This window comes from Azospirillum himalayense, assembly GCF_042657465.1.
GTDB lineage: Bacteria > Pseudomonadota > Alphaproteobacteria > Azospirillales > Azospirillaceae > Azospirillum > Azospirillum himalayense.
This window is the reverse complement of sequence record NZ_JBHSLC010000116.1, coordinates 578-58,248: the sequence shown is the minus strand read 5'-3', so window position 1 is coordinate 58,248 and position 57,671 is coordinate 578. Positions and strand designations below refer to the sequence as shown.

Sequence of the window (57,671 nt, the reverse complement as noted above, 5' to 3'; positions counted from 1 at the left end):
GCGGACGATGCGGTGGTACGTGATGAAGGCGGCCTGCGGGCAGGTGTCCAGCCCGAATCCCCGCGCCGCCACCATCACATTCTCCATGAACATGCCGACGTCGAGCCAGCTTCCCTGCTCCATCCGCCGGTCCATGGTGAAGAACAGCCCGACCGGGGCGCCGAAGAAATCGTAGTTGCGGGCGTGCTGCTGCGCCATCGCCTCCCGGTCGCCCTTGGCGATGCCGAGCAGGCCGTAGAGGTCCCAGCCGATCTTCCGGCGCCGCCCCAGATAGGGCTCGAACCACTGGGTCGGGTAATAGGTGTATTCCGCCCCGGCTTGGTCATCCACTGGGTCGAAATGGGCGGCGCGCAGCTCCGCCGACAGCGCCTCGCGCGCAGCACCGGCCACCGCGTGGACCTTCCAGGGCTGGATGTTCGACCCGCTGGGCGCCCGGCTGGCGGCTGCGAGGATCTCCTCCACCACGGCGCGCGGCACCGGCTCGGCGGTGAAGGCGCGGACGCTGCGGCGGCTGCGCACGGCCTCCAGGGCCGACAGAGGGCGGGGGGTGGGGTCTTCGGACGCCATGGGCGCGCTCCGCTGCGGACGGTGTCTCACGAACCCTGTCCGGGGAACGGCGGCCCTCTCAGGACCGAGAAGGACGGTCAGGCTGGCAGCAGGCGCTGCACCGCGTCAAGGAGCTGGTCCTCCTCGAACGGCTTTTCCAGGAAGGCGGTCACGCCGGCTTCCCGCGCGCGGGCGAAGGTCGCGGGATCGCCGCGCCCCGACACCATGATGACGGGCAGGCCGTGCAGGGTCGCGCCGAAGCGCTCGATGAACTCCAGCCCGCTCATCACCGGCAGATGCAGGTCGAGAACGAGGCAGCCCGACGGCTTGCCGTTGTACTGGTCCATGAAACTCTGGCACGACGCGTAGTCGCGCACCTCGAAGGCACAGGCTTCGAGCAGCGCCTTCATCGAGTCCCGCACCGGCTCGTCGTCGTCGACGATGTAGACGATGCTATCGCCCGGTTCGGCCAAGACTGCCTCCAGCATCGGAAATCACGCGGAATGACGCCCGTCGTGGGGCGTTACAGGGAAGATAGAAGCCGACCGGCGGTGCCGGAATACGGAGTTCCCCTTATCGGGCGTGGTTTTGATGTGGATCAGTCGCCGCCGGCGCCGCCCGGCGGCCGGACTCACTCCCCTTTGGGGGTGATTCCGGCGGACAGGGCCATGCGGACCAGCGACGGCAGGCTGTCGGCGCGCATCTTCTCCATCACGCGGGCGCGGTGGATTTCCACGGTGCGCGGGCTGATGGACAGCTCGAAGGCGATGACCTTGTTCGACTTGCCCTCGACCAGCCATTGCAGCACGTCGCGTTCCCGCGGCGTCAGGCTGGACAGCCGCTCCAGCACCTCCGGAGACACGGCGGGGGCGGCCGGGGCGGGGGCCGGCGCCTGGGCGGCCGGCGCTGCCGCGGGCGGAACGGCGCGGGCCAGGGCGGCCTTCACGCTGCCGATCAGGGCCTGCTCGTCGAAGGGCTTCTCCACGAAGTCGATGGCGCCGGCCTTCATGGCCCGCACCGCCAGGGGCACGTCGGCGTGGCCGGTCATGACGATCACCGGCAGGCCGCGCCCCTCCTGGACCAGCCGCTCCTGCACGTCAAGCCCGCTCATCTGCGGCATCCGCACATCGACCAACAGGCAGCCGGGGCGCGACGGCGCGTCCGATTCCAGGAAGGCGAGGGGGGACGCGAAGCTCTCGACCCGGAAGCCCTCGCATTCCAGCAGGATCACGACGGAGTCACGCACCGCCTCGTCGTCGTCCAGGACGAAGACCGTCATATCCGACGGCGATAATTCGGGCGGCAATGGGGACTCAGGGCGCATCATCCTCTCCGGCAACCGGCACGGTGAAGGCAAAGGTGGCCCCTCCGTCCCCCGGTTCCAACCACAGGCGGCCGCCATGGGCCTCGATGATCGACCGGCAGATCGACAGGCCGAGTCCCATCCCCTTCTCCTTGGTGGTGACGAAGGGCTGGAAAAGCTGGGCCAGGACGGTCTCGTTCAGGCCGGGGCCGGTGTCGCGGACGGTGACGCGCATCAGCGCCGCCGAGTCCGGGTCGGGGCCGGTAGCGACCGTCAATTCCCGAATCTCCGACTCGGCCATCGCCTCGATGGCGTTGCGGACGAGGTTGAGGACGACCTGCTGGATCTGGATCTTGTCGATCAGCACCGGCCGCTCGTCGCCGCTCATCTCCAGCCGGACATGGACGCCGCGCTCCTTGGCGCCGACCAGGGCGAGGGCGCTGGCCTCCTCGACGACCTTGCCGATGCTTTCCGCCGTGTGCTCGGTCTGGCCCTTCTCGATGAAGTTGCGCAGGCGGCGGATGATCTGGCCGGCGCGGGCGGCTTGGGCGGTGGCCTTGTCCATCGTTTCCCGCGCCTTGTCCGCCCCGTCCGGGCGGTCGAGCAGGCGCTTCACCGCCTTGGCGTAGTTGATGACGGCGGTCAGCGGCTGGTTCAGCTCGTGCGCCAGGGTGGAGGCCATCTGCCCCATGGCGCTGACCCGGCTGACGTGCAGAAGCTCGGCCTGAAGCTCCTGCAGGCGCTTCTCGGTGGCCTGCCGCTCGGTCAGGTCGCGGATGAAGCCGGTGAAGCAGCGGTGCCCGGCCAACTGCACCTCGCCCACCGCCAGTTCCATGGGAAAGACCGAGCCGTCGCGGCGCAGGCCGGAGACGACCCGCCCGATGCCGATGATACGGCGCTCCCCGGTCGTCAGGTAATGGTCCATGTAGCGGTCGTGCTGCTCCCGGTAGGGGGAGGGCATGAGCATGCTGACGTTCCGTCCCGACACCTCGGCGGCGCTGTAGCCGAACAGCCGCTCCGCCGCCGGGCTGAAGGACTCGATCAGGCCGCGCTCGCTGATGACGATGATCGCTTCGGGCACGGTCTCCAGGATGGAGGTAAGGCGGGCCTCGCGTTCCCGCAGGGCGGTTTCGGCCCGCTTGCGCTCGCTGATGTCGCGGATGATGCCGATGTAGACTCCACCGCCGGCCTCCCGGTAGGCCTCGCCGACCGACAGCTCCATCGGGAAGGTGGTGCCGTCGCGGCGCAGGCCGGTGACCTCCCGCCCGATTCCGATGATCCGGCGCTCCCCGGTCCGGTGGTAGCGCTCCAGATAGCCGTCATGCTCCTCCCGGTAGGGCGGCGGCATCAGCATCTTGACGTTGTGGCCGATGACCTCTGCCGCCGTCCAGCCGAACAGCCGCTCGCAGGCCGGGTTGAAGGTCTGGATGCGCCCTTCGGCATCGATGATGACGATCCCGTCCGGCACCGTGTCCAGCATGGCCTGAAAGCGCAGCATGAGGTCCGGATTTCCCGTCCCGATATCGTCCGCCATCCCCGTCCCCAACGTCCTTTGTCCCTTGGACCCTTCTTGACCCAAGAGTAGTTGAGTTGATTTCTCGGTCAACCGGGATTGGGGCCGGGATAGGGGGTTGGGGGCGGGAACATGCTTCCCGCCCGTGCCGGACCGGCGGTTCACGCCGCCTGCTGGCCCTCCAACGTGACCGCGCGGTCGTGCTGAAGCTGGGCCGACACCTCCTCGGCGAGGCGGAAGGCCAGCGCCACGAGGTTGATGGTCGGGTGGTCGCAACCCATGCTGGGGAAGACCGAGCTGCCGCCGATGTAGAGGTTGTGCATCCCGTGCACCTTGCAGCGCGCGTCGACCACGCCCTGCTTCGGGTCGTCGTGCATGCGGGTGGTGCCCATATGGTGCCAGCACCAGGAAATGCGCTCCGCCCAGGCGCGCTCGGCGGCCTCCTGCGGATCGGGCTCGGTCACCGTGATCAGGCCGTTGCGGGTCAGCTCCGTCCGCACCAGCTCGTTGGTGCGCAGGAAGTTGTCGCGGTCCTGCTCGGTCAGGCGCCACACCGTGTCGGCCCGGTTGAGGCCCAGGGCGTCGCGCTCCGTCGCCAGGGTCACGCGGCTGTCGGGGTTGGGCACCGGCTCGACGATGGTTTCCAGCAGGAAGCTGCGGGCCACCCAGGCCGGGTTCACCACATTGTCGAACAGCGCGTAGGCGAGGTTCGGCAGATGCAGCGCGATCTGCGGAACCGCCTCGCGCAGCAGCGCGCGCAGGTCACCCTCGGCGTGGCCGAACTTGCGGCGGTCGGACATCAGCATGCGCAGGTCGTGCAGCGCGCGCACCCCGGCGGTCGCCTCGCCGTGGTACTGCGCCACCAGATAGCTGCGCGAGTTCATCAGCCCCAGCCGGCGTTGCGTCTCCACCGTCGGCGACAGGGAGGCGGAGACGGGAAGGTGCTTGGCGTTCAGCCGGCGGCGCGACAGCGTCAGCGTCATGTCGTAGAGGCGGCGGTGCCGCGCTTGGTCGGTCAGGCGGAGCGAGCCGGCCTTGATGCGCGGGTGGTCGGTGAAGTAGCGGCCGACCAGATCGTGGCCGTTGCCCAGCCCGGCGCTCTGCACCCGGTTGGACAGCAGCAGCAGGCGGGCGTTCTCGATGCCGCCGCAGCACAGGACGAACTGGCGCGCGGTGACCGTGAAGCGGGCACCGCTGAGCGCGGCGCAGCGCACGCGCTCGACCACCGTGGCGGTGTCGTTGGTCTCGAATTCGGTGACGTTGGCGTTCAGGTAGCAGGCGATGTTCGCGGCCTGGACGATCTCGTCGACGGAGGTCACGCCGACGCGCGGCTGGTCGCTGATCTGGGCGATCCGGTTCTCCAGCGCGCCGCCCTCCACCGGCAGGAACTCGATCCCGTCCGGCGCCAGGGTCTTCTCCCAATGGCCGTTGTCGTAGATGCGCGACGGCAGGTTCAGGTGGCTGTGGGCGCGGGCGTAGTAGGGGGCCAGCATCTCCGGCCCGAAGGGCCAGCCGCTGTTCGGCACCCAGGGCCGTGCCTCCATGTCGATCGGCTCGAAGGGCCGGCAGAAGCCGCCCCAGCAGTTGGTGCTGCCGCCGAAATAGCGGCTGCGCGCGGTCGACAGGCGCTCGTAGGGCAGGCCGAGATTCTCGCCGGCGTAGAGCGACTGGGTGTGGCCGTCGGGGTCGAGCCCGCCGCTTTCCAGAAGGACGATCTTCCAGCGCGACCCGGCCAGCGCACGGGCTATGGCGAGCCCGGCGGCACCAGCGCCGACGATGCAGAGGTCCGCGTCAAGGTTGGTGCCCGAAGGCACCGAGCGAGCATCGAGGATCATGCTGCGCCTGCTTTTCTTTGGGGTTGAACGCACGGGACTCAGATAAATCTCAAGTTCCTGGTGCCGTTACTGAAATTGCGGGCTAGCCCGTCCAGTGGGATAGCCCCGGCGCCGCTCCCGTCGCCAGCGATTGCGCGGGTTTTATCCATTTTTTCAAAGGACTGGCTGCCACCTCCCCGCACCACTTCCGATGCGGAGTCCAAAGGGGTAGCCCGGTCTTTCTCCGGATTAAAAATTCGGCGGAGTGCCCCCCAACGCCTGGAGCAGCGACACCGCGGCCAGCAGGCGGCTCTGCCGCACCGACAGGGCGCTTTCCTCGTCCGACAGGGCGGCGGTCTGGGCGGTCAGGACGCTGCTGTAGGGCAGGGTGCCGGCCCGGTACTGGTTCAGGGTCAGCCGCTCCGCCTCGCGCGCCAGCCGCACGGCGTCGTCCTGCACGGCGGCCTGCTGGGCCAGGATGCGCTGGGCGGCAAGCTGGTCCTCGACCTCCTGGAAGGCGGTCAGCACGGTCTGGCGGTACTGCGCCACGCTCTGGTCGAAGACGGCGCGGCGCAGCTCCACCTCGGCCGTCCGCGTGCCGCCGTCGAACAGGGTCTGGGCGACCTGCGCCCCGACCGCCCACAGCGCCGTCGGCGCCTGGAGCAGCTGTGGCAGGATCGTCGCGCTGTTGGTGAGGGAGCCGGACAGCACCACGTCCGGGTACCAAGCCGACTCCGCGATGCCGATCTGGGCGTTGGCCTGGGCCATCTGCCGTTCCGCCGCCGCGATGTCCGGGCGGCGCTCCAGAAGGGCGGAGGGCACGCCGGGCGGGATCGCCGGGACCGCAGCGGTCAGCGGCGCCGGGGCCAGCGCGAAGGCGGCGGGCGCCTGCCCGATCAGAACCGCCATGGCATGCTCGAACTGGGCGCGCTGCACCCCCAGCGCCACGAGCTGCGACTCGGTGGAGCGGACCTGCGTCTCCGCGGTGAAGACGTCGGCCAGCGTCGCGGTGCCCACGGCGTGGCGGTTGCGGGCGATCTCCAGCGACTGGCGGTAGGCGGCGATGGCCCGCTCCAGCAGCGCCTTGCGCTCGTCCGCCACACGGAACTGGACGTAGGCGGTGGCCAGCTGCGCCTGCGCCGACAGGCGGGCGGCGGCGAGGTCGGCGGCACTGGCCTGGAGGTTGGCGTCGTTGCTTTCCACCGACCGGCGGATGCGGCCCCAGAGGTCCGGCGCCCAGCTCGCCCCCAGCCCGGCGTCGTAGGTGGTCACCGGGGTTCCGCTGCGGCTGATGCCGGTGCCGGAGCTGGCGCCGGAAGTGCTGCGGTCGCCCGACCCGACGCGTCCCACCCGGTCGGCGCCGCCACTGACCGACAGGATGGGGAAGAAGGAGGAGCGGGCTTGGTCCGACAGCGCCTTGGCCTGCCGGTAAGCGGCCTCCGCCGCCTTCAGGCTCTGGTTGTCGACCTCCACCCGGCGCATCAGCCCGTCCAGCACCGGATCGTTGAAGACCGTCCACCAGGGACCGGCCTCCGCCAGTCCGGGGGCGGCAGGGCGCCAGCCGTCGTCGCTCGGGACCGGGGGAACGAAGGCCACGGGGGTAATGCCGGCCTCCTTGTAGGCGGACGGCACGGCGGCGGAGGGCCGCTCGTAATCGGGTCCCACCGCGCAGGCCGACAGCAGGGTGAGGGTGCCGATCGCCGTGCCCAGGAGACGGGCGCGCCGCCCGAAGATCGTCGTCATGTCAGGTCCATCCGCACGTCAATTTCCCTCTCCCCTCTGGGGAGAGGGGAGGGTGAGGGGGTTGCGCCATTGCCGGACGTTTCGCGATGCGCAACCCCCTCACCGGCCCTGCGGGCCACCCTCTCCCCGGAGGGGAGAGGGCTACGATGGCGTCCATCATGCCGTGACCCCCGCCTCGGGGCGCCGCCAGCGCCGCCGGCACCACAGCCGGAAGCGGTCGAGGTACAGGTAGGTGACCGGAGTCGTGTAGAGAGTCAGCATCTGGCTGACCACCAGACCGCCGACGATGGCGATGCCCAGCGGCTGGCGCAGCTCCGCCCCGTCGCCGGAGCCCAGCGCCAGCGGCAGGGCGCCCAGCAGGGCGGCAACCGTGGTCATCATGATCGGGCGGAAGCGCAGCAGGCAGGCGCGGTGGATCGCGGTGCGCGGGTCCAGCCCCTCGCTCCGTTCCGCCTCCAGCGCCACGTCGATCATCATGATCGCGTTCTTCTTGACGATGCCGATCAGCAGGATCACCCCGATCAGGGCGATGATGCTCAGCTCCTTGTCCAGCGCCATCAGCGCGACCAGCGCCCCCACCCCGGCGGAGGGCAGGGTGGAGAGGATGGTCAGCGGGTGGATGTAGCTCTCGTAGAGCACGCCCAGCACGATGTAGACGGCCAGCAGCGCCGCCAGGATCAGCACCGGCTGGTCGCCGATCGATTGCTGGAACACCCGCGCGGTGCCCTGGAAGCTGCCCTGGATGGTCGTCGGCACGCCGATCTTATCCATGGTGTGGCGGATGACGGCCAGCCCCTCGCCCAGCGAGACTCCGGGGGCGAGGTTGAAGGAGAGGGTGGTGGCGACGAACGGTCCCTGGTGGTTCACCGACAGCGGCGTGTTCTCCAGCGCGACGCGGGCGATGGCCGAGAGCGGCACCATCGTCTCCACCCCCGTGCTGAGCGCCGACCCGGTGGAGGCGGCGGTGCGGCCGGTGGCGGCGATCTGGTTGATGCGCTGGTTGCGCGCGGCCTCGGTGTCGGCCGTCGCGGCTCCGGCGATGGCGCTCGTCGCCTGCGTCCCGCTGACCGCGCCGCCGGATTTGCTGATGAGGATGTCCTTCATCATCTCCGGGTCCTCGCGGTACCGGGGGGCGACCTCCATGATGACGCGGTACTGGTTCAGCGGGTTGTAGATGGTCGAGGCGGAGCGCTGGCCGAAGGCGTCGTAGAGCGTGTTGTTGATCTGGTTGAAGGACAGGCCCAGCCGCGCCGCGGCGTCGCGGTCCACCGTCACTTCAAGCGCCAGCCCGCGCTGCTGCTGGTCGGAGTTCACCTCCGTCAGCTCCGGCACCTGCTGAAGCGCCTGGGTCAGGCGGGGCGCCCAGGTCTGCAGCTCGTCCAGCGTGTCGCCCTGCAGCGTGAACTGGTAGTTGGCGTTGGCCTGCCGCGCCCCCGCCCGCAAATCCTGCATGACCGACAGGTACAGGTTGGCGCCGGGAACCTGGGTGAGCTGGGTGCGCAGCCGGGCGATCACCGCGTCGGCGGTAACGTCGCGCTGCGCCAGCGGCTTCAGCGACACGGCCATGAAGCCGCTGTTGGTCCGGCTGCCGCCGGTGTAGCCGACCACCGTGTCCACCGCCGGGTCGGCCTGCACCAGCGCCACGAAGCGCTCCATCTTCTCCTTCATCAGCGTGAAGGAGGTGCTCTGGTCCGCCACGACGAAGCCGATCAGCCGGCCGGTGTCCTGCTGCGGGAAGAAGCCCTTGGGGATGATCGTGAAGAGGTGGACGCTGAGCGCCACGGTCGCCGCGAAAACCACCATGGTCAGCAGGCTGTTGTCGAGCGCCGCCGTCAGCGTCCGGTCGTAGAGGCGCAGCGTGCCGCCACCGATTTGGGCGCCGATCCGCGCCCCGACCCGGCGCAGGGCGGCCACGGCGCGGCCCGGCTCCTTCGCCTTGCGCGGCTCGCGCAGCAGGATGGCGCACATCATCGGGGTGGTGGTCAGGCTGATGACCATCGAGACCAGGATGGCGATGGACAGGGTCAGGGCGAATTCGCGGAACAGCCGCCCGACGATGCCGCCCATCAGCAGGATCGGGATGAAGACGGCGACCAGCGACACGCTCATCGACAGGACGGTGAAGCCGACCTCCCGCGCGCCGCGCAGCGCCGCCTGGGTGCGGGACATGCCGTTCTCGATGTGGCGGGCGATGTTCTCCAGAACGACGATGGCGTCGTCGACGACGAAGCCGGTGGCGATGGTCAGCGCCATCAGCGACAGGTTGTTCAGGCTGTAGCCGAGCAGATACATGGCGCCGAAGGTGGCGACCAGCGACACCGGCACCACCACGCTGGGGATCAGCGCCGCCCGCGCGTTGCGCAGGAACAGGAACACCACCATCACCACCAGCCCGACGGCGATGATCAACGTGTGCTCCACCTCGGCCAGCGAGGCGCGGATGGTCGTGGTGCGGTCGCTGGAGACCGACAGGTCGATGTCGGCGGGGATGGAGGCGCGAAGCTCCGGCAGCATGGCCTTCACCCGGTCCACCGTCTCGATGATGTTGGCCGCCGGCTGGCGGTTCAGCATCAGCAGGACCGACGGCTTGCCGTTGGTGATGCCGGCGTTGCGCAGGTCCTCCACGCTGTCCGACACCTCGGCCACGTCGGACAGGCGCACCGCCGCCCCGTTGCGGTAGGCGATGACCAGGGAGCGGTATTCCTCCGCCTTGCGGGCCTGATCGTTGGTGTAGATCTGGAAGCGCAGCTCCCCGTCCTCGACGGCGCCCTTGGGGGCGTTGGCGTTGGCGGACGCGATGGCGGCGCGCACGTCCTCCAGCCCGATGCCGTACTGGAACAGGGCGCGCGGGTTCAGCTCCACCCGCACGGCGGGGAGCGAGCTGCCGCCGATGCTGACCTGCCCGATGCCCTCGACCTGCGACAGCTTCTGCTGGAGCACGGTCGCCGCGGAATCGTAGAGCTGCCCCTGGCTGAGCGTCGCCGAGGTCATGGTCAGGATCAGGATCGGGGCGTCGGCGGGGTTGACCTTGCGGTAGGTCGGGTTGCTGCGCAGGCTGGACGGCAGGTCGGCGCGGGCGGCGTTGATGGCCGCCTGCACCTCACGCCCCGCGCCGTCGATGTCGCGGTTCAGCCCGAACTGCAGCGTGATGCGCGTCGAGCCGGCGGAACTGGAGGAGGTCATCTCCGTCACGTCGGCGATCTGCGCCAGATGCCGCTCCAGCGGAGTCGCGACGCTGGCCGCCATCGTCTCCGGGCTGGCGCCGGGCATCGAGGCGGTGACCGAGATGGTCGGGAAGTCCACCTGCGGCAGCGGCGACACCGGCAGCCCGACGAAGCCCAGCGCGCCGGCCAGCGCCAGCCCGAGCGTCAGCAGGGTCGTCGCCACCGGCCGCCGGATGAAGGGCGCCGACAGGTTGGCGGCCCAGCTCATCGCGCGGCCCCTTCCGTCTGCCCGTCGGGACGCCCGCGCAGGCGTGCGGCCAGCCGGTCGAAGGCCAGATAGATCACCGGCGTGGTGTAGAGGGTCAGAAGCTGGCTGAGGATCAGCCCGCCGACGATGGACACGCCCATCGGCTGGCGCAGCTCCGACCCCGTGCCGGTGCCGAGCATCAGCGGCAGGGCGCCGAGCAGCGCCGCCATGGTCGTCATCAGGATCGGGCGGAAGCGCAGCAGGCAGGCCTGATAGATGGCCTCGCGCGGCGGCTTGCCCTCCTCCCGCTCGGCGTCGAGAGCGAAGTCGATCATCATGATCGCGTTCTTCTTCACGATGCCGATCAGCAGGATGATGCCGATGATGGCGATGATGTCCAGGTCGTGCCCGGCCAGCATCAGCGCGATCAGCGCCCCGACTCCCGCCGAGGGCAGGGTGGAGAGGATCGTGATCGGGTGGATGTAGCTCTCGTAGAGGACGCCCAGCACGATGTACATCGTGACGATGGCGGCCAGGATCAGCAGAAGCTGGTTGCCCAGCGACGCCTGGAAGGCCAGGGCCGCGCCCTGGAAGCGGGTCAGCACGCTGGCCGGCAGGCCGAGTTCCTGCTCCGCCGCTTCGATGGCCTTGACCGCGGCGCCCAGCGACACCCCCGGCGCCAGGTTGAAGGAGACGGTGACCGCCGGAAACTGCCCGAAATGGTTGATCTGGAGCGGCGCGTTGCGCACCTCCATCCGCGCGAAGGCGGCCAGCGGCACCTGCCCGCCGCCCGCCGAGGGCAAATGGATGGAGGTCAACAGCTGGTCCACCGTCATGCGGTCGGGATCGGCCTCCAGGATCACGCGGAACTGGTTGGCCTGGGTGAAGATGGTGGAGACGATGCGCTGGCCGAAGGAGTCGTACAGCGCGTTGTCGATGGCCGCCGTGGTGACGCCGTAGCGCGCGGCGGTGTCGCGGTCGATGGTGATGGCGGCCGACAGGCCCTTCTCCTGAAGGTTGCTGGTGACGTCGGTGATCTCCGGAACCGCGGCCAGCCGGTCGATCAGCCTCGGCGCCCAGACGCGCAGCTCCTCGGGATTCGCGTCCTCAAGCACGAACTGGTACTGGGTGCGGCTGACCGTGGCGTCGATGGTCAGGTCCTGCACCGGCTGCATGAACAGCTCGATTCCGGGGACGGCGGCGGTGTTGTGGCGGATGCGGCGGATGATGTCGGCCACAGGATCCGTCCGCTGCTCCTTCGGCTTCAGGTTGATGAGGAGACGCCCGCTGTTCATCGTGGTGTTGGTGCCGTCCACCCCGATGAAGGAGGACAGGCTGACCACGTCGGGGTCCTTCAGCACCTCCACCGCCAGCGCCCGCTGCCGCTCCGCCATGGCGGCGTAGGAGACGGACTGGGTGGCCTCCGTCACGCCCTGGATCAGGCCGGTGTCCTGCGCCGGGAAGAAGCCCTTGGGGATGGCGGTGTAGAGCACCACCGTCAGCGCCAGCGTGCCCACGGCGACCAGCAGCGTCGCCCCCTGGCGGTCCAGCACCCAGCGCAGCGTGCGGGCGTAGCCGGCGATCACCGCGTCGAACCACGCCTCGCTGCGCCGTGCGATGGCGGACATCTCGCGCGGCTCGCGGTGGCGCAGCAGCTTGGCGCAGAGCATCGGCACCAGCGTCAGCGAGACGACGGCGGAGATCAGGATGGTGACGGCCAGCGTGATGGCGAACTCGCGGAACAGCCGGCCGACCACGTCGCCCATGAACAGCAGCGGGATCAGCACCGCGATCAGCGAGACGGTCAGCGACACGATGGTGAAGCCGATCTGCTTCGACCCCTTCAGCGCGGCCTGGAGCGGCGGCTCGCCGCGCTCGACATGGCGGGCGATGTTCTCGATCATCACGATGGCGTCGTCGACGACGAAGCCGGTCGCGACGGTCAGCGCCATCAAGGACAGGTTGTTCAGGCTGAAGCCCGCCAGATACATCACCGCGAAGGTGCCGACCAGCGACAGCGGCACCGACAGGCTGGGGATGATCGTCGCCGGGATGTTGCGCAGGAACAGGAAGATGACCAGGACGACCAGCCCCATGGCCACCATCATCTCCATCTGCACGTCCTCGACCGAGGCGCGGATGGTCACGGTGCGGTCGGTCAGCACGGCGACGTCGACCGAGCCGGGCAGGGCGGCGGTCAGGTTGGGCAGCATCTCCTTCACCCGGTCCACCACCTCGATCACGTTGGCGCCGGGCTGGCGCTGGATGTTCAGGAGGATGGCCGGCGTGTCGTTCATCCAGGCGCCCAACCGGGTGTTCTCGGCGCTGTCCACCACCTCCGCCACGTCGGACAGGCGCACCGGGGCGCCGCTGCGGTAGGCGACGACGAGGTCCTTGTACTCCTCGGCCCGGCGGAGCTGGTCGTTGGCGTTGATGGTGTAGTTGCGGGTCGGCCCGTCGATGGTGCCCTTGGGCGAGTTGACGTTGGCCGTGTTGATGGTGCTGCGCAGGTCGTCGATGTTCAACCCATAGGCGGCCAGCGCCTGGACGTTGGCGCGGATGCGCACCGCCGGCCGGTGGCCGCCGCTGAGGCTGACCAGACCGACGCCGGGAAGCTGCGACAGCTTCTGCGCGAAGCGGCTGTCGGCGAGATCCTGCACCTGGGTCAGCGGCAGCGTCTTGGAGGTCAGGGCCAGCGTCAGGATCGGCGCGTCCGCCGGGTTGACCTTGGCGTAGACCGGCGGGGCGGGCAGGTCGGAGGGCAGCAGGTTCCCGGCGGCGTTGATGGCCGCCTGGACCTCCTGCTCCGCGATGTCGATGCTCAGCTCCAGCCCGAACTGGAGCGTGATGACCGACGCCCCGGCGGCGCTGACCGAGGACATCTGGACCAGCCCCGGCATCTGGCCGAGCTGGCGTTCCAGCGGGGCGGTGACCGACGAGGTCATCACCTCCGGGCTGGCGCCGGGAAAGAAGGTCTGGACCTGGATCGTCGGGTATTCCACCGCCGGCAGCGCCGACAGCGGCAGGAAGCGGTAGGACACCGCCCCCACCAGCAGGATCGCCAGCATCAGCAGCGAGGTGGCGACCGGGCGGACGACGAAGGGGTGGGAGATGTTCATGGCGACAGGCGCGCGTTACGACGCGTTGCGCTGGGGACGGCGCTGCGGGCGCGGCCCCTCAGTGGAGGGTGCCGGAGTCGCCGGCTGGGCCGAGCCGTCGGTCGCCGCGACCTTGGCGCCCTCGCGCAGCCGGTCGGCGCCCTGGATCACCACCGTCTCGCCGGGCTGCACGCCCTGGGTGATGACGGTCTTCGCCCCGTCGCTGGATCCCAGCGTCACCGGCCGGACCGAGGCGGTGCTGTCGGCGCCGTTCACCACATAGACGTAGGTGCCGGGCGCCCCGCGCTGCACCGCCGCCACCGGGACCATCGGCACGCCGGCCAGCGTGTCCACCAGAAGTTGGACGTTGACGAACTGGTTGGGGAACAGCGACTGGTCGGCGTTGTCGAACTGGGCGCGCAGCTTGACCGTGCCGGTGGTCACGTCGATCTGGTTGTCCACCGTGGTCAGGGTGCCGGTCGCCAGCACGCGGTCGCGCGTCCGGTCGTAGGCGGTGACCGGCAAGTGCGCCCCGTCGCGCAGCCGCGCCATGATCGCCGGGATGTTGTCCTCCGGCAGGGTGAACAGGACGGAGATCGGCTGCACCTGGGTGATGACGACGATGCCGCCGGCCTCGCCCGCGGTGACGTAGTTGCCGGGATCGACCAGCCGCAGCCCGGCCCGGCCGGAGACGGGCGCGGTGATGCGGGTGTAGGACAGGTTCAGCTTGGCGTTCTCCACCGCCACCTGATCGGCCTTCACCGTGCCCTCATACTGCTGGACCAGCGATTCCTGGGTGTCGCGCTGCTGCTTGGCAATGGAGTCCTGCTTGACCAGCAGGCGGTAGCGCTCCAGGTCCAGCCGGGCGTTCTTCAGAAGAGCCTGATCGCGCAGCAGCTGGGCTTCGGCCTGCTCGACGGCGAGCTGAAAGGGCCGCGGGTCCACCTCCGCCAGGAAGTCGCCCTTCTGCACGGCCTGCCCCTCGGTGAAGGCCACCTGGGTGAGCTGGCCGCCGACCTGCGGGCGCACCGTGACGGTGGCGAGCGAGGAGACGGTGCCCAGCCCGTTCAGCCGGATCGGCATGTCGCCCTTTTCCACCGTGGCGGTGACCACCGGCGCGGCGGTCGGCATGCCGGGCCGGAAGCCGCCGGGGCCGCCGCGCGCCGCCATCTCCGGCGCCGGGCGGAAGGCGAACCACCACACCCCGCCGCCGATCAGCGACAGCACCACCAGCCACGCCAGCACCCGGCCCAGGATCGAGCGGCGCTTGGGCGCGTCGGTTCGCTGGGCCTCGGGAGCCGTCCGGTCCCGGCGGGCCTCCGGCGCTGCCGTGGCGGGACTGTCCGGCCCGGGCACGGGCGGGGGTTTCAGGGGCGTGTCCAAATCCATCGGGTCCTTCATCGCCTGCGGGCGTCGTCCGGAAAGTCGCGTCGGGAGGGCGGCCGGCGGCCCGGCCCCGATCCCGGCGGGACGCTATCACGGCGCCGCGCGCAAAATATGTCCAGAAGGGATTAGATTTGTAACGCTCGGTAACAGCGTCGAGGGGCGGCAAAGGCATGTCTTCTGCCGGGACGCGGAACGCGGCATTCTGTCCGGGCTCAGGGAAACGGAGAGGGAGAAGCCCGATGCCCGCGCGTCGCAACAGCGTTCGGTGTTTCCTCGTCACGGCGGTGCTTTTCGGCAGTGGCGCGGCCCTGGCCGCCGACCCCTCCGGCCCCTCCTTTTCCTGCGCCGGGGTGGGACCGGGCAGCATCGAGCAGATGGTCTGCACGGACCCCGCCCTGTCGGCGCTCGACCGCAAGCTGGCGGGCGTCTACGGCGCGGCCGCCGCCAAGGCGGTGAACGAGCGCCCGCCGGTGCTGAAGGCGGAGCAGCGCGGCTGGATCAAGGGCCGGAACGACTGCTGGAAGGCGGACGACCGCCGCGCCTGCGTGGAGGAGCAATACCGCCTGCGCATCGCCGAACTTCAGGCGAAACACCGGCTGGTGCCCGCCATCGGCCCGGTCCGCTTCGCCTGCGACGGGAAGGCAGCCAACGCGCTGACCGCCAGCTTCTTCGAGACCGACCCGCCGACGATGATCGCCGAGCGCGGCGACGAGGTGTCGTTGATGGTCGGGCAGCCGGCGGCCTCCGGCGCCCGCTACCAAGGCCGCAACGAGAGCTTCTGGGAGCATCAGGGCGAAGCGCGGGTGACCTGGGGCTACGGCGCTTCGGAGATGACCTGCCGGAAGGCGCCGTAACCCCTCACGCCGGGTCTTTTACGCGCGTGCCGCGACGCGGGCGAGGACGGCGCAGGCGCCCGGCCCGGTTTCCAGCGTGGCGGCGGTGTCGTCCAGACGGGCGGTCCAGCCCGGCGATACCCGCGCCACGCTGTTGCCGGTGCGCAGGATCACCTCGCCGTCCAGCGCGTGGACCAGCGCCACGCCGCCGGCGGGAATGTCCGCCACTTTGTCGGCCGGCAGGATGTCGAGGCGGGCGTCGGCCCGCTCGCGGTCGAAGATCAGGTTGAAGTCGCGGATCGGCCCGTCCAGCAGGGCGCAATCCACCGCGGCGTCGCCGGAGAAGCGGAAGGCGGCGGCGCGGTTGGTCACGGTCGCCGGGACGCCGTCCACGGTCAGCCGCATGCCGGCCCCCTCGACCACGGCGATCAGCCGCTCGTAGCCGGTGAAGGCGGAGAAGGGACCGGCCTCCGCCACGTCGGCGATGCTGGCCCGCCACAGGAAGCGGCCGGCAGCGCCGGGCAACTCCCGGAGGGCGATTTCGGTGGTCGTGCCGCCGCCGTTCTTCCAGGGCATGCGGCGGTAGCGGGCGGGGTCGAGAAGAGAAACAGCCATAAGAATCCTCACGGGACGGGGGAGGGCGTCCGGCCCATCCCCCGTCCCTTGTCCTCGTGTGCGTGTCTGCGGCGCCGATGGGCGGTGCGTCAGGCGTCCCCGAGCGACTGGGTCAGGCCCCGGTGCTTGAGAAGCGCCTCGATGCGCGGCTCGCGTCCGCGGAAGGCGGTGTACAGTTCCATCGGGTCGCGGGTGTCGCCCGACGAATAGATCGTCTTCAGCTTCGCCGCAAGGTCCGGGTCGAAGGGATTGCCGGTTTCCAGGAACGCTTCGAACCCGTCGGCGTCCAGCACCTCGGCCCACAGATAGGCGTAATAGCCCGCGGCGTAGCCGCTGCCGGCGAACAGGTGCTGGAAATGGGTCGGGCGATGGCGCACGGCGATCTCCGCCGGCATGCCGATCTTGTCCAGCACCGACCGCTCGAAGGCGGCCACGTCGAGGTCGGCGGCGTCGCTGCGGGTGTGGAACTCCAGGTCGAGCAGCGCCGCCGCGGTGTATTCCACCGTGCCGAAGCCCTGGTTGAAGTTGCGGGCGGCGAGCAGGCGGCGCAGCAGATCCTGCGGGATCGGCTCCCCGGTCTGGTGATGGCGGGCGTAGGTGGACAGCGTTTCCGGAACCGCCAGCCAGTGCTCGTAGATCTGCGACGGCAGTTCCACGAAGTCACGGCGGACCGAGGTGCCGGACTGGCTCGGGTAGCGCACGTTGCTGAGGCAGCCGTGCAGGAAATGGCCGAACTCGTGGAACAGCGTCTCGGCGTCGTCGAAGCTGAGGAGCGTCGGCTCGCCCTTCGAGAAGTTGTTGTTGTTGACGATGATCGGCGACACCGCCCCGTCGAAAGTCTCCTGGTCACGGTAGCTGCTCATCCAGGCGCCGGAGCGCTTGGACGACCGGGCGAAGTTGTCGTGCAGGAAGAGGCCGACATGGCGCCCGTCCTTTTCCGTCACCTCGTAGACGCGGACGTCGGGGTGGTAGACCGGCAGGTCGGGCCGCTCGGTGAAGGTCAGCCCGAACAGGCGTCCGGCGGTGTCGAAGGCCGCGCGCACCATGTTCTCCAGCACGAAGTAGGGCTTCACCTCCGCTTCGTCGATGTCGTACTTGGCCTGCCGGACCTTCTCCGCGTAGTAGCGCCAGTCCCAGGGGGCGATCGGCTCGTTCATGCCCTCCGCCCGGGCGCAGTCCTGAAGCTCCGCGCGCTCGGCGGCGGCCTTCTCCTTGGCCGGTCCCCAGACCTGCAGCAACAGCCGTTCGACGGCGGAGGTGTCCTTCGCCATGCTGTCGTCCAGCTTGAAGTCGGCGTAGCTGGCGTAGCCCATCAGCTTGGCCTGCTCGGTGCGCAGCGCGACGATCTCCCGGATCAGCGGGCGGTTGTCGTGCTCGCCCTCATGCTCGCCGCGGCGAATCCAGGCCTCGTAGGCGACCTGACGCAGGTCGCGGCGGGCCGAGAAGGTCAGGAACGGCTCCACCGAGGAGCGGGCCAGCGTGATGACGTACTTGCCCTCCTGCCCGCGTTCCTTGGCGGCCTGGGCGGCGGCGTTGCGCGCGAAGTCCGGCAGGCCGGCGAGGTCGCTCTCCTCCAGGACGAGCTGCCAGTCCTTCTCGTCGTGCAGCACGTTCTGGCCGAACAGCGTGTGCAGGGTGGCCAGCCGCTCGGTGATCGCGGTCATCCGCGCCTTGGCGTCCGGCGGCAGCAACGCGCCGCTGCGCACGAATCCCAGATGCTGGCGCTCCAGCAGGCGCCGCTGGTCGGGGGCGAGGTCCAGCGTGTCGCGCCGCTCGTAGAGTTCCGCGACGCGGGCGAACAGCGCCGGATCCAGCGCGATGCGCATGGAATGCTGGGCGAATTTCGGCGCGTAGTCGCGGGCGATGGTCTCCAGCGCGTCGGTGGTGTTGCTGGAGTTCAGGTTCCAGAACACGCCGCCGACCCGGTTCAGGAAGCGCCCGCTGCGCTCCATCGCCTCGATGGTGTTGGCGAAGGTGGGGGCGTCGGGGTTTCCGGTGATCGCCGCGATCTCCGCGATGTTCTCCGCCATGCCATGGTCGAAGGCGGGCGGAAAATGCTCGGCCTGGATGCGGTCGAAGGGCGGCAGGCCGAAGGGCGTGGTCCAGGTTTCGAAGAACGGGTTGCTCATCAAGGCCCCTTGCTGACCGGAAACGGAAGACATGCAAGGACATGGTGCCGCAACCGGTCCGCCGCCACAACACGCCGGTCGCCGCAGGGCGCTTTTGATAATCCCTCTCCCGGGACGGGAGAGGGATAGCGCCAGAATATAGGACAATAAGCCTTGAAATCCACGCTTGAACGACATTGATCCGGTGTCATATCCAACCGAGACATAAAAAGGCTTCAAATCTCTCCTAAAGTTTGTTAGCCTCTTGTCAGTGGCGGCCAGGAATTGTCCTCTTGAACGCGCTTCAGGAGCGCCATTCCGTGTGCGCATTTCCCTACAACCCCAGTCTGTTTCAGAGGTGACATCGGTATGCATGCATAGATAAATCTGTTTTCTTGTTCATATAGCCTTCAATTTCATGAGTCTTCGCTGTCTTTGCGTTTTCTCATGTGACTTTACTTTCCCTGTGGTTGGCGGGAGGCGGTCGCGACGCGGCTGTCAAAATTGCTGGCGTGCGGACGAAAGTCCTTGCCTTGCGTGCCTCTCCACCCCCGGCACGCCCCTGCTTCCCCCTGCTTCCAATGAAGGCTGCAAGACGGACCGGTCCCGTTCGGGCTCCGGAACCACACGCATTTTGCCAAGAGCGGAGGCATCAGCGGATGACCGCGAAAATTGCCGTAAACGGCGTTACCCGGATTTTCGGGCGCCACCCACGTCAGGCGCTCGACCTGCTGAAGGCGGGTCTTTCCAAGGAAGAGATCTTTAAAAGAACCGGCCAGACCGTCGGCGTCCTCGACGCCAGTTTCGAGGTCGAGGCCGGTGAAATCTTCGTCATCATGGGCCTGTCGGGCTCCGGCAAATCGACGCTGGTCCGCATGCTCAACCGGCTGATCGACCCGACCGCGGGCGAGATCCGGATCGACGGGCGGGACATCACCAAGCTGTCGCGCGCCGAGCTGACCGAGCTGCGGCGGCGCGACCTGGGCATGGTGTTCCAGTCCTTCGCCCTGCTGCCCCACCTGCGGGTGTGGGAGAACGCCGCCTTCGGGCTGGAGATCGCCGGGGAAAGCCTGAAGGCGCGGCGCGACAAGGCGCAGCAGGCGCTGGACGCGGTCGGCCTCGGCGCCTACGCGGAGAGCTTCCCGCGGGAGCTGTCGGGCGGCATGCAGCAGCGCGTCGGCCTGGCCCGCGCGCTCGCCAACGAGCCGTCCGTCCTGCTGATGGATGAAGCCTTCTCGGCCCTCGACCCGCTGATCCGGACGGAGATGCAGGACGAACTGCTGCGCCTTCAGGCCGAACGGCAGCGCACCATCGTCTTCATCAGCCACGATCTGGACGAGGCGATCCGCATCGGCGACCGGCTGGCGATCATGGAGGGCGGCCAGATCATCCAGGTCGGGCGCCCGGACGAGATCCTCAAGCAGCCGGCCAACGATTACGTCCGCTCCTTCTTCCGCAACATCGACGTCACCAAGATCCTGACGGCGGGGGACATCGCCCGGCGCGATCAGGTGACGCTGATCCGCCACACCGGCGAAGGCCCGCGCGCCGCCGTCCGCCAGCTGCGCGAGCGCGACCGCGAGTTCGGCTACGTCCAGGACGGCCGCCGCCGCTTCCACGGCGTGGTGTCGGTGGAAACGCTGGTCTCCGCCATCGAGCGGCACAACGGCTCCGCCACGCTGGACGAGGCGCTGCTTCCGGGCATCGAGCCGCTGCCCGTCGACTTGCCGATGGACGAGGTGCTGCCGCGCATCGCGTCGGCCCCGTGCCCGCTGCCGGTGGTGGACGGACAGGGCGCCTATGTCGGGGCGATCTCCAAGACCGCCTATCTGGAAACCCTTGGACGGACCCGCTGACCATGGACTTCAAGCTCCCCATCGGCGATTGGGCCGACGCCGCCGTGATGTTCCTCCTGGACCACGCGCAATGGTTGTTCGACGGCATCGACCTCGTGGTCGGCGCGGTCGCCGACGGCGTGCAGGCCGCCCTGACCTCGCTGCCCGGCGTGGCGCTGGCCGCCATCGTGGTGCTGATCGGGCTGTGGCGGAACGGCTGGCGCTTCGCGCTGTTCGCCGCGGCCTCGCTGCTGGTCGTCGCCGGGCTGGGCATGTGGCACCAGACGGTGGACACGCTGGCCCTGGTGCTGACGGCGACCGCCATCGCCCTGACCATCGGCGTCCCGCTGGGCATCGTCGCCGCACGCAACGACCGCGTGGAAACGGTGGTGCGCCCGGCGCTCGACCTGATGCAGACCATGCCGGCCTTCGTCTACCTGATCCCGGCGGCCATGCTGTTCGGGCTGGGCCGCGTGCCGGGGATCATCGCGACGATCATCTTCGCCATGCCGCCGGTCGTCCGCCTGACCAGCCTGGGCATCCGGCAGGTCCCGCACGAGCTGGTCGAGGCCGGCCTCGCCTTCGGCTGCACGCCGCGCCAGCTCCTCTTCAAGGTGCAGATGCCGACCGCGCTGCCGTCGATCATGGCGGGCATCAACCAGACGATCATGCTGTCGCTGTCGATGGTCGTCATCGCCTCGATGATCGGGGCGGGCGGTGTCGGCAACGAGGTGCTGCGCGGCATCCAGCGGCTGGACATCGGCCTCGGGGTCGAGGGCGGTCTGGCCGTGGTGATCCTGGCGATCCTGCTCGACCGCATCACCCAGAGTTTCGGAACCCCGGACGCGGGGGGACGCTCCCCCCGGTCCGCCTTGCGCTCCCTGCTGAACCGCCGCCGCACGGAACGGCCGAAGGACGACGCGCACCTGTCTCCCACGCACGGAGTCACGGAAGCGGGATGAACCGCCATCCCCAAAGCCATACAAATCAAAGGATTTTTTGCATGAGACGCACGTTTCTGAAGATGATGGCCCTCGGCGTCGCCGCCGTGATCGGCAGCACCGCCCTGTCCTCCGCCAGCCTCGCTGCCGCCAACACGGCCGAGGGGGACAGGAAGCCGGTCCGCATCGGCTGGACCGCCTGGTCCGACGCCGAAGCGGTGACCAGGCTCGCCCAGCGCCTCATCCAGGAACGGCTGGATCAGCCGGTCGAGCTGGTGCTTGCCGACATCGGCCTGCAGTATCAGGGGCTCGCCAAGGGCGACCTCGACTTCATGATGATGTCGTGGCTGCCGACCACCCACGCCTCCTACCTGGACAAGGTGGGCAAGGACATCGTGCCGCTGGGCATGCTCTACACCCGCGCCCGCCTGGGCTGGGCCGTGCCGGACTATGTGCCGGAGGATCAGGTGAAGACCATCGCCGACCTCGCCAAGCCGGAAATCCGTGAGAAGCTGAAGGGCAAGATCCAGGGCATCGACCCCGGTTCGGGCCTGATGCAGGCGTCCGAGAAGGCGCTGAAGGACTACGGCCTCGACGGCTACGAGCTGGTGTCGGCCAGCGGTGCGGCGATGACCGCCGCGCTCGGCCGCGCCGATCGGCGCGAGGACTGGATCGCCGTCACCGCCTGGAGCCCGCACTGGATGTTCGCCAAGTGGAAGCTGCGCTACCTGGAGGACCCGAAGGGTTCGCTGGGCGGGCTGGAGCGCGTCCACGTCATGGCCCGCAAGAACTTCTACCAGGAGCACCCGAAGGTCGCCGAGTTCCTGACCCGGATGTATCTGCCGCTGGATGACCTGGAGAAGATCATGCTGGAGGCCGACGCCACCTCCTATGACAAGGCGATCGACACCTACATCGCCAACAACAAGCAGCGCGTGGACTATTGGGTGACCGGCGAGATGCCGGCATCCTAACGGGCCCGAAACCCTGTCCGAACCTCACGGCCTCGTCATTGGGGCTCGGACAGGGCCTCCACACTGTCCTTCAGCACACCCTCCAGGCTTCCCGCCAAGGTCAGGGCCTCGTCCGGCGGCGCCTTTTCCAGCGCCAGCGTGAGGTCGCCCAGCCGCTTCGCCCCCACGTTCCAGGACAGCCCCTCGAGCGTGTGGGCGGCGCGGCGGTGCTCCTCGCCGCTGGCCAGGGCGGCGCTGATCCGCGCCACCTGCTCCCGCGCGGTGCGGGAGATGCCTTCCACGGCCTCGGACCAGCTCTCCGGGCCCAGAGCCTCGGCCACGCTGTCCACCTCTGTTCACGGTCCAGCAGGTCCGCCACCGGAGCGGCTTGCGGAGCCGCCTCCGCCGCCGCCTTGGGAGCGGAGCTGCCGACGACCGCTCGGATCGCCGCGTCGAGCGCAGCCGGACGCAGCGGCTTCGGCACGAACCCGTTCATGCCCGCCGCCATGCATACCGGAAGCGAACTGCCCGAGGCATGGGTCGTAAGCGCGATCACAGGAACCCCATTGCGCGGCGCCGGCAAGGCGCGGATCAGGCGGGTGGCCGTCAGCCCGTCCATCCCCGGCATCTGAATGTCCATCAGGACCACGTCGAAAGACTCCTCGGACCGCTCGACGGTCCACACCGCCTCGTCCCCATCCGCGGCGGTGACCACGCTGTGCCCGCCGCGCACCAGCAGGCCGCGCACGATGTCCCGGTTCACCGCGTTGTCGTCCACCGCCAGAACCCGCAAGGGGGTCAGGGGGGCGGACGGCGGTGGCTCCCCGGCGTGGCGCAACGCCGCCGGATTGCCCGGCGCGCTGGTGACGGAAATCGTCCCGCCGAGCAACCCGCACAGCTCCTTGCAGATCGCCAGCCCCAAGCTGGTGCCGCCGTAACGGCGGGTGATGGAGCTGTCGGCCTGGGTGAAGCGGTCGAACAGCGACGGGATGGACTCCGCGGCGATGCCGATGCCGCTGTCCTCCACCTCGAACTCCAGAAGGAAACGCCCGTCCGGCAGGTCGGCGCCGCGGCGGGCACGTTGGGCAGCATGCGACAGGGCAGGGTCAGCCCCTTGTTCGCGGCCGAGGGTTGGAACACCGCCATCACGGCCTCCGCGAGGTCGGCAGGGCGATCTCGGTGGGCACCAAGGCACCGTCGGCGCGCTGGACCGGCACCTCGCGGATCACGCCGCTCGGGCTGCTGCGGCCGCTCGACTGGTAATCCCGGAACAAGCGGTCGTGGTCGCCGATATGCCCATCCGGCATCAGAGCGCTGACGTTCCGCCCGATCATCTCCGCTTCATGGTAGCCGAAGAGGGCCTCCGCCGCCGGGTTGAAGCCGGTGATCACGGCGTTCTGGTCGGTGACGACGATGGGCTGGCCGACCGCGGCGAACATGGCGCGGTAGCGCTGCTCGCTGTCGGTCAGCGACCGTTCCGCCCGACGCCGCTCCGTCACGTCGGAGCCGGAGCCGCGGTAACCGGTGAAGCCGCCCAGATCGTCGAAGACCGGCTTGCCGCTGAGCGACCGGATCCGGGTGTCGCCGTCCGGTCCGCGAACCGCGAACTTGAAATCGCGGAAGGGCTGCCGGTCTTCCAGAGTGCGGCGGTGTTCCTCCCGATGCGCGCCGTCGCCGGCATTGCGCTGGGCGATGTCCTCGCAGCGCCGGCCGCGGTACAGCTCCGGTCGCGGATCGATCCGGCATAGGCTCCGGACACGCCGGCGAAGCACAGATCGGCGTCCATCTCCCAGAACCAGTCGGACGCCGTCTCCGCGATGTCGCGCAGCTTCGTCTTGCTGGCGCGCAGATGCCGGGCCGCTTCGTCCAGCGTGGCATGGGCGCGCTCCTGGGCACGGCTTTGCAGCGTCCGCTGTGCTCGACGATGTGGGCCTTCGCGGTGTCGAGCGGCCAGGGAGTCTTGTAGGGACGCGCGGTGGTCAGCGCGTCGAAGACGTCGGCGATGGCGACGATGCGGCAGGCCAGCGGAATCTCCTCCCCCCGCAGGCCTTTGGGATAGCCGGTGCCGTCGTCCTTCTCGTGGTGGCCCAGCGCGATTTCCGCAGCTTCGCAGATGAGGGGATGCTCGCTTCCCTGCAGCACGGCGCGGCCTCGGCCAGCCGGGCGCGGTCGTCGGGGTCCATCCCAAGGCTTTCGGCGATGACGCGCGAACAGTTGGCGATGCGCTCGATGTGCAGGCCGGTTTCGGGGTCGCGGTACTCGGCGGCGCGGGCGAGGCGGGCCACCAGCTCTTGCGCCTGCTGGCGGAGCTGTGCGGTCGCCTCCTCCACCCGGCTGCGCAGCGCGGCGGCTCGATCACGCAACATCCGCTGACTTAGCCGCCGCTGACTTAGCCGCAAACGCAGGAGGTTCTGCGCCCGGGCGAGCAGTTCCGGCACGATGATGGATTTGGTCAGGAAATCGGTGCAGCCGCTTTCAAGGGCGGCCACCCGCAGCCTCACCGACGTGTCGGCGGTGATCATCACCACCGGAACGTCGGCCAGATGCCACTGGGCGCGGATGCGTTCCAGCGCTCCATGCCGTCGAGGTCGGGCATGACATGGTCGATCAGGATCAGGTCGGGCGTGTTGACGGCCAGCCAGTCCAGAGCGTCCAGCGGACTGCCCATACCGATGGGCTCCGCGCCGTCGATCCGCCGAATGACCGCGCCGGTGATGAACAGCGTGGAGGGATCGTCATCGACGATTACAACCTGCATTTTTGCGTTCGCCCAAGACCACCATTTCGGGCATCATTAGAAAATAATACCCAGCAAAATCTTAGCGAATCTTGCTAAAAATGGTCTTATGCGGGCGAAAAAGCCGCGGCCGGACGGTCCGGCCGCGTGCAGGAGACCTGCTCTGTCGGGTGCGCCTCAGCGGGCGGCGGTCAGACCGCCGTTGGCCGGGGTGCCCGGACGGCTGAAGGCCGCGGCCAGACGGCGGAACAGGCTGCGCAGATAGGCGGCCCTCAGGGCTTCCGCCTGGCGGCGGATGTTGCGCAGTTCCGTGGACGACAGAGGGTTCGCGAAGTTGTCGGCGTTCATGGCTGTCCTCATGGCGGCCTCGAAGGCCGCGGTTCGAAGGGAATGTCTCTGGCTGTGCCGCTCGGGCGCCGGAGTCGGCGGCTGGCCGTGGAAAGGGCCTGCGCGATACTGGCGGAGGGGCGGTGCTGCCTGCCTGGATATATTGACACCACCACCCCGAAAGACGACGCGCCGATAACGCATGGCTTCCATTACTATGATGCAGCGCACAACCAAGAATAAAAGGGAGCATCATCACTCAAGAACACAAGTCTTCGCAGCGCTGTTAAAAGACTTCATCGCAGCGCTGTGACGGCGGACACTTCCGCAGCGCTGCGAAGCGCGGATATCCTGCCTTCCCAGCCTGACAGGAACACGCCGGACCGGATGATCCCCGGTGGACGGGTTGACCGCACTCCACCGCCGCGGCAGAGTCGAGGCCCGCCCCTCGAAGGAAGGGGATTCCGTCGAAGGGGAACCTGCATGCTCCGCCCAGCGCTGCTCGCCCTTGGCCTCCTGGCGCTGCCGACCGCCGCAGCGGCGGCGGGCTTTCCCTGCTCCAAGGCCACCACCCCGACGGAAAAGGCGATCTGCGCCGATCCGGCGCTCTCCGCTCTGGATGGGCGGCTGGCCGCGACCTACCGCGCCGCCCTGGAGCGCCTGTCGGGCGCCAGCCCGGAGGAGGGCGCCGCCGGGGCCGCCGTGAAGGCCGACCAGCGGGCGTGGCTGCGCGAACGCGACTCCTGCGGCGCCGACGCGGCCTGTCTGCGCCGCGCTTATGACGGGCGCATGGCGGTGTTGTCCTTCCGCACCGATCCGGCCACACCGCCGTCGCCCGTCGGGCGCTACGTTGGCCGCTTCGACCATGAGGGGTTCATCGGCATCGCCGCCCTCGCCCTGCGCAACGGGACGGTCGCCGTCAGCGTCAGCGGCGCCGAGCCCACGGCGGGGCGCTGGGTGTGCGACTTTGCCGGCATCGGGCGGCTGGACGACCAGGGACGGCTGACGGTCGGCACCCCCGACGCGGAGGGCGGCGGCCTGATCCTGGTCGCGGAAGAGGGCGGCGCGATCAACATCCCCGATCTGGAGCCCAACCGCGCCGCCAGCGGCTACTGGTGCGGCCACAACGGCAGCTTCATCTGGACCTACCGGCGCACTCCCTGATCCGCGCCGCCTTGCGAAGCGCGTGCCCCGACGCCATTCCGGCGATGCATTGCGCGCAATTCAATAGCGCATAACGAAACACATTGCGCGCAATTCAATTTTGCGCGATGGTTTTCCTCGACAACAAGCGGCAACCCGCTTCCCCGATCGAAACGATCCATCTGTTCGAAGGAGTGCAAACAATGAAGATCCTCTACACGACCAAGGCGACGGCCACCGGCGGGCGTGACGGCAAGGCGGAGACCGACGACGGCCTGCTGTCGGTGGCGCTGGCCGCCCCGAAGGAACTGGGCGGCAAGGGTGGCGCCACCAACCCCGAGCAGCTGTTCGCCGCCGGCTATTCAGCCTGCTTCCTCGGCGCCATGAAGTTCGTCGGCAACCGCGACAAGATCGCCGTTCCGGCGGACGTGACGGTGACCGCCCAGGTCGGCATCGGCCCGCGCGACGACGGCGAGGGCTTCGGCATCGCGGTGGACCTCACCGTGTCGCTGCCCGGCCTGGACAAGGCGGCGGCCGAGGATCTGGTGGCCCGCGCCCACAAGGTCTGCCCCTACAGCCACGCGACCAAGGGCAACATCGCGGTGAACACGGCCATCGCGTAACAGGGCGCGTCACCGGGCGCATAACAGGGTTTCATGCTTGCGGGCGTGTTGCGTGCCATAACCCCATGCGCTATGGGGTCGCGCGCAACAGGCCCGCGACGCGTCCCTGGCTGGGAACCCCCGAACGATGAGCACCGAGAACGACAACCCGCTGCTTCTGGCCAACCAAGCCTGCTTTGCCCTCTATTCGGCGAATCTGGCGATGGCGAGGGTCTACCGCCCGCTGCTGGAGGCGCTGGAGCTGACCTACCCGCAGTATCTGGTCATGCTCCTGCTCTGGGAACGGGACGGCCAGACCATGAAGGCGCTGGGGGAGCGGCTGCTGCTCGACAGCGGCACGCTGACCCCGCTGCTGAAGCGGCTGGAAGGGCAGGGGCTGGTCACCCGCGGGCGCGACCCGGCGGACGAGCGGCTGGTGCGCATCCACCTGACACCGCAGGGCACCGCCCTGCGCGAACGGGCGACGGCGCTGCCGGAGCACATCGCCGCGGCGGCCAACTGCCCACTGCCCGACCTAGGGGGCCTGCGCGACGCGCTGCTGCGCTTGCGCGATTCGCTGAACGCCGCCGCCGACCGGGACTGAGCCCGGTCGCAGACGCTCCGTCAGCCGGCTTCGGCCATCGGCAGACGCGGCGGTTCCTCGGTCAACCGCTTGGCGCGGCGGGCGCGGGTCTCCACCGTCGCGGCGGGGGTGACCGGCACGAAATCGGTGGGCCGGCGGTCGTCGCCGGTGATCGCCCGCATGGCCGCCACGTTGGCGCTCTCCACCGCCTGCGCCTTGCGCACCTGGGCCAGGAATTTGGCGCTCGGCAGCATCACGTAGGTGATCCCCTCAATGCGGGCGCCGACCTTGTCGTAGAGCTTCTCCGCGCTGGTCAGGATGCCTTCCTCGACCAGGGCATCCACCGCCGAGGTCACCGCGCGCAGCGTGTCGCGACGGCGGCTCCACACATTCATTCCACTGTTCTTGATGATCTCGTCCGCCGACAGGGTCATCGCCCTGGCGCCCAGATCGCCCGGCGCCTCCGCCCCCGAATAGTCGTACTCGGCGCTGAGGCGGTTGTAGAGCCAGCGGGACACCGGGCTCTTCAGCCGCATCAGCCACTGGTAGCTGACCGGCTTGAACTCCAGGTTCCGGATGGCCGAGGAGACCAGCGGGTTGAACTGCAGGTGGGTTTCCTCGTCGCCCCCCTCGTCGCCGATCAGGTCGGGACGGGAACGGATGGCCAGCACCGGGAAGGCCGTGGATTCCAGCAGGTTGGCCCCGCGGCCCTTCTTCACCCCCTCCGCCGGCTTGCCGATGATGATGCGCGAGCGCGCCAGGATGGTCAGCGATTCGCGGATGTCGCGGATCGACAGCGTGTGGCCGACCGCTTTCAGTTCGCGCTGAATCTCGTAGAGGGTGAAGCGCATCTGGACCTTGTCGCGGTTCTCGCCGCCCAGCGACAGGCGCGAGCGGTCCATGGCGAGGCGGCGCACCACATGCTCCACCACCTGCTCGCGCTCGGCGGGGAAGACCTCGTACTCGATCTCGGTCTGGCCGTCGGCCTGGGCGGTCCCGTCGTCGCGATTGGCCATGTCGCGGCTGACCTGGTCGCGGTTGACCATCTTGGTCAAACGGGCGGGTTGGATGGTCAGGTGGAAGGTGCTGCCGTGATAGGTGAACTCGCGTTTGATCGACGCGACGAAATTGCCCTTCGCCGGCGCGGTCTCCGCGGACCGCCCGCCGTCGCGCGAGGCGAAGACGTAGCGCGGCGCCAGATCGTACAGCGCGATCAGGTGCGACTGGGAGCGGTCCTCCAGCTCGAACAGAACCAGTTGCAGCGCGCCGGGTGTCGCGATCTTGCTCATCCAATCCCTCCTTGCCCGGCAATGACCATGCGGCGGGAGGCGCGCGCTGACAACCGCTTCGTGACGGGCGACCTCCTTCGGTATGGAGCCTTTGCCCGCGCTTATGGAGCGATGGCCCGCGGATATGGAGCGTTAGCCCGCGCTTTCCCGGCAGGGCGTTGAGATCCTTCGACTCTGTCCGCGACTCCGCCGCCCGATGCGAATCGCTCTGCGCCCAGGAGAAGCAAGGGAGAAGCAAGGCGCGGGCTATCGCTCCATAACCGCGAGTCTCCCCGCGAGTCGGAACTCCATGGGCCGGACCGGCAAGGCGCGAGCAAAAGCTCCATCCCGTGCTCGCTGTCGGACGACCGCCCAGGACGGGTGGGAACGGGTTGGGACGGCAGGGCGCGGGCTGTTGCTCCATGACCGCGGGCTATCACTCCATGCTGGACAGGCGCACCTCCTCCGAGACGCGGGCTGTTGCTCCATAGTCCCGTGCTCCGGCCGCGGCCTGCGGCTCCATACATCCGAATCCGAAGGCGCGGGCTATCGCTCCAGGGGCGCGGGTTCCCGCTCCAGGATTCCGATTCGGCGATGAAGCGCGGGCTGTCGCTCCATTGTGGCGGGCAAAGGCTCCAGGAACGCGGGCCAGGGCTTCAACGGCGCGGGCAACCACTCCATGCCCGTCTATGGAGCGACAGCCCGCGGTTTGAAGAGCCATGCGTCCCTGGGAATCCTGATCCGCAAAGCCATCGGCCCGCAGTCCGTGCGGAGCCGGTCCCGATTGCCTTGCGGAGACCGCATCATGACACCCCGCGACGACACACCATTGGACAACACACCGGATTCCGGCCCGCCCGCGGACACCGGGCGGTGGGGCCGGATTCCAGCATGGTGGCTCGGCCATCCCGCCATCGACGCCGACGGTTTGGCCGTGCTGGCGGCGCTGGCGACCTACGCCAACGCCCGCGGCGAATGCTGGCCATCCCAGGCGACACTGGCCACCGCGCTGAAACGCAGCCGCAGCACGGTGAACCGCATCCTCGGCCATCTCGCCGAATCCGGGGTGATCGGGAGGGAAGCCCGCCGCTCCGCCTCGGGCGGGCGGCTGTCCTGCCTGTACCGGCTGCGGCTGGCCCCCGGCGACGGACCGACTTCGTCGGCCGGTGCAGCGTGCGACCAGGCCGCGATGCCCCCTGTGCAGACACCGGCCAAGGATGTCGCTCCCGCCGACTCCCCATGTGCGCCAGTGCGACAGAAACAGCCGGAATCCGAACAGACTCCGGACTCGCACGCTTCGCGCGGGCCTGCGCAGACTGTGCCGGACGGTTGGATGCCGGATGCCGAGGATCGCGCCTGGGCCGAAAGCCGCTTCGCCGGTGTGGATCTCGATCGTCACGCCGAAGGATTCCGCCTGCGCTGCCAAGCCCACGGCTATCGCTACCGCGATGCCGGAGCCGCCTGGAAAGCCTGGCTGACCCAGGACGCCGCTGCCGGCAAGGCGCCGATGCTCCGACCGGCAGGCCTCGTCACCGTTGCGAAGCCGGCAACAAGCGTCCCCGTTCCCGAACAGAAACTCAGTGCTTGGATGGCTGCCGCGGCGAAGCTCAACGTTGTCCGCGGTCCAACCCCGCAAGTCTGGAGGTGAGGATACACCATGGCCGCACAACCCCGATCCGCCTCGCCTGGGGCTCCGAACCCATCGGTCGTGACCCATTTGCCGTCCCGTCCGCCGCTTCCCTTCGATCCCGCCGCCCCCGCTCATGAGCGCGGTCTGGCCCTGGCCTCGGCGCTGCCGGTGCCGCTCAGGAACCTCCTCGCCTCCGGACGGGTGGAGCGCCGGCCGCGCTTCGGCGACCGCGGTTTCGACGGGGTGACGGAGGACTGGACGCCGCCCGACGGGGTGACTGGCCAGCACGCGCTGATGGCGCGGCGGGCGCTCGACGAGTTGACCGGCTCCATCCTGGCCCCGGCGTCGCCGGACCATCTGCTGGCTCGCATCCTGGCCCTGCTCAGCCACTATCCGGCCAAGGGCACCGCGCCGGAGGTGGAGCATCTGGTCGCGCTCGACTGGGCGGAGGATCTCGGCGAGTTCCCGGCCTGGGCGGTCGACGCGGCGGCGCGGACTTGGCGCCGGACGCAGAAATGGCGCCCGTCCATCGCGGAGATGCGGGCGCTGTGCGAGGAGGCCTGCGCACCGGAATGGGCGCTGGCGCGGCGGCTGTCGGTGATCGCGGCGGCGGGAAGCGCGACCGGAGACGGGGCGGGCGAGGGGGCGGGCCCCGGCCGCGCCGGACGGCTGCGCGCGCTGGCCGGGGGAGCGGTCCGGCGGATGGGATGAGCTGACCGCCCGGCCGCGCCGCTTACGGCGTCCGCTCCTCGCGGATCGCCCGTTCGAAGGCGGCCAGCATCTCCACCCCCTCGGCGCCGAACCGCCGCTCGATGGCCTCCCGCACCGCGGGCTGGGTCACCTTGCGGAACGCCTCCGCCTCGCGCGGGGTCAGCGTGTGGACCTCCATGCGCTGCGCCAGCGGCGGCAGGCCGCGGTCCGAGGATTCGATCAGGCGGCTGAGGCCGCGGCTGGCGACGACGCCCAGCCGGGCGGCGTTCATCACGGCCGCGCGGTCGCTGGGGGCGAGGTCGTCCAGGAACTTGGCGTTCATCACCCAGACATAGGGGAGGAACAGGTGGTTGCTCAGCGTCAGGTGGCGCTGCACCTCGTCGAAGCGGGCGAAGCGGACGATCGGCACAGGGTTCATCTGGCCGTCCACCGCGCCGGTGCCCAGCGCGTTGTAGAGGTCCGACCAGGCGACGTTGACCGGAGTGCCCCCCAGGCTGCCGATCATGGTGCGGTGCGTCTCCAGATCCATGGTGCGGATCTTCAGCCCCTTCATGTCCTCGGGCTGGCGGATCGGGCGCTTGGAGTTGGTGATGGTGAACAGCCCGCCGGGATCGCCGAAGCCCAGCACGGCAAGGCCCGCCTTGCGCCGGATCTCCTCGGCCAGCCGGTGGCCGAAGGGGCCGTCGAAGACGTCGTAGGCGTTGGCGACCGAGGAATAGGCGAAGGGCAGGTCGATGACCGCCAGCATCGGGTAGAGCGGCGCCACCCCGCCGACCGAGGAGATGGCCGACTGGATGGTCCCCTGGCGGACCAGCTTCACCGCGTCGCCGTCGCGGCCCATCTGGCCTTCGGGAAAGATCTCCACGCGCACGCGCTTCTCGGTCGCCACCTCCACATGGTTCTTGAAGACGATCGCCATGGCCCCGGCGGTGTTGTCGAAGGCGTCGTTGCGGTTGGGGTGGGCCAGCTTGATGACCGTCTCGGCGGACACCCCGGCGGCGGCGAGTGCCAGCGCCAGTACCGTGCAGGCGGCCAACAGCCGCGCCGTCCATCTGCTTTTCATCGCGTCCTCTTCTGGCTACTTGGTCTTGAAATGCTCGGCGGGGTCCCAGCCGTCGCCGGGCGGGTCGGCGATCAGCCGCTCGCAGCGCGCGATGTAGAGCCGGGCCAGCGCCGCCACCTCCGGCTCGTCGGCCAGCGGCCGCAGCAGGTCGAGCGCGGCCGACCAGCGCCGGCCGCGGTAGAGCGAGACGGCGACGTGCCACTGGCGGCACAGGTCGTGGGTCTCCGGCGGGCGGGCGAAGGCCGAATGCGGATCGAGCGCGCCGACCAGCTCGAACAGCTCGATCGGCGCCGACAGGCCCGAGGGCACGGCGAGATCGACGGGCCGGAACAGGAAGCGCCCGCGCACCGCGTGCTCCACCGCCCCGGTGACCAGGATGCTGGTGCCGTAGACCTTGTTCAGTCCCTCGATGCGCGAGGCGAGGTTCACGTGGGAACCGAGCGCCGTGTACTGCATGCGGTCGGAAGAGCCGACGTTGCCCACCACCACCTCCCCCAGATGCAGGCCGAAGCGGGTCGGCATCGGCGGCATGCCGGCGGCGAGGCAGGCGTCGTTGATGGCGCGGTTGACCGACAGGCAGCCGAGCGCGGCGAGGCAGGCGTGCTCCGCATGGTCCGGGTCGGGGCGCGGCGCGTTCCAGAAGGCCATGATGGCGTCGCCGATGAACTTGTCCACCGTGCCGCCATGGCCGTGGATGCAGGCGGTCATCCGCTCGAAATAGGTGGTCAGCCGATCCAGGACCTGCTGCGGCGGCATGGCTTCGCTGGTCGCGGTGAAGCCGGCGATGTCGCTGAACAGGATGCTGAGGGGGCGCGTCTCGCCGCCCAGCTCGCCGCCGTCGCCGGTCACGATGATGTCGCGCACCAGCGCTTTGGGCACATAGGCGCCGAAGCGGCGCAGTCCGCTCTTCATGGCCTCGACGGCGCCGGCCAGCTCCGCCACCTCCTGCACGCGGGTACGGACGGCGAAGCGGCCGTTCAGGTCGAAATGGCGGATGCGCTTGGTCTCCGACACGATGTCCTGCATCGGGCGGGTCAGCCGGTGCGACAGCCAGAGCAGCAGCAGGACCGAGACCGCCAGCAGCCCGGCGCCGATCACGACGATGCGGTAGGTGGCGCGGCGCAGCGAGCCGACGAACTCGTCCACCTCCACCGCCACGCCGACGGTCCAGCCGCTGCCGACCCCGTCGGTCAGGGTTGCGAACTCGACGATGTAGTCGCGGCCCAGCGGCCCCAGCGGGGCGATGAAGCGGTCACCGGCCCCGTTGTTGCGGTGCTCCACCGCCTCGGCCAGCACCGGATCGGGGAAGGTCGCGGTGGTGTGGAGCGCCGCCGCAGCTCCGTCGCCACCGACCAGCAGGTCGGCCCGGTTGTGGCAGATCACCCGCCCGTTGCCGTCGATCACGAACACCGCCCCGGAGGGTCCGATGCGCAGGGCGTCCAGCCGGGCCGCCAGCCGGTCCAGCGAGACGTCGGCCCCGATGGTCCCGATGGGCACGCCGTCGTCGGTGGCCATCCGGTAGGAGACGGTGACCACCGGCCGCCGGGTCGCCGGCAGCACGAAGGCGTCGGACATCACCGCCACCCCGGCCTTCTGCGCCGCCACGTACCAGGGGGCGGTGCGCGGGTCCTCCGTCGCCTCTGCCCGCTCCACGCCGGTGACCTGTCCCCAGGAGCGCAGGTAGAAATAGGAGTCGGCGAACCGTCCCGAACTGGAATCCTGCATGCGCAGGGCGAGCGCGCTGCCGGACGGCGGGATGGCCGGGCCGAAGCGCCCGCCGTCGGGAGCCAGCCGCGCCATCTGGAAGAAGGCGCCGTCTCCGGCGAAGCCGACATAGAGCGAGGCGAGCTGCGGCAGGGTGGCCAGGGCGTCGGAGAAGTAGCGCAGCGATTCGATGCGGCGCAGCCCGTTCCGGTCGATCCGCCCGAACCCGGCCATCGCCTCGGCGACACGGGCCACCGGGCTGACCAGACCGTTCAGGTCGTTGGTGACCGTCTGGGTGGTGCGCGCGATGGACTGCGACGCCACCTCCAGCGCGGTGCGGGAGTTCTCATGATAGAGGTAGCTGAGCATCACCGCGATCAGCGGCACCGTCGTCAGCAGGAAGGCCAGCGCGATTCCCACGCGCAGGCGTATCCGGTACGGCGTTTGGGACATCGGGCGGTCTCCGGAGGGCCAATATTGCGGTGACATGAGGAGCCTCAGCCGCCGGCCGGGGCCGACAGGTCGCGGACGAAGAGGAGGCGGTCATGGCCATCGTGCTTGGGCTTGCGCGCGAAGACATGCATGCCGACCGACAGCATTCCGCGCACGCTGGCCGTGTTCTCGGGCCGGACGGTGGCGAACCAGTAGCGGTGCCGGTCCGGCGGCAGCACCCCTTGGGCGGCGGTTTCGATCAGGCGCCGGTGCAGGCCCTGCCCGCGCCGGTGCGGATGCACGAGGATGCCGGTGAAGTGCAGCGCCCGGTCGAGGTCACCCTCCGGAAGGCCGTAGTCGCGGCCCAGATTGTTGGCGGCCCGGCCGGGAAACTGCACGGCAAGGAAGGCGGAGAGCGCGCTTTCGGTCAGCGCGCCGAGCACCACGCCATTGCCGATTTTCGGCCCCGCCAGCATGCCCGACAGCTCGGCCTCGCCGAGCGGGTGCATCAGCGGGCCGCAGGCTTCCCGTTGCAGCGCCAGGACGGCGCCCAGCGCGCCCGGGGTCAGGAGGGCGAAGCGCAGGCCGGTCATCGTCCTCCCTCCCGCCGCCGGCACGCCGCGCGGGACGGGACGGTCCGCCGCCACGTCAGCAAGACGAAGAGCAGCAGGCTGCCGGCCAAAAGCCCGCCGATCAGGCCCACCCCCTCCGGGCCGGCGCCCAGAGGGACGGCGGCGGCCAGCGTGCCGAACAGGATTGGCCCGGCGGCCTGCCCCAGCTTGCGGGTGTTGACGTGCAGGGCCAGCACGGAATCGCGCCGCCGGGCCTCGCGCGCCGCCAGCAACTCGACATGGCGGATCTGGGCGGACAGGCCGAAGCTCTCCGCAAGGCCGATCAGGAACACCGTCGCGAAGGCCGTCCACAGCGACGCCTGGAGACCGAACAGGGCCAGGGCCCCGGCGATCATCGCCGCCGACAGCAGCGTCACCCCCGGAATCGGCAGGCGCCGCGCCGCCATCCGGGTCAGCAGCGGCCCGGCCAGTACGACGCACAGGCCGTGCAGCAGGTAGGCGCGGCCCACCGTCGCCGACGAGAGGCCGAGGTCCGCGATGAACAGCGGCAGATAGAAGGGCAGGAACATCGCCGCCACCGCGGTGGGCAGGGAGATCAGCGCCAGGAACAGCGGCACCTTGATGCGCCGGTGCCGCGGGCGGACCGTCGCGCTGCCGGGCGAGGGAACGGCTGCGGCGGCGCAGTGCGCGTCCGGCGGGACGGTTCCGGGCAGGCGGGGAACGCCGAAAGCGGTGTAGAGCAGCCCTGCCAATGGGATCAGGGCGCCCGCGGCGAAGACCGTCACCGCTCCGTAGGTGGTGGAGAGCAGGGCGCCCGACACGGCTCCGCAATTCACCCCGGCGTACATGCCGGCGAACAGGCCGGATTGCAGAGCCGAGCTGTCGGAAACCCCGCGCAGCCGCCCGATCAGGGCGTTCGCGGCGATCAGCCCGGCCATGCCGCCCGCTCCGCTCAGCCCGCGGGCCAGGACGAACAGCAGCGGGTCGCCGGCCACCGCCGCCACGGCGGCCAGCGCCATTCCCGCCGCCGCCGCTGCGAAGCCGGCCAGCGAGACCACGCGCCAGCCGAACCGTCCGGTCAGCCGTCCGGCGGCCAGCGCCGCCGCGACCCCGAACAGCATTTCCGCCGTCAGGGGCGCCGCGGCGACCTGGGACGGCGACAGCAGGGGGAAGGGGTTTCCGCCGAAGCTGGTCATCAGCAGCGGGACGAAGGACACCGGCAGAAAGGCGCCGAAATACATCAGAAAGGCCGAGAAGCGGATGGAGCCGGCGAAATCGCCGGTTCCGCCCGTTGCGGCCCGTCCTTCGCCCAACTGCCGGGCCATCCGCGTCCGCCCGCCGAGCGCGCGGTCCATCTCGAACATGAACAGCAGCGAGGTGACCAGGATGGTCGCCATGTCCAGCCCGAACTCGGTCAGCTGCGCGGCCACCCGGTCGCCGTCAACGACGGCCACCAGCTCGCGCGCCTCGCCGCCGCGGTCCTGGGCGAGCGGCCAGCGCAGCGTCACGTCCGGCATGTCCGACAGGAAGGGGATGCCGGACACCATGTGACGGCCATCGTGCGCCGGCGGGCTTGCGCCGGGCGCGGCCAGCTCAATGGATTGCAGGGTGGGCATGCTGGCGCGGATGCGCTCGAAATAGTCGTCCACCCCGGCCAGGGACTGGTAGTCCAGCCCGCGCCGGACCACCGACTCGAGGTCGTTGCGGATCATCCGGGCGACGATCTGGGTCGCCTGTTCGGCGGCCTCCAGATGGGCGGTGGAGATCAGCGTGTAGCATTCCGCCGCCGCCGCGGCCTGGGCGGCCAGCATGGCGCCGAGCGCCAGCAGCCGGCGCAGGCGTTCCAGCCGGCCCCGGCGGCCTTCCGACGCGCGGCGCAACCCGAAGGCCATCACCAGGCCGGTCAGGCCGAGGAAGCCGACCGTCCCCAGCCCGGTCCACAGGAGCTGCGGCAGGGTGCGGTCGCGGAACTCCTCGACGCGGTCGTCCACCCTGGCGCTGTCGGACTGGACGATGAGAAAGCCGGCGGGAGCGTCGGGCTGCCGGCCGTTCCGTTCCACCTCGCCAGGATTGCGGATCGGCAGATAGAGGCTGTAGATACCGTGGTCGGGGTCGTGCCGGAACCAATGGGGACGCCGCTCCAGCTCCGCACGGGCGCGGCGCAGTGTGGCCTCCGCCATCGGTTCCACGGGCCGCCCTTTGGCGGCGGCGGCGACGCGCCCGTCCGCCACCGCCACCCCGATTCCCCGCGCCCAGGGCAGATTGGCGGCGAGCTGGTCGAGGATCGCCTCCAGCCCGTAGAAGTCGTCGAGCGGCTTGCCGTAACCCAGCGCGTCCTGGATGTTCTCCACGGTCTTGCCGCCGACCACCGCGAAGGCGGCCATCAGAGCGCCCGCGTAATTCTGGCGGAAGGAGCCGAGATTGATGCTCAGGCTGAAGGCCAGCGTCACCCCGACCAGCAGAACGGATACCAGGAAGGCGCGGAGGGGGCCGGAGCGTCCGGACGGGGCGCCGGGTGAGGCCATGGCTAGAGCACTCCGTGCAGTGAATCCGCCGCCAGCAGCGCCGGGAAGGGGATGCGGTAGCCGATGGCCGCCGCGGTCGCCGCGTTCCAGGCGATGGAGGGCGTGTCGAAATAGACCTGCGGCAGGTGGCGCAGCGGCTCGCCGGCCATGACGCGGGCGAGGGTGGCGGCGCCGAAATGGCCGATGCCCGCCATGTCGGCGCGGGCGATGCTCATCAGCGCCCCGCGCTCCACCTCCTCGGGGCCGAGCTGCGAGAAGGTCGGGATGCGGCGTTTCAGGAAGGGCCGGACCAGCGAGGAAAAGCGGTCCAGCGGCCAGCGCCCGTAGGTGATGTAGACGGCATCCGCCTCGCGCGACAGCGCCTCCCAGGCGGCGGTCAGCTCGACCTCGTAGCGGTATTGCTCGAGATGGTCGATCGGCGCGCGGACGTGCCGGCGCACCAGCGCGAAGCCGATCCGCTCGGCCGTCGCCTCGATGTCGGGCAGCGAGGCGATGGCCCGGCCCGTCGGGCTGTCGTCGTAGGCGATGCCCAGCCGCCGGAACTGGAAGGTCTTGTGGAAGATGGACAGCTGGCGCTGGAACCGCCGCGGGTCGAGATGCGCCCACACATGGTCGCGCCCGGTGTCGGCTTCCGACACGACGATCCCGGCGGCGACCGGGTTGGTGCAGGAGAAGGCGAGGACCGGCACCCGGTGGGCGTCGGTCGCCAGGGCGACGCCGGCGACCGTTCCCATGACGATCATCAGGTCGATGTCGCCCGGGGCCTGCAGACGCCTCACCAGCGCTGAGGCCCCCTCGGGGGTCAGGTTGGTGACGTGGGCGTCGGGGACGAAGTCCAGGACCGGGCTGCCGGCGTGGGCGGCCAGCCAGGACCACAGGCCGGCGGTGTCGGTCTGCCCCGGCCGGTAGGGCATGCTGGTCAGCGGGCCAGTCCAGCCCATCCGCTCCAACTCGCCGAGGATGGCGGCGAGCGTCGCGGCGTAGTTGCCGTAGGGCATGGATTCGGCGTAGCCGATGCGCCAGCGCCGCGGCACGTCCCGGACCGATGGGAGCGGTCGGGGGGCGGCCAGCACCGCGGCCGGCGGGCAGAGGGCGCCGAGGCCGGCGGCGGCAGCGCCGGCCATCCAGCCGCGGCGGGTGATCGCCGCGGCTCCGGCTTCGTCCGCAAGGGCTCGGCGGTCGGACGGTGGGGCGGCTGGGTTCATTCCGTCTGCTCCTTCCCTGCGGCGCTCGACCGGTAGCGACGGACGACCCGCGGCCCGAGAAGCGGGATTGCGCTGGGGCGCAGCCCGGACCGCGCCGCGATGTCCTCCACGGTGATCCGGTGATCGCCCTGCCGTCCGATCAGGACCGCCTCGTCTCCCGGCTGGACGCCGGGGATGTCCGTCACGTCGGCCAGCAGGCTGCTCATGAAGGGGCGCGCCAGGATCGGCGCCGGGCAGCCCCGGATCAGGAGAACCCCGCCGGCCAGCCGGTGCAGGTGATGCCCGTCGGAGAAGCCGAAGGGCAGCACCGCCACCGGCGCGCGCCGGGGGGCGACGCTGGAGGCGTAGTCGGCGGCATCGCCCGGCTCCAGCGCCGTCACGCGGGTGACGCGGGCCTTCACGCTCATCACCGGGGCGAGGGGGAGAGGCTGGTCCCCCTCCACCATGCGGATGCCGAACAGGGCGGCGCCGCAGCGCACCGCCGTGCAGCCGATGCGCGCCGCAGCCCCGGTCAGCAGGGGCCGGCCGAGCGCCGCGCTGCTGAGCGCGTGGACCAGCGGCGGCAGCAATCCGGCGGCCCGCACCGCCTCGACCGCCTCCCCGAACCGCTCCAACTCCGCCAGGCCTCCGTCCTCGTAAGGGCCATAGGCGCCGGACAGGTGGGTGTAGAGCCCTTCCAGCCGCAGCGCCGGCGCGCCGGCAACCGCGGCCAGCAGGTCGGCCAGGTCCGCCCGCGGCGCCCCGAAGCCGGCGAAGCCGGTGTTCACCCGGACATGCACGTCGACCGTTCGTCCGGCGCGGTTGGCGGCGGTGGCGAGCGCCCGCGCCTCCGCCGCGCTGGTGACGGTGGCGCCCAGCCGGTGCAGGGCGGGCAACCGCAGCTGGCTTTGCAGCGGCGGGTCGATGACGAGGATGGGGGCCGTCACGCCGGCCCGCCGCAGGGTGATGCCCTCGCCCATGTCGGCGACCACCAGCCCGTCGATCCCGAACCGTTGAAGAGCCCGCCCGACCGGTCCGGCGCCGTGGCCGTAGGCGTCCGCCTTCACCACACCGAAGACCGCCTGACCGGGGGGAAGGCCGCGGCGCAGCCGTTCCAGGTTCCGGCCGAGGGCGTGCAGATCGATGTCCGCCCAGGCGGTGGTGCTGCCCCGCCGGCCCGTCCGCGTTCCCGTCATGCAAGGAACTTCGCGCTGATGTCGGTCGAGGATTCCCTGCCGATCTTCTCGAAATGCTGGTCGAGGAACTCATCGGCCTTGTGGCGGCCCGTTTCGAACATGTACATCAGGAAGTCCCAGTCGGCATTCAGCTTGCTGGTGACGCCCAGCTTCTCCACGACCTCTTCGGCGTCGACGGTGTGGATGTGCATCTTCTTGTGCTTCTCCGGGCTCAGTTCGCCGGTGTCGATCAGCTTGGAGACGAAGTCGACGACGCGCAGCTCGCGCATCATGCTGGAGTTGAAGCTGAGCGTGTTGACGCGGTCCATGATCTCGCGGGCGGTGCGCGGCGGCACCGGCACGCGGACCGGGTTGATCTGGACGATCAGGATGTCGCGGCTGTCGCACTGGTCGATCAGCGGGAACAGCGGCGGGTTGCCGGAATAGCCGCCGTCCCAATAGAAGGCGTTGCCGACCTGCACCGCCTGGAACAGGAAGGGCAGGCAGGCCGAGGCGAGCACCGCGTCCACCGAGATGTCCTTCGGCCCGAACACCTTCAGCCGGCCGGCGCAGACGTCGGTCGCCGCGATGAAGGTCTTGCAGGCCGGCGCCTTGCGCAGCCGCTTGAAGTCCACCACGTCCGACAGCACGTCGCGCAGCGGGTTCATGTTCATCGGGTTCAGCTCGTACGGCGACATCATGCGCGACAGCGCGTCGAACATCTGCCAGAGCGGGGAGAAGTCCATGTTCCCCTTGCTGAACATCTTGTCGAGCGGGGTCGGCTGGAGCGGCCCCTTCTTCGCCTCGTCGGAGATGCGGCGCCAGAACTCGCGCAGCTTGCTCCGCGCCCCTTCGTGGCCGCCGACGGTCAAGCCATAAGCGGTGACGGCGCAGTTCATGGCGCCGGCGCTGGTGCCGACGATGCCGTCGATGGTCAGGCGCCCGTCCTCCAGGATGCGGTCGATCACCCCCCAGGTGAAGGAGCCGTGGGCGCCGCCCCCCTGGAGCGCGAGGTTGATCGGCTTGGCGCCCTTCCGGTTGGCGAACTGGACGGCGGGGGCGGGCATGGTCTGGTCGGGCATGGATGGCTCCGGTCGTTGGCGTCCCGGTGGAGGCCGCCAGGGTTGGCAATGGTCGTGGGATCGGTCGCGCCTGGGCGTGCGGCGTGCGGCGTGCGGCGCGGCGGCTCAGGGCGCCGGTTTCATCGTCTTGGCGGGCCGCGTTCTGGTCAGCACGCCGTGCTTGGTGGCGCGCCGCGCCTGGGGTGTGTCGGGCGGCGGCTTCGCCAGCAGGTCACGGTGATCGGGAACGGCGCTGCGCAGATAGCTGCGGATCTGCTGGATCCACTTGCGCGCCAGCTCTTCGGAAATGGACAACTCCGCCGCGATGTCCGCGTAGGGCTGCTCCTCGATGAAGCGCATGCGGGCGGCCTGCCGCATCCGTTCGTCCCGGATGCCGTCGAGCGACTCGAGGACCTTGACGAGCAAGGCGCGGTCGGCGTTGGTGCGTTCCGGGTCCAAGGCGTCCCGTCCGCTGGAAATGTCGGCGATGGAGGCGATTTCGACGAGGGAGCCGACCAGAACGGGATGGCGCTGGTGGGCGCGGTGCCGGTCGATGAAGTGGTTGATGGCGGTGCGCCGCAACCAGGTGCGCGTCTTGATGATGGAACGTGCGTAGAGGGGAAGTGATTCCGAGAGGTTGATGCAGAGTCCGCTCAGGCAGTCGTGGATCTCCTGCCTGTTCCCTTTGCACAACCTGTGATATGTCCAGAACAGGTCGGTGTAATGGCGGCACCAGAAGACCCAGAAGGCGGTCTGGTCGCCGGTCGCGATGCGTTCCAGAAGGCCGGGATCGTCCAGCTGGTGGAGGTCCTCCCCGTTGCGGGAGAGGAGCCGCGGCGATCCAGCCATGGACAGGGAAGGCCAGGGGCGTTTCGTTTCCCGCCGACGATCCGACGCCGTTCCGGTGGGGATATCCCCCAAAGGTTGCGCTCTTTGTTGCATATTACGTCCCTTGCGCGTTTTGCTCAAGGGACGCTCGCCAAGTTCTATGCGTGAACGAATTGGATATACTTTTTTTCGAAATACCTATGTATTTCGCACGACCTTATATAAAAAAAAGCCTATCCGGCCACAACTGCACTATGTCCTGATAATCAAGCCATGGCTATGCAGGCGCAGCCGAAGGCGGCGATTCTATGGCTTCGCGACGAAGGATGGGGGTGGGGCTAATAATGCCGTGCGCGCCGGGCCGTTCATGGCCTCAACACGGCCTCAAGGCTAAGAGTGTATTAACCAAGAGGCGCGAATGCTCGCCCCTCCGCCCCGGTGATGTTTCCGGGATTCTATATTTCAGCCGGACCGCTGTATTTCAGAAGGTCGATGCCGCGGGGCACGGGGCCATTCGAATCCTGTATCGAATGGCAGGAGTGGAGGGGCTCGAACCCCCAACCCCCGGTTTTGGAGACCGGTGCTCTACCAATTGAGCTACACTCCTGTCGCCGCCTTTCAGCGGGAAGCCGCTTGTAGGCGATTTCGGGGCTGTGCACCAGAAGAAAATCACGGCGTTCGCGTTTGGAACACGCTTTCACCGCAGCGCCAAGAGGGCGGGGGCGGAGTGGCCGGACTCGGACGTCATTGCCCCCAGTCCGCGCAATATGGACAGCAGAAACTCACCAGGAAATGTCATATTTCAGCGCAAAACGAATAAAAGACCCTCTCCTGTGGTAGAATTCAGCCATATTTGAAAATATAGATTTCAGTTCTAAAAAATACCGCGGCAGTGGTTTTGATTGTCCTGGGAAAGCAGGGCATTGACGACCGTCATGGCGTCATGGGGGGCAAAGCCGTGGCGTTCCAGGATCGCTTGGCCGAGCGGTGAGAGGATGCAGCGGGCAAGCGCTTCCGCCCGGGCGTGGTTCGCGCCGTTCCATCAGCCATTCATAAGGATTGCGAACCTCCGGCGGCCTCTCGCTGTCCGATCCGCCGGTGAGTTGCTGCGCCTTCGTGTTCAACGCCGAGAAACTGCCGGGTCGCAGGGCCTCGGCCTTGCGGAAGATATCCCAGGCGTAATCGCCGGCGGGGTCGGCCAGCACGCGGGGATGCGCGATGTTGGCGGAGGCGAACAGACCGCTCCCCCCGCTCTGCAGCCGCCAGGCCTTCAGCAGGCCGGAGGGGCGAAGATCGTCGCCACCCGGAGGCCTTCCCGCGCCTCGAACGCCTGCGCCAGTTCGCCAAGCGCGGTTTCAGGCTGCCGGCGGCGAACAGGGGAACCGCATCTCCTAACCGCTCCGCCGTCCTGTCCCTGGCGTTCTCTGTCCGCTCCGTTTGTGTCCAAAAGCCCTCTTCTTATGCATAGAGCATCGGACCAGGGCAGAGAACCGGGGCGGAAAAGCGCGCGTAGCAACGCATCCCATCATGGCGTCGCCGAATCGCATCCAAGGCTCTGTATTTGTTCCGCAACCTTCCATGGCGGGGGCATGCACAACACCCGCAATCAGCGTGGTATCCCGGCTACGTCCCAGCAACGACCATGACACGGATGTGAATGTTACAAATTCCGACAAACTAGGACTAACACCCACTCCGAAATCGTATGATAGAAAAGGCTACCTCTGATGGAGATCCGACGGGGTCTTCGTTAATCAAAGGTTAGCAATGACCATCGTGCGAAGGTAACGGTCCCATGAATTCGTCCACCAATGCCGCCTTTTCCATTCCCGTCCATAAAGAATTTGTGGATAAGAAAAAGGCGTCCTGGTGGTTTTGCTTTGCATTAGGAGCTACTGTCGCGGGCGTTCCGTCCATCACACTCGCGCAGCAGCTGCCGACCCAGCTTCCTTCGGGGGCCGAACCGCGCCCTGAGGCGCCGCGCCCGGTGATGCCGCTGCCCTCCGTGCCGGGCGGGGCGGTGACCGTTCCGAAGGCGCCCGCGGCGGAGGCCCCGGCGGGGGCCGAGAATTACCGCCTGACGTTGCGGGACGTCACCATCGAAGGCGCCACCGCCTACAGCCAGGACAGCCTGAAGGCCGCCTATCAGGACCTGCTGGGCCGCGAGGTGTCGGTGGCGGACCTGTTCAAGATCGCCAACGACATCGAGTTCCGCTACCGCAACGACGGCTTCATCACCAGCCGGGTCATCGTTCCCGCCCAGACGATCGAGGACGGCACCTTCCGTCTCCAGGTGGTCGAGGGCTTCGTGTCCGACATCACCTATCCCGACGACATCGGCCCGGCGCTCGCCGCGGTGAAGCGGCTGGTGGAGCCGCTGCGCGGCGTCAAGCCGATCAACGTCGCCGAGGTCGAGCGCCGTCTTCTCCTGGCGAACGACCTCGCCGGCCTGAGTGTGCGCGCCAGCCTGGAGCCGGCGCCGGACACGCTCGGCGCCTCGGTGGTGGTGGTGAAGACGGACCGCAAGGCGGTGGACGCCCTGGTGTCGTTCAGCAACCGCAACACGCCCTATCTCGGCACCGCCCAGACGACCGCGACGGCGGCGCTGAACTCCTTCGGGCCGAACGCCGACACGGTGAACCTCAGCGGGCGCGTGTCCTCTCCGGCGTCGCGGGCCTGGTCGGTCGGCGCCGGCTACCAGGCGCTGGTGACCGGCGACGGGCTGACCTTCTCCGCCACCGGCTCCTACTCCAAGTCGCGGCCCGGCCTGACGCTGGACCCGCTGGACGTGGAAAGCTGGGTGGCGGCGGGTGTGGGGACGCTCAGCTACCCGGTGATCCGCTCGCGCCTGGAGAATCTGCGTGCCGTCGGCGAGTTCGAATACCGCGACGTGAACACCGACATTTCCGGCGACCGTTTCAACCGCGACCGCCTGCGCATCCTGCGCGGCGGCTTCAGCTATGACCGGACCGACGGCTGGGACGGCATCACCGCGGTGCGCGGCCTCGTGCACCAGGGGCTGGACATCCTCGACGCGACGAAGCTCGGCTCCGCCTACGCGTCGCGCGAACGCGGCCGCAGCGACTTCACCAAGCTCACCGCCGACATCACCCGCGTGCAGCAGTTGCCGGCCAACTTCAGCATCCTGGCGACGGCCACCATGCAGGCCGCGGGCACGCCGCTGCTGGCCAGCGAGCAGATCGCGCTGGGCGGCCCGAGCTACGGCCGCGCCTTCGACGAGGGCGAGATCTCCGGCGACAGCGGTTGGGCCGGGTCGCTGGAACTGCGCTACACGCCGGTGCTGCCGGACAACGCCTTCGCGCAGGCCGTCCAGATCTACGGCTTCGTCGACGGCGGCGAGGTGTGGAACCGCTCCAGCCTGGAGCAGAACAGCCGGAATTCACTGGTCTCCGTGGGCGGCGGCGTGCGCGCCGGCCTCGTGGAGCGGCTGTTCGCGACGCTTGAGATCGACAAGCCGCTGACCCGCCGCGTCGCGACCGAGGGCGACAAGGACATGCGGGTCTTCTTCAACATCACTGCGCAATACTGATAGGGCCGGGGGACACAGGACATGGGCAAGGGCAACGTCACCACCACCTCCGGCATCACCGAGATTCCCGGCGCGCGCCGTCACCGGCAGACTCTGCGCCAGCGGCTGCTGCTGTCGTCCGCGACGGAGGCGCCCCAGCGCGGCGGCGGCACCCGGCGCCAGCGCCGCGCGGCGAAGGCCCGGGGGGGCATCGACTTCGCGCGGCTGGCGCTGCGCAGCGTGATCGGCGTGGCGCTGTCCACCCTGTTCGCCGGCGCGGCCTACGCCAACCCGCTGGAAGGCACCGTCACCGCGGGCGCGGCGACCATCCAGTCGGCGACCCCGAAGTCGATGGAGATCCTGCAGTCCACCGACAAGGCCATCATCAACTGGAAGTCCTTCAGCATCGACGCCGGTGAGAGGGTCAACTTCCAGCAGCCCTCGGCCTCCAGCGTCACGCTGAACCGGGTCACCGGCGCCGACCCGTCCAAGATCATGGGCAGCCTGTCGGCCAACGGCACGGTCATGCTGGTCAACCCCAACGGCGTGGTGATCGGCGCCGGGGCGAAGGTGGACGTGGGCGGGCTGGTGGCGACCACCGCCAACATCTCCGACGCCAACTTCATGGCGGGCAAGTACCAGTTCGACCAGGCTTCCACCAAGCCGAACGCCATGGTGGTGAACGAGGGCGACATCACCGTCAAGGACAGCGGGTTGGCCGCCCTGGTGGCCCCGCACGTCCGCAACTCCGGCGTCATCCGCGCCAAGCTGGGCAAGGTCGCGCTGGGCGGTGCCGAGACCTTCACGCTCGACTTCCACGGCGACGGGCTGATCAGCTTCGACGCCAGCTCCGCCGTGAAGACGGTGGCGAAGGACGCGGACGGCAAGCCGGTCGCGGCGCTGGTCGTCAATTCCGGCGAGATCGCCGCGGAGGGCGGCAGCGTCACCCTGTCGGCGCGCGCCGTGAAGGGTGTGATCGACAACGTCATCAACACCGACGGCGTCATCAAGGCCACCTCGGTCGGCAGCGCCAACGGCAAGATCGTCCTGTCGGGCGGCGACAACGGCAAGGTCAACATCGGCGGCACCGTCGATGCCAGCGGGCGCGGGGAGGGGCAGACCGGCGGCACCGTCGTCGCCACCGGCGCCGAGATCGCCGTGAAGAAGAACGCCCGCGTCGACGCCTCCGGCAGCAAGGGCGGCGGCGAGGTCGCCATCGGCAGCAAGACGGGCCGCTCCGGCACTTGGTCGGACAAGGTGACGGTCGAGGCCGGCGCCACCCTGTCCGCCGACGCGGTGAAGTCCGGCAAGGGCGGCAGCGTGACGGTGCTGTCGCAGAAAAGCACGAAACACGCCGGTAAAATCTCCGCCCGCGGCGGTGCCGAGGGCGGCGACGGCGGCTTCGCCGAGGTGTCCAGCCACAAGGACATCACGCTGACCGGCAGCGTCGACCTGACCGCGCCGAAGGGCGCGGCGGGCACCTTCCTGCTCGATCCGGAAAGCCTGCGCATCGTCAGCTCCGCCGGAGGCAGCCAGGACGGCGCCGCGGCGGACGGTACGATCGGCGTCAACGACCCCAACCTGGGCAGCGGCGACGCCGTCAACACGGTGTCGAAGCAGGTGCTGGAAAGCATCGCCGGCAACGCGAACATCGTGCTGGAGGCGTCGGGCCTCATCACGGTGGAGACCAGCCTCGATCTCCAGACCATCGCCGGTCACAGCTTCACCCTGCGGTCGCTGACCTCCAGCGGCATCGCCTTCACCGACGCCAGCTACGAGATCCGCACCAACGGCGGCGACATCGTGCTGGAAGCCAACGGCATGGCCAGCAGCCTAACCAACATCGGCAAGCTGACGACCCGCGGCGGTGCGGTGCGGTTGACGGCCACCGACAATGTCCAGCTCGGCAGCCTGATCGACACCACGCCGGTCTCGGGAAGCGCCGGGGCGGTCTCCGTTAACGCCCAGAGCGGGACGCTGACCGCGTTGGACGCCGGCCGGATCGTCGGCGGCCCGGTCACCCTGACCGCCGGCGGCGCCATCGGCGCCAGCGGCGCGGCGGTGTCGACCAGCAGCACCCAGCTCTCCCTGGTCACCGGCGGCAACCTGTTCGTCACCAACGACCAGACGCTGACCGACCTTTCCGTCACCAGCACGCACCGGACGGTCGGGGCCGACAGCCAGTTCTTCCTGGCCTCCACGGGCCTGACCTTCACCGTCACCGATTCGGCCGGCGGCACCGCGCTCGACACGATCAGCCAGGTCGGCGGCCTGAACAGCTTCGCCTTCCGCGGTGATCGCAACATCCAGGTCGGCACGGTCAACGCCGGAGCGGGGTCCGTCGCGCTGACCAGCACCGCCGGCAACATCACCGGCACCAGCGCGGGCCTGCTGACCGGCGGCGCGCTGACGCTGACCGCCAAAGGCTCGTCGGGCAGCAACGGCGCCATCGGCACGTCGTCGCAGGCGCTGAACACCGCCGGCTCCAGCCTGACGGCCACGGCCGGCAGCGGCGGCATCAACCTGTCGAACACCGGCGCTCTGGCCTTGGCCAACCTGACCAGCGGCGGCTTTACCACCGTCGCGGCCACCGGCAACCTGACGGTCGGCGCGGTGGCCAGCGGCAGCAACACGCTGACCCTGACCAGCAGCGGCGGCAGCATCCTGAACGACGCCGACGCCTCGACCACCATCAGCTCCTACAGCCTGGTCCTGAACGCCGCCGGCAGCATCGGCACCAGCGGCACGGCTCTGACCGCCAGCTCCTACAACATCGACGCCACCTCCGGCGTGGGCGGCGTCTACCTGACGACATCGGGCTCGGCGGTGCTGGGTTCCGTCGTCTCGACCAATGGCGACATCGCGATCACCACCGGCGGCACCACCACCATCGGGACGATCACCAGCGCCAACGGGACCAGCAACATCGCCGTCACGGCGAACGGCGCCGTGTCCGACATCACCGCGACCACGGTCAACGCCGGGGCCGACGGCGACGTCACCCTCACCACCGCCAACGGCAGCATCTCCGCCCTGTCCGGCACGATCACCGGCGACAACGTCACCCTCGCCGCCGGGGGCGACACCTCCACCGTGACGGTGAACACCGCGGCGAAGCGGCTGACGGTCACCAACAAGGCGGGCAACGTCACGGTCATGCAGACCGGCGCCGTGACGGTGGACAACATCACCTCCACCGGCACGTCGGTCTCGCTCACCGTCAGCGGGGGCGCCGCCACGCTGGGAACGATCAAGGCGTCGACCTCCGGCGCGATCTCCGTGACGGCGACCGGCGGCGCCATCCTGGGCAAGGATGCGAACAACCGGCTGTCCGCCGGCGCCATCAGCTTGAGCACGGACGCCGCCATCGGGAGTCTGGGCACCCATCTGCGCACCTCCACGGGGTCGCTGACGCTGACCAACGTCGGGGATCTGTATCTCGACAACAGCGGCGTGATCCTGACCGGCCTCTCGATCACCAACCGCCATGTCGGCACGACCGCCAACGCGCTGGAACTCACGTCCGAATACTTCAACTTCGTGGTCGGCGACAACGGCACCGCGACCATTCTGGAGGCGGTCGGCAGCCCGAAGCTCTCCACCCTCACCTTCAACAGCGACATCGACTTGATCGTCGGCGATCTCGCCACGGTTGGGACGGGCGGCACAGTCAAGCTGACCTCCACCACCGGCAGCATCCGCGACGATGGCAGCCTGAACACGCGGATCAACGCCGACACCGTGACGCTGAGCGCCGCGGCGGGCAGCGTGGGCGACGCCAACGCTCCGCTGGCGCTCAACGCCACGAAGCTGACGCTGACCACCGGCGGCGACCTGCACGTCACCAACCTGTCCGACATGGCGGAACTGACCGTCACCAGCACGCATGCGGACACGACGGTGGTGAACAGCTACTCGATCACCGCGCCGAACTTCGCCTTCGACCTGACCGACGACGCCACCAACGGCTATCTGCTTCGCACGCTGGTCGACACCACCGGCCAGATCTTCTCCTTCAAGGGCGACCGCGACATCCGGCTCGGCCGGATCGATCTGACTTACAAGAACGGCGTCCTCCCCGACAACGGGACGCCCTCGCCCAGCGAAACCTACAGCATCTTCAACGCCGAGACGACGAACGGCTCCATCCTGGACGACGGGTCGAAGACCACGGTGGTGCTGGCCGGGTCGGTCAACCTGAAGGCCAGCAAGGCGATCGGCAGCGGCTCGGGCACCGAGTATCTGGACATCGTCACCCCGGTTCTCAACGCCAGCGCGGCGGACGGCGGCATCTACATCACCCTGCCGACCTCGACGGGTGTCAACAACCAGAAGAACCTCATCACGTTGGGCAGCCGCTTCTTCAGCGCCGCCAACAACCCCATCGTGGTGACGGCGACCTGGGGGGACATCGCCTTCGGTTCCAGCTTCTCGTCCAGCGCCAGCAGCGACATCACGGTGAAGGCGACCCACGGGTCGATCCTGAACCCGAACAGCGCCAGCCTGCGCGCCGGCGACACCGGCACGGTGACCCTCACCGCCGGGAAGGACATCGGCTCCGCGTCCAACGCGCTCGCCGTCAGGGGCGGCACGGTGGTGGCCAATGCGGGCGGCTCCCTGTGGCTCGGCCTGACGGGCGGGAACCCGGTCACGCTGAACAGCCTGACGGCGGGTGGCGACATCAGCGTCACGCAGTCCAGCGGCACCATGACCGTCGGGACGGTCACCGCCAACAACGGCACCGGAACGGTTACGCTGACGAACACCAGCGGCAGCATCCAGGACGATTCGGACAGCACGACGCTCATCGCCGCCGGCAAGGTGATCCTGAGCGCCAATGGAAGCGTCGGCGGCACCAGCGCGCTAAATCTGGCGACGGCGAACCTGTCGATCACGACGGGCGGGTCCGTGGGCATCACCAACACGATGGCGCTGACCGACCTGACGCTGACGCGCGGCTCCTACTCCGGCGGCACCATCGGGATCACCACGGTCAACGGACAGGTGTTCACCCTGTCGGACAGCTCGTCGCAGTCCACGATCCAGACCGTCACCAGCAGCACGGCGCTGAACTTCGCCTTCAATTCGTCGCGCGCGGTCAAGGTCGGCACCGTCAACGTCGGAACGGGCGGCAGCGTCGCCATCGTCTCGTCCAACGGCGTCACCAACACCGGCAACGGCAGCAAGATCACCGCCGGCAAGGTGTCGCTCGAGGCGGGGAGCAGCTCCTCCATCGGTGATTCGACCCTCTACGGGGCCATCAGCCTCGACACCGGCGACCTGTCCGTGACATCGGGGCGCGACATCTACGTTGACAACAACGGGCGCGCCTTCAACAGCCTGGCGATCACCAGCACGAACGCCACCACGGCCACCGCGACCAAGAGCACTTTCTCCATCGGCAGCACCGGGTCCCAGATCTACTCGCTGGTCGATAACGGCACCAAGGTCAGCATCGACGTCGGCAGTGCCCAGAACAGCAACTTCAGCTTCACCGGCAAGAAGAGAATCGAGGTTAACAACATCTTCGCCTCCGGTGGGTCGGTCAGCCTGACCACTGTGGGCGGTGGAGAGAACTCGACGATCACCATGGTGGGAGCCGGAACCATCACGGCGTCGGCGGTCACCCTGTCGGCCAACGGAACCGGCACCGACGGCGGTTCCATCGGCACCAGCACGCGGGCAGTGAAGACCTCCGCCTCGTCGCTGACCTTGGTGAGCAACGGCGACCTCTACATCAACAACAGCAACACCGCGCTGACCGCGCTGGACATCACCGTCACGCACAAGTCGTCCACCGGGACGGGGACCTACCAGTTCAACGCCCTCGGCTCCAACCGCAGCTTCACGGTGACGGAGGCCAGCGGCATCCAGACGCTGGCCCTGTCCACGCCGAGCAACGGCAGCATGAATCTGCGCTACAGCGTGGATCGCGGCATCGTGGCCGGCACCATCGACGCCGGCACCAGCTCCACCGGTTCGGTGACGCTGATTTCCACCGGGGCGGCCTCGGGCGCGTCCGGCGGTCCGTCGATCAACGGGTCGGGCACGATCACGGCGGGCTCGGTCTCCCTGACCGCGACCGGCAGCAACGGCAACGTCGGCGGCACCAACCAGGTGCAGACCAGCACGCAGAAGCTGTCCATCGCGTCGGGCGGCAACGTGACGGTCAGCAATAACACAACCCTGACCGATCTCACTCTGGACTTCCGGCACAACAAGTCCGGCGGGGGTAGCAACACCTACTCCATCAGCTCGACCGGCCTGACCGCCAGCTTCAGCGATTCGTCGCTGCAGGAAGGCCTGACGGTGACGAACGTCACCCAGAGCGGGCTGAAGCTGAACATCAGCAACGACAAGGCCATGCGGATCGCCAAGATCGATGTCGGAAGCACCGGCACCGTCGATCTGACCGCCAATTCCGGTACGTCCGCCATCAGCGCCACGAACGGCAGCGGTACGACCGTCACCGCGGGCAGCTTGGCGCTGAAGGCGACCAGCGTCGAACACACCAGCAGCGGTTCCTACTTCACCACCCAGATCAACACCCTGTCGGCCAACCTGACGGGATCGCTGAAGCTCAGCAACTCCGGCACCCTGACGCTCAACGATGTAAAGGCCGGTGCCACGGCCGACATCAAGGTGACCAACAGCGGGTCGCTGCTGCAGTCCGGAACCAAGCCGCTGCGCGCGGACAAGGTGATGCTGACGGTCGAAGGGGGCTCCATCGGGGCGTCCGGCACGCCGCTGCTGACCGAGACGCGGACCCTGGAGGTGACCGCCGGGCGCAACGTCTATCTGACGAACAGCGCCGACCTGCACGCCCTCAGCCTGGATGTCCGGCACGCCTCCTCCGGCGCGCAGAATGTCTACGACATCCGTTCGGAGGCGCTGACCTTCGCGCTGACCGACACCAACACCGGCAGCCAGTACACCCTCGGCAACGTCGTGGACGCGAGCGGCCTCGACTTCTCGTTCAAGAGCGACAACAGCGTCGCCCTGGGGACGATCAACGGTGGCTTGTCCCGCAAGGTGGCCATAGAGACCACCGGCACCGGCAAGGACATCCTCAGCAACGGCAGCTCGATGGTGACGGCCGGCACGGTCGCCCTCACCGCGACCGGCGGCATCGGTCAGGCGGGATCGTCCTCCAACCACATCGCGACGATGGCCGACACGCTGGTGCTGACGACGGCGACCGACGCCTTCGTGGACAACGGCAAGGACCTGACCGCGCTGTCGCTGACCAGCAAGCGGACGACCGGTGCGGGCACCTATCAGATCACCGCGCCGCAGCTCGTCTTCACCATGACGGACGACGGCACCACCACGACGCTGACCGAGCTGACCGACACCACCGGTCTCGCCTTCAAGCTGGATACCCAGCACGCGCTGTCCATCGGCACGCTCAACGTGCAGAACTGGGGCACCGTCGATCTGACCAGTGCAGGCGCCATTACGGGCGCTGCCTCGGCGAACGCGGGCAACCCGACCAACCGAATCACCGCGGGCACCGCGACCCTGAGCAGCGGCGGCGGCATCGGCTCCTCCACCAACAAGATCCATCTGTCGGCGTCGTCCGCGACCTTCAACGTGAAGGGCGATCTCTACGTCGAGTCCGACACCCGCATCGGCACTCTGGCGATCAAGAGCGCCTTGTCGACCATCAACGACCGCACCTACAGCCTGACCTCGGTCAACCGGGCGGACGCGGCCATCGCGCTGAGCGGCGTGGAGAGCAGCACGCAGGCGGTGCTGGTCTCGCTGAACGACGCCGACGGCGTGCGCTTCTCCTTCGATAGCCACCGCAAGCTGGCCATCAGCGGACTGGACGTCGGCAAGACCGGAACGATCGCCCTGAACGCGGCGCCCGGGATCGTCGGGATCGGCCACTCCACGGTCAAGATCAACGCCGGCGTCGCGAACCTGACCGCTTCCTCCGGCGCGGTGGGCAAGACCGGGGGCGAGTTCATCGCGGTCACCGCCGGCAACCTGACGGTGAAGGCCAACGACGGCGCGGTGATCAACCTGCACGGCTCGACGGTCATTGACGAGATGGTCATGGGCGGGGCGCTGACCCTGAACAACACCACCGGCGACATCGCGCTCGGCTCCATCTCGATGAACGGCGCGAACGCCTACATCAACAACCAGGGCGGCTCGATCCTCAGCGGCACGATCAGCGGCAGCAATATTGTGAACCTGACGGCGACCGGCTCCATCGGCAACGTCAGCGCCGTCTCGACACAGGCCAATTCCACCAGCACCACGCTGACCGCGAGCGCTGCCGGCAGCATCGCCGTGTCCGAAAGCCGGAACCTGATCGCCCAGTCGGTGGTGAGCACCGGTGGCGGTGCGATCAAGCTGTCGACCGGCTCCTCGGGAGCCGGCCTCCTGACCGCCGGCACCATCACCACGACCGGGTCGGTGTCGCTGACCAGCGGCGATGGCAGCATCGACGCCAGCAACGGCAATCTGGTGTCCGGCGGCAGCGTCGAGTTGTCCGCGATCAATGGCGGCATCGCCGCCACGGGCTCCACGCTCAACGTCGCGACGACCGATCTGACGATCAAGACGCCCGGCACCTTCAAGGTCGCCGACACGCTCGACCTCGCCAAGCTGACCATCGACCGCACGCCGTCCACCGGCACCACCACCTCCGGCACGATGAGTCTGACGGCCAGCAACCTGAACTGGAACGTCACGGACAACGGCGGCACCACGACCTTCACCACACTGACCGACAGCACCGGCCTGGACTTCACCTTCAAGGCGCCGGGGGCGATCGCCATCGGCACGGTGGACACCGGGGCGTCGAGCACGGTCAGCCTGACGGCCACGGGCAACAGCGCGACCGCCGGCAGCATCACGGCGCTGAACAGCTCCTCCATCATCACCGCGGGCTCGCTGAAGCTGGACGCCCAGAAGAAGACCAACGAACAGGGCAACAGCAGCGCCATCGGCAGCAGCGCCACGGCGCTGGGCATGAACGTGTCCAGCCTGACCGCCAGCAGCGGCTCGGGCGGCCTTTTCGTGAAGAACGCGGCGGGGCTGGACCTCAGCTCCATCACCACGGGCGGCGCCCTGACGGTGGTTGCGGCGACCGGCGACCTGACCGTCTCCAACGTCTCCTATGACACCACCAAGGCACTGACCCTGACGGCGACGACCGGCCGGATCCTCAACGGCGGTTCCAGCCTGAGCCTCGGCAGCGGCAGCACCACGCTGACGGCGGGGGCCGGCATCGGCACGGCGGACTCGGCGTTCAAGGTCTCGACGTCCAGCACCGGTGCGCTGACCACCAACGTCACAGGCCCTGGCGGCGTCTATCTCGATATCGCCGGATCGCTGTCGGGCGGGCTGAGCGCCGCCGTCCACAACGGCCCGGTGGTGGTGTCGGGCAGCGGCAACATCACGCTGACCAACGTCGCCATCGCCACCGATGCGGCGGGCAACAACATCACCGTGACCTCGACCGGCGGGTCCATTACCGCCGGGACGGTGGCGGCGGGCGCCAACAACGGCGCGGTCACGCTGAGCGCCACCGGCAACGGCGGCAAGATCCTGGCCGCCACCGGCGGCTCCGCGGTCACGGGCAAGACCGTCGCGCTGAACGGCGCCGGCGGCATCGGCACCTCCACCGCGCGCGTCGGCGTGGGCGGCGCCCAGGTGCAGGTGAACGGTGGATCGGGCGACATCCATCTGAGCACGACCGGCGCCACCGCGCTCGCCTACGCCGCGACGACCGGCGGCAAGATCGATGTGCAGGCCGGCGACCGCCTCCAGGTGGTCAGCGCCAGCACCGGCGGCGGGGCGATCACGATCTCCTCCACCGCGGTGGACGCCGACATCATCGCCGGCAGCATCAACGCCGGCAGCGGGGCCGTCACCCTCAGCTCCACCGGGGGCGGGGTGTATGACGACGGCCTCGCCGAGACGCGGATCGTCGGCGGCTCGGTGTCGCTGACCGGCGGGAAGGGCGTCGGCACCGCCTCCCATTCGGTCCAGACCACCACCGACAGCCTGACCCTGGCGAGCGCCAACGGCAGCGTCTATGTGACCGATGCCACCGCCAGCGGCGTCACCGTCGCCTCGGCCACCGCCTCCAACGGCTCGGTCACCATCGCGTCGGCCGGCACGATGACGGTCCAGTCGGTGTCGGCCAACACCACCAGCGGAGCGGTCGCCCTGACCGCCGCGGGCTCCATCCTGGGCAGCGGCAACGGCACCCATGTGACCGGCCATTCGGCCAGCCTGACCGCCACGGGCGGCAGCATCGGCACGGTGACCGACGCCGCCACCGGCGCCGGCACGCCGATCAAGATGAACGTGTCGAGCCTGACCGGCCTGACCGCCAACGGCACCACGCCGGTCATCTCGGTCGACAACATCAACAGCGCCGCCCTGACGCTGGGCAACAACCTCGTCACCCTGGGGGCGGGCGGGTCCGCCTACATCCGCACGGCGGGCAACCTGGACGCCAGCGCCGGCCTGTCGATGACCAGCGGCAACCTGCTGCTGCAGTCCGGCGGGGTGCTGACCCTGCCGACCGCGGCGATCAACCTCGGCACGGGCGCGCTGACGCTGAAGGGAGCCACCGACGTGGTGGCCGCTGGCGGTTCGCCGCGGTCGCTGTCGATCACCGCGGGCTCGCTGACCTTCGCCAGCGGCTCCAACGGCGGCGACACCACCCTCAACACCACGGTCGGCACCATCGACGCCAGCCTGACCGGCTCCGGCAAGAACCTGACCGTCAACAACACCGGAACGCTGACGGCGGCGGCCCTCAGCGCCAACGGCACCGTCACCGCCACCAGCAGCACCGGCATGACCGCGACCTCGGTGACCGGAGTCGGCACGGTCAGCCTGACCGCGACGACGGGCGACCTGACGGTCGGCACGGTCAACGCGGGGCCGACCGGGACCATCAACCTGTCGGCGGCGGGCGGGAGCCTGCTGACCGGCAACGGCACCAGCCTGACCGGCGGCGCGCTGAACCTGACCTCCAACACCGGCATCGGAACCAGCAGCGCCGCCTTCACCAGCACCATCGCCAACATATCGGCGACGGTGACCGGGACGGGGGGAATCTATCTGGCCGGCACCAGCTTCACGCTGGGCAATCTCTCCACCACCAACGGCGACATCGCCGTCACCGCCAGCGGCGCCATCAGCGACGGCAACGCCACCACCGGCATCTCCGCCGGGGGCAGCGGCAGCATCTCCCTGGTTTCCACGGGCGGCGCGGTCACCCTGACCAAGGCGGTGAGCAGCACCGGTCCGGACGCCACCCGGGCGAGCGTGACGGTGCAGGGCACCACCATCGCCCTGGGCAACGTCACCAGCACGGGCACGCAGACCTACACCGGCAACACCACCCTGTCGGGCGCGCTGTCCGGCAAGTCGGTGACCGTCACCGGGAACCTGACGCTGTCGGGCGCCAACCGCACGGTGACCGCGACCGGCGGCGACCTGTCGGTGAGCGGCACGCTGAACGGCGGCGGGTTCGGGGCGATACTGAACGCGGCGCAGGGCGGCGTGGCGCTGGGCGGGGCGGCCAGCAACCTGGCCTACCTGTCGGCCACCGCGGGGACCATCGGCCTGCGCGACGTGACGACGACGGGGGCGCAGACCTACAGCGGCACGACCAGCCTCCAGGGCACCTACACCACCACCGACAGCGGCTTCACGGTGACCGGCGCCACGACGTTGGCGGGCGGCACCACGGTGAGCACCGGCAGCGGGAACGTGCTGTTCAGCGGCACCGTGAACGGCGCCAACGCGCTGACCGTCAACAGCAGCGGCGCCAGCACCTTCACGGGCGCGGTGGGCGGCACGACGGCGCTGGCGAGCCTGACCACGAACGCGGGCGGCACCACCAGCCTGAAGTCGGTGACCACTGCGGGCGCCCAGAGTTACGGCGACAACGTCGCCCTGGACGGCACCTACGCCACGGGCAACGGCGCCTTCAGCGTGACTGGGGCCACCACCCTGGCCGGCGCCACGACGGTGAACGCCGGCAGCGGCGCCGTCACCTTCACCGGCACGGTGAACGGGGCGCAGGCCTTGACCGTCAACAGCAGCGGTGCGACGCAGTTCAACGCGGTGGTGGGCGGCACGACGGCGCTCGCCAGCCTGACCACCGACGCCACCGGCACCACCAGCCTGAAGTCGGTGACGACGACGGGTGCGCAGACCTACAACGACGCGGTCACGCTGAACGGCACCTATGCCACCACCACCGGCGCCTTCACCGCCAGCGGTGCTGCGACGCTGGCCGGTGACACGACGGTGAACGGCGGGGCGAGCGTGCTGTTCGCCGGCACGGTGGACGGCGCCTATGCCCTGGCGGTCAACAACAAGAGCACGACGCAGTTCAACGCGGCGGTGGGCGGCACGACGGCTCTGGCCAGCCTGACCACCGACGCCGACGGCACCACCAGCCTGCGCAACGTCACCACCACGGGTGCGCAGACCTACAACGACGCGGTGACGCTC

35 protein-coding genes, 1 tRNA gene and 2 pseudogenes (1 of these 38 cut by a window edge) are annotated in these 57,671 nt (G+C 69.2%); 11 read left to right on the top strand and 27 right to left on the bottom strand.

The window, feature by feature from the left end; translation table 11 throughout:
• The 9 genes from ACFPMG_RS31875 to ACFPMG_RS31835 all read right to left on the bottom strand — a co-directional run.
• On the bottom strand, positions 1 to 567 hold the 5' portion of the coding sequence (locus ACFPMG_RS31875) for a nitroreductase (protein WP_376999774.1). The gene continues 138 nt to the left of window position 1, outside the view; only the first 567 of its 705 coding nucleotides appear in the window; its start codon is at positions 565 to 567; its stop codon lies beyond the left edge, outside the window.
• 77 nt (positions 568 to 644) lie between these two features.
• The gene (locus tag ACFPMG_RS31870) at positions 645 to 1,019 is read right to left on the bottom strand and encodes a response regulator transcription factor (RefSeq protein WP_114862073.1); all 375 of its coding nucleotides are present in this window, start codon (positions 1,017 to 1,019) and stop codon (positions 645 to 647) included.
• A gap of 158 nt (positions 1,020 to 1,177) precedes the next feature.
• Complete coding sequence (locus ACFPMG_RS31865) at positions 1,178 to 1,825, bottom strand: response regulator transcription factor (RefSeq protein WP_376999772.1); 648 nt, start codon at positions 1,823 to 1,825, stop codon at positions 1,178 to 1,180.
• 34 nt (positions 1,826 to 1,859) lie between these two features.
• Positions 1,860 to 3,347, bottom strand: a complete 1,488-nt coding sequence (locus tag ACFPMG_RS31860) for a PAS domain-containing sensor histidine kinase (protein WP_376999770.1) — start codon at positions 3,345 to 3,347, stop codon at positions 1,860 to 1,862.
• Positions 3,348 to 3,523: 176 nt separating this feature from the next.
• On the bottom strand, positions 3,524 to 5,197 hold the full coding sequence (locus ACFPMG_RS31855; protein WP_376999768.1) for an FAD-dependent oxidoreductase: 1,674 nt from the start codon (positions 5,195 to 5,197) through the stop codon (positions 3,524 to 3,526).
• Positions 5,198 to 5,425: 228 nt separating this feature from the next.
• On the bottom strand, positions 5,426 to 6,919 hold the full coding sequence (locus ACFPMG_RS31850; RefSeq protein WP_376999766.1) for an efflux transporter outer membrane subunit: 1,494 nt from the start codon (positions 6,917 to 6,919) through the stop codon (positions 5,426 to 5,428).
• Positions 6,920 to 7,075: 156 nt separating this feature from the next.
• The gene (locus ACFPMG_RS31845; RefSeq protein WP_376999764.1) at positions 7,076 to 10,351 is read right to left on the bottom strand and encodes an efflux RND transporter permease subunit; all 3,276 of its coding nucleotides are present in this window, start codon (positions 10,349 to 10,351) and stop codon (positions 7,076 to 7,078) included.
• On the bottom strand, positions 10,348 to 13,449 hold the full coding sequence (locus ACFPMG_RS31840) for an MdtB/MuxB family multidrug efflux RND transporter permease subunit (protein ID WP_376999762.1): 3,102 nt from the start codon (positions 13,447 to 13,449) through the stop codon (positions 10,348 to 10,350). Before ACFPMG_RS31840 ends, ACFPMG_RS31845 begins: the two co-directional genes overlap by 4 nt.
• Before the next feature lie 15 nt (positions 13,450 to 13,464).
• Positions 13,465 to 14,817, bottom strand: a complete 1,353-nt coding sequence (locus tag ACFPMG_RS31835; protein ID WP_376999760.1) for an MdtA/MuxA family multidrug efflux RND transporter periplasmic adaptor subunit — start codon at positions 14,815 to 14,817, stop codon at positions 13,465 to 13,467.
• 236 nt (positions 14,818 to 15,053) lie between these two features.
• Between ACFPMG_RS31835 and ACFPMG_RS31830 the strand changes: the two genes are divergently transcribed.
• A complete protein-coding gene (locus ACFPMG_RS31830) occupies positions 15,054 to 15,668 on the top strand; it encodes an MliC family protein (protein WP_376999758.1) in 615 nt (204 codons plus the stop codon).
• Positions 15,669 to 15,686: 18 nt separating this feature from the next.
• On the opposite strand, the gene ACFPMG_RS31825 is transcribed toward ACFPMG_RS31830, so the two are convergent.
• Together ACFPMG_RS31825 and ACFPMG_RS31820 are read right to left on the bottom strand one after the other, a co-directional pair.
• Positions 15,687 to 16,262 (bottom strand): HutD/Ves family protein, encoded by a 576-nt coding sequence (locus ACFPMG_RS31825; protein ID WP_376999756.1) that lies wholly within the window; start codon positions 16,260 to 16,262, stop codon positions 15,687 to 15,689.
• Positions 16,263 to 16,351: 89 nt separating this feature from the next.
• Positions 16,352 to 18,391: a M3 family metallopeptidase gene (locus ACFPMG_RS31820; protein ID WP_376999754.1), complete on the bottom strand. Its 2,040-nt coding sequence runs from the start codon at positions 18,389 to 18,391 to the stop codon at positions 16,352 to 16,354.
• Between the two features lie 638 nt (positions 18,392 to 19,029).
• On the opposite strand from ACFPMG_RS31820, the gene proV reads away from it, so the two are divergent.
• From proV to ACFPMG_RS31805, 3 genes are read left to right on the top strand one after another with little or no spacing between them, the layout of a single operon-like run.
• Positions 19,030 to 20,226 carry a glycine betaine/L-proline ABC transporter ATP-binding protein ProV gene (gene proV, locus ACFPMG_RS31815; RefSeq protein WP_119507167.1) on the top strand — a complete coding sequence of 399 codons (1,197 nt, stop codon included), beginning with the start codon at positions 19,030 to 19,032 and terminating at the stop codon, positions 20,224 to 20,226.
• A 2-nt stretch (positions 20,227 to 20,228) separates the two neighbouring features.
• Positions 20,229 to 21,167 (top strand): ABC transporter permease, encoded by a 939-nt coding sequence (locus ACFPMG_RS31810; protein WP_376999752.1) that lies wholly within the window; start codon positions 20,229 to 20,231, stop codon positions 21,165 to 21,167.
• 41 nt (positions 21,168 to 21,208) lie between these two features.
• Positions 21,209 to 22,120 carry a glycine betaine ABC transporter substrate-binding protein gene (locus ACFPMG_RS31805; RefSeq protein WP_376999750.1) on the top strand — a complete coding sequence of 304 codons (912 nt, stop codon included), beginning with the start codon at positions 21,209 to 21,211 and terminating at the stop codon, positions 22,118 to 22,120.
• A 35-nt stretch (positions 22,121 to 22,155) separates the two neighbouring features.
• Here the strand turns inward: ACFPMG_RS31805 and ACFPMG_RS31800 are convergent, their stop codons facing one another.
• The 6 genes and pseudogenes from ACFPMG_RS31800 to ACFPMG_RS31775 all read right to left on the bottom strand — a co-directional run bounded on the left by ACFPMG_RS31800 (position 22,156) and on the right by ACFPMG_RS31775 (position 25,184).
• Positions 22,156 to 22,440 (bottom strand): Hpt domain-containing protein, encoded by a 285-nt coding sequence (locus ACFPMG_RS31800; RefSeq protein ID WP_376999748.1) that lies wholly within the window; start codon positions 22,438 to 22,440, stop codon positions 22,156 to 22,158.
• A gap of 158 nt (positions 22,441 to 22,598) precedes the next feature.
• Positions 22,599 to 23,126: pseudogene (locus tag ACFPMG_RS31795) on the bottom strand (ATP-binding response regulator); the annotation flags it as partial.
• A 118-nt stretch (positions 23,127 to 23,244) separates the two neighbouring features.
• Entirely contained in the window at positions 23,245 to 23,871 is a 627-nt protein-coding gene (locus tag ACFPMG_RS31790) for a PAS domain-containing protein (RefSeq protein WP_376999746.1), read from the bottom strand.
• A 196-nt stretch (positions 23,872 to 24,067) separates the two neighbouring features.
• Positions 24,068 to 24,241, bottom strand: a pseudogene (locus ACFPMG_RS31785) (HD-GYP domain-containing protein); the annotation flags it as partial.
• A 379-nt stretch (positions 24,242 to 24,620) separates the two neighbouring features.
• Positions 24,621 to 24,857, bottom strand: coding sequence for a response regulator (locus ACFPMG_RS31780; RefSeq protein ID WP_376999744.1), 237 nt, complete (start codon positions 24,855 to 24,857; stop codon positions 24,621 to 24,623).
• A 156-nt stretch (positions 24,858 to 25,013) separates the two neighbouring features.
• Positions 25,014 to 25,184: an RSP_7527 family protein gene (locus tag ACFPMG_RS31775; protein WP_376999742.1), complete on the bottom strand. Its 171-nt coding sequence runs from the start codon at positions 25,182 to 25,184 to the stop codon at positions 25,014 to 25,016.
• 462 nt (positions 25,185 to 25,646) lie between these two features.
• On the opposite strand from ACFPMG_RS31775, the gene ACFPMG_RS31770 reads away from it, so the two are divergent.
• The 3 genes from ACFPMG_RS31770 to ACFPMG_RS31760 all read left to right on the top strand — a co-directional run bounded on the left by ACFPMG_RS31770 (position 25,647) and on the right by ACFPMG_RS31760 (position 27,512).
• On the top strand, positions 25,647 to 26,327 hold the full coding sequence (locus ACFPMG_RS31770; protein ID WP_376999740.1) for a lysozyme inhibitor LprI family protein: 681 nt from the start codon (positions 25,647 to 25,649) through the stop codon (positions 26,325 to 26,327).
• 182 nt (positions 26,328 to 26,509) lie between these two features.
• The gene (locus ACFPMG_RS31765; protein ID WP_188260497.1) at positions 26,510 to 26,929 is read left to right on the top strand and encodes an organic hydroperoxide resistance protein; all 420 of its coding nucleotides are present in this window, start codon (positions 26,510 to 26,512) and stop codon (positions 26,927 to 26,929) included.
• 127 nt (positions 26,930 to 27,056) lie between these two features.
• Positions 27,057 to 27,512, top strand: coding sequence for a MarR family winged helix-turn-helix transcriptional regulator (locus ACFPMG_RS31760; protein WP_376999738.1), 456 nt, complete (start codon positions 27,057 to 27,059; stop codon positions 27,510 to 27,512).
• A 20-nt stretch (positions 27,513 to 27,532) separates the two neighbouring features.
• On the opposite strand, the gene ACFPMG_RS31755 is transcribed toward ACFPMG_RS31760, so the two are convergent.
• Positions 27,533 to 28,780, bottom strand: coding sequence for a plasmid replication protein (locus ACFPMG_RS31755; protein ID WP_376999736.1), 1,248 nt, complete (start codon positions 28,778 to 28,780; stop codon positions 27,533 to 27,535).
• A gap of 784 nt (positions 28,781 to 29,564) precedes the next feature.
• Here ACFPMG_RS31755 and ACFPMG_RS31750 point away from each other — a divergent pair.
• Positions 29,565 to 30,407: a helix-turn-helix domain-containing protein gene (locus ACFPMG_RS31750; protein WP_376999734.1), complete on the top strand. Its 843-nt coding sequence runs from the start codon at positions 29,565 to 29,567 to the stop codon at positions 30,405 to 30,407.
• A 60-nt stretch (positions 30,408 to 30,467) separates the two neighbouring features.
• A complete protein-coding gene (locus tag ACFPMG_RS31745) occupies positions 30,468 to 31,100 on the top strand; it encodes a hypothetical protein (RefSeq protein ID WP_376999732.1) in 633 nt (210 codons plus the stop codon).
• Positions 31,101 to 31,122: 22 nt separating this feature from the next.
• On the opposite strand, the gene ACFPMG_RS31740 is transcribed toward ACFPMG_RS31745, so the two are convergent.
• The 9 genes from ACFPMG_RS31740 to ACFPMG_RS31700 all read right to left on the bottom strand — a co-directional run bounded on the left by ACFPMG_RS31740 (position 31,123) and on the right by ACFPMG_RS31700 (position 42,251).
• Complete coding sequence (locus ACFPMG_RS31740; RefSeq protein WP_376999730.1) at positions 31,123 to 32,163, bottom strand: TRAP transporter substrate-binding protein; 1,041 nt, start codon at positions 32,161 to 32,163, stop codon at positions 31,123 to 31,125.
• A gap of 15 nt (positions 32,164 to 32,178) precedes the next feature.
• Entirely contained in the window at positions 32,179 to 34,320 is a 2,142-nt protein-coding gene (locus ACFPMG_RS31735; RefSeq protein ID WP_376999728.1) for an adenylate/guanylate cyclase domain-containing protein, read from the bottom strand.
• 44 nt (positions 34,321 to 34,364) lie between these two features.
• Complete coding sequence (locus ACFPMG_RS31730; protein ID WP_376999726.1) at positions 34,365 to 34,892, bottom strand: N-acetyltransferase; 528 nt, start codon at positions 34,890 to 34,892, stop codon at positions 34,365 to 34,367.
• Entirely contained in the window at positions 34,889 to 37,396 is a 2,508-nt protein-coding gene (locus tag ACFPMG_RS31725) for an MFS transporter (protein ID WP_376999724.1), read from the bottom strand. Before ACFPMG_RS31725 ends, ACFPMG_RS31730 begins: the two co-directional genes overlap by 4 nt.
• A gap of 2 nt (positions 37,397 to 37,398) precedes the next feature.
• A complete protein-coding gene (locus ACFPMG_RS31720; RefSeq protein WP_376999722.1) occupies positions 37,399 to 38,601 on the bottom strand; it encodes an ABC transporter substrate binding protein in 1,203 nt (400 codons plus the stop codon).
• On the bottom strand, positions 38,598 to 39,776 hold the full coding sequence (gene alr / locus ACFPMG_RS31715; protein ID WP_376999720.1) for an alanine racemase: 1,179 nt from the start codon (positions 39,774 to 39,776) through the stop codon (positions 38,598 to 38,600). Before alr ends, ACFPMG_RS31720 begins: the two co-directional genes overlap by 4 nt.
• Positions 39,773 to 40,837, bottom strand: a complete 1,065-nt coding sequence (locus ACFPMG_RS31710; RefSeq protein ID WP_376999718.1) for a patatin-like phospholipase family protein — start codon at positions 40,835 to 40,837, stop codon at positions 39,773 to 39,775. The genes alr and ACFPMG_RS31710 overlap by 4 nt, the downstream gene beginning before the upstream one ends.
• A gap of 105 nt (positions 40,838 to 40,942) precedes the next feature.
• Positions 40,943 to 41,665: an RNA polymerase sigma factor gene (locus ACFPMG_RS31705; RefSeq protein ID WP_376999716.1), complete on the bottom strand. Its 723-nt coding sequence runs from the start codon at positions 41,663 to 41,665 to the stop codon at positions 40,943 to 40,945.
• Positions 41,666 to 42,175: 510 nt separating this feature from the next.
• Positions 42,176 to 42,251 (bottom strand) — tRNA-Trp (locus ACFPMG_RS31700).
• Between the two features lie 1,383 nt (positions 42,252 to 43,634).
• Here ACFPMG_RS31700 and ACFPMG_RS31695 point away from each other — a divergent pair.
• Both ACFPMG_RS31695 and ACFPMG_RS31690 read left to right on the top strand, forming a co-directional pair.
• Positions 43,635 to 45,194, top strand: coding sequence for a ShlB/FhaC/HecB family hemolysin secretion/activation protein (locus tag ACFPMG_RS31695; protein WP_376999714.1), 1,560 nt, complete (start codon positions 43,635 to 43,637; stop codon positions 45,192 to 45,194).
• A 21-nt stretch (positions 45,195 to 45,215) separates the two neighbouring features.
• The coding region (locus ACFPMG_RS31690) for a beta strand repeat-containing protein (RefSeq protein WP_376999712.1) at positions 45,216 to 57,671 on the top strand (12,456 nt) is incomplete at its 3' end.

Excerpts from the sequence above, each read along its gene's own strand:
- ACFPMG_RS31810 (WP_376999752.1), top strand. The coding sequence starts at position 20,229 with ATGGACTTCAAGCTCCCCATCGGCGATTGGGCCGACGCCGCCGTGATG.
- ACFPMG_RS31835 (WP_376999760.1), bottom strand. The coding sequence starts at position 14,817 with ATGGATTTGGACACGCCCCTGAAACCCCCGCCCGTGCCCGGGCCGGAC.
- ACFPMG_RS31730 (WP_376999726.1), bottom strand. The coding sequence starts at position 34,892 with ATGACCGGCCTGCGCTTCGCCCTCCTGACCCCGGGCGCGCTGGGCGCC.
- ACFPMG_RS31830 (WP_376999758.1), top strand. The coding sequence starts at position 15,054 with ATGCCCGCGCGTCGCAACAGCGTTCGGTGTTTCCTCGTCACGGCGGTG.
- ACFPMG_RS31860 (WP_376999770.1), bottom strand. The coding sequence starts at position 3,347 with ATGCTGCGCTTTCAGGCCATGCTGGACACGGTGCCGGACGGGATCGTC.
- ACFPMG_RS31825 (WP_376999756.1), bottom strand. The coding sequence starts at position 16,262 with ATGGCTGTTTCTCTTCTCGACCCCGCCCGCTACCGCCGCATGCCCTGG.
- ACFPMG_RS31765 (WP_188260497.1), top strand. The coding sequence starts at position 26,510 with ATGAAGATCCTCTACACGACCAAGGCGACGGCCACCGGCGGGCGTGAC.
- ACFPMG_RS31805 (WP_376999750.1), top strand. The coding sequence starts at position 21,209 with ATGAGACGCACGTTTCTGAAGATGATGGCCCTCGGCGTCGCCGCCGTG.
- ACFPMG_RS31845 (WP_376999764.1), bottom strand. The coding sequence starts at position 10,351 with ATGAGCTGGGCCGCCAACCTGTCGGCGCCCTTCATCCGGCGGCCGGTG.
- ACFPMG_RS31725 (WP_376999724.1), bottom strand. The coding sequence starts at position 37,396 with ATGGCCTCACCCGGCGCCCCGTCCGGACGCTCCGGCCCCCTCCGCGCC.
- ACFPMG_RS31775 (WP_376999742.1), bottom strand. The coding sequence starts at position 25,184 with ATGAACGCCGACAACTTCGCGAACCCTCTGTCGTCCACGGAACTGCGC.
- ACFPMG_RS31740 (WP_376999730.1), bottom strand. The coding sequence starts at position 32,163 with ATGAAAAGCAGATGGACGGCGCGGCTGTTGGCCGCCTGCACGGTACTG.
- ACFPMG_RS31735 (WP_376999728.1), bottom strand. The coding sequence starts at position 34,320 with ATGTCCCAAACGCCGTACCGGATACGCCTGCGCGTGGGAATCGCGCTG.
- ACFPMG_RS31820 (WP_376999754.1), bottom strand. The coding sequence starts at position 18,391 with ATGAGCAACCCGTTCTTCGAAACCTGGACCACGCCCTTCGGCCTGCCG.
- ACFPMG_RS31760 (WP_376999738.1), top strand. The coding sequence starts at position 27,057 with ATGAGCACCGAGAACGACAACCCGCTGCTTCTGGCCAACCAAGCCTGC.
- ACFPMG_RS31865 (WP_376999772.1), bottom strand. The coding sequence starts at position 1,825 with ATGACGGTCTTCGTCCTGGACGACGACGAGGCGGTGCGTGACTCCGTC.
- ACFPMG_RS31780 (WP_376999744.1), bottom strand. The coding sequence starts at position 24,857 with ATGCAGGTTGTAATCGTCGATGACGATCCCTCCACGCTGTTCATCACC.
- alr (WP_376999720.1), bottom strand. The coding sequence starts at position 39,776 with ATGACGGGAACGCGGACGGGCCGGCGGGGCAGCACCACCGCCTGGGCG.
- ACFPMG_RS31755 (WP_376999736.1), bottom strand. The coding sequence starts at position 28,780 with ATGAGCAAGATCGCGACACCCGGCGCGCTGCAACTGGTTCTGTTCGAG.
- ACFPMG_RS31710 (WP_376999718.1), bottom strand. The coding sequence starts at position 40,837 with ATGCCCGACCAGACCATGCCCGCCCCCGCCGTCCAGTTCGCCAACCGG.
- ACFPMG_RS31770 (WP_376999740.1), top strand. The coding sequence starts at position 25,647 with ATGCTCCGCCCAGCGCTGCTCGCCCTTGGCCTCCTGGCGCTGCCGACC.
- ACFPMG_RS31720 (WP_376999722.1), bottom strand. The coding sequence starts at position 38,601 with ATGAACCCAGCCGCCCCACCGTCCGACCGCCGAGCCCTTGCGGACGAA.
- ACFPMG_RS31840 (WP_376999762.1), bottom strand. The coding sequence starts at position 13,449 with ATGAACATCTCCCACCCCTTCGTCGTCCGCCCGGTCGCCACCTCGCTG.
- ACFPMG_RS31855 (WP_376999768.1), bottom strand. The coding sequence starts at position 5,197 with ATGATCCTCGATGCTCGCTCGGTGCCTTCGGGCACCAACCTTGACGCG.
- ACFPMG_RS31705 (WP_376999716.1), bottom strand. The coding sequence starts at position 41,665 with ATGGCTGGATCGCCGCGGCTCCTCTCCCGCAACGGGGAGGACCTCCAC.
- ACFPMG_RS31850 (WP_376999766.1), bottom strand. The coding sequence starts at position 6,919 with ATGACGACGATCTTCGGGCGGCGCGCCCGTCTCCTGGGCACGGCGATC.
- ACFPMG_RS31750 (WP_376999734.1), top strand. The coding sequence starts at position 29,565 with ATGACACCCCGCGACGACACACCATTGGACAACACACCGGATTCCGGC.
- proV (WP_119507167.1), top strand. The coding sequence starts at position 19,030 with ATGACCGCGAAAATTGCCGTAAACGGCGTTACCCGGATTTTCGGGCGC.
- ACFPMG_RS31695 (WP_376999714.1), top strand. The coding sequence starts at position 43,635 with ATGCCGCTGCCCTCCGTGCCGGGCGGGGCGGTGACCGTTCCGAAGGCG.